General features: G+C 72.0%; 47 protein-coding genes and 1 pseudogene (1 of these 48 only partly in view). 19 read left to right on the top strand and 29 right to left on the bottom strand.

The window, feature by feature from the left end; translation table 11 throughout:
* Window positions 1–53: 53 nt before the first annotated feature.
* From ACFFIA_RS24240 to ACFFIA_RS24230, 3 genes are read right to left on the bottom strand one after another with little or no spacing between them, the layout of a single operon-like run.
* Window positions 54–710 (bottom strand): TetR/AcrR family transcriptional regulator, encoded by a 657-nt coding sequence (locus ACFFIA_RS24240; RefSeq protein ID WP_377254056.1) that lies wholly within the window; start codon window positions 708–710, stop codon window positions 54–56.
* Complete coding sequence (locus tag ACFFIA_RS24235; protein ID WP_377254054.1) at window positions 707–1,636, bottom strand: FAD-dependent oxidoreductase; 930 nt, start codon at window positions 1,634–1,636, stop codon at window positions 707–709. Before ACFFIA_RS24235 ends, ACFFIA_RS24240 begins: the two co-directional genes overlap by 4 nt.
* A 48-nt stretch (window positions 1,637–1,684) precedes the next feature.
* Window positions 1,685–1,948, bottom strand: a complete 264-nt coding sequence (locus ACFFIA_RS24230; RefSeq protein WP_377254052.1) for a winged helix-turn-helix domain-containing protein — start codon at window positions 1,946–1,948, stop codon at window positions 1,685–1,687.
* A gap of 182 nt (window positions 1,949–2,130) precedes the next feature.
* On the opposite strand from ACFFIA_RS24230, the gene ACFFIA_RS24225 reads away from it, so the two are divergent.
* Window positions 2,131–2,916: a class I SAM-dependent methyltransferase gene (locus ACFFIA_RS24225; protein WP_377254050.1), complete on the top strand. Its 786-nt coding sequence runs from the start codon at window positions 2,131–2,133 to the stop codon at window positions 2,914–2,916.
* Between the two features lie 218 nt (window positions 2,917–3,134).
* Here the strand turns inward: ACFFIA_RS24225 and ACFFIA_RS24220 are convergent, their stop codons facing one another.
* The gene (locus ACFFIA_RS24220; protein WP_377254048.1) at window positions 3,135–4,073 is read right to left on the bottom strand and encodes a TetR/AcrR family transcriptional regulator C-terminal domain-containing protein; all 939 of its coding nucleotides are present in this window, start codon (window positions 4,071–4,073) and stop codon (window positions 3,135–3,137) included.
* A gap of 57 nt (window positions 4,074–4,130) precedes the next feature.
* Between ACFFIA_RS24220 and ACFFIA_RS24215 the strand changes: the two genes are divergently transcribed.
* Genes ACFFIA_RS24215 through ACFFIA_RS24200 form a run of 4 tightly spaced genes read left to right on the top strand, consistent with a single transcriptional unit; the run spans window position 4,131 to window position 7,839 of the window.
* The gene (locus tag ACFFIA_RS24215) at window positions 4,131–5,087 is read left to right on the top strand and encodes an ATP-binding cassette domain-containing protein (RefSeq protein ID WP_377254046.1); all 957 of its coding nucleotides are present in this window, start codon (window positions 4,131–4,133) and stop codon (window positions 5,085–5,087) included.
* Window positions 5,080–5,823, top strand: coding sequence for an ABC transporter permease (locus ACFFIA_RS24210; protein WP_377254044.1), 744 nt, complete (start codon window positions 5,080–5,082; stop codon window positions 5,821–5,823). The genes ACFFIA_RS24215 and ACFFIA_RS24210 overlap by 8 nt, the downstream gene beginning before the upstream one ends.
* Window positions 5,824–5,863: 40 nt before the next feature.
* Complete coding sequence (locus ACFFIA_RS24205) at window positions 5,864–6,379, top strand: ArsR/SmtB family transcription factor (RefSeq protein ID WP_377254042.1); 516 nt, start codon at window positions 5,864–5,866, stop codon at window positions 6,377–6,379.
* Window positions 6,376–7,839 carry a serine hydrolase domain-containing protein gene (locus ACFFIA_RS24200; RefSeq protein WP_377254040.1) on the top strand — a complete coding sequence of 488 codons (1,464 nt, stop codon included), beginning with the start codon at window positions 6,376–6,378 and terminating at the stop codon, window positions 7,837–7,839. The genes ACFFIA_RS24205 and ACFFIA_RS24200 overlap by 4 nt, the downstream gene beginning before the upstream one ends.
* Window positions 7,840–7,866: 27 nt before the next feature.
* On the opposite strand, the gene ACFFIA_RS24195 is transcribed toward ACFFIA_RS24200, so the two are convergent.
* Complete coding sequence (locus tag ACFFIA_RS24195; protein ID WP_377254038.1) at window positions 7,867–10,518, bottom strand: MGH1-like glycoside hydrolase domain-containing protein; 2,652 nt, start codon at window positions 10,516–10,518, stop codon at window positions 7,867–7,869.
* 106 nt (window positions 10,519–10,624) lie between these two features.
* Here ACFFIA_RS24195 and ACFFIA_RS24190 point away from each other — a divergent pair, with 106 nt between their 5' ends.
* The 3 genes from ACFFIA_RS24190 to glgB all read left to right on the top strand — a co-directional run bounded on the left by ACFFIA_RS24190 (window position 10,625) and on the right by glgB (window position 16,015).
* A complete protein-coding gene (locus ACFFIA_RS24190) occupies window positions 10,625–12,538 on the top strand; it encodes an amylo-alpha-1,6-glucosidase (RefSeq protein ID WP_377254036.1) in 1,914 nt (637 codons plus the stop codon).
* Window positions 12,539–12,693: 155 nt separating this feature from the next.
* On the top strand, window positions 12,694–14,028 hold the full coding sequence (locus tag ACFFIA_RS24185) for a glycosyltransferase family 4 protein (protein WP_377254034.1): 1,335 nt from the start codon (window positions 12,694–12,696) through the stop codon (window positions 14,026–14,028).
* 103 nt (window positions 14,029–14,131) lie between these two features.
* Window positions 14,132–16,015: a 1,4-alpha-glucan branching protein GlgB gene (gene glgB, locus ACFFIA_RS24180; RefSeq protein WP_377254032.1), complete on the top strand. Its 1,884-nt coding sequence runs from the start codon at window positions 14,132–14,134 to the stop codon at window positions 16,013–16,015.
* Window positions 16,016–16,043: 28 nt separating this feature from the next.
* On the opposite strand, the gene ACFFIA_RS24175 is transcribed toward glgB, so the two are convergent.
* Entirely contained in the window at window positions 16,044–16,715 is a 672-nt protein-coding gene (locus ACFFIA_RS24175) for a response regulator (RefSeq protein WP_377254030.1), read from the bottom strand.
* The gene (locus ACFFIA_RS24170; protein ID WP_377254028.1) at window positions 16,712–18,004 is read right to left on the bottom strand and encodes a sensor histidine kinase; all 1,293 of its coding nucleotides are present in this window, start codon (window positions 18,002–18,004) and stop codon (window positions 16,712–16,714) included. The genes ACFFIA_RS24175 and ACFFIA_RS24170 overlap by 4 nt, the downstream gene beginning before the upstream one ends.
* Before the next feature lie 209 nt (window positions 18,005–18,213).
* On the opposite strand from ACFFIA_RS24170, the gene ACFFIA_RS24165 reads away from it, so the two are divergent.
* From ACFFIA_RS24165 to ACFFIA_RS24150, 4 genes are all read left to right on the top strand, one after another.
* Window positions 18,214–18,756 carry a DUF1707 domain-containing protein gene (locus tag ACFFIA_RS24165; protein WP_377254026.1) on the top strand — a complete coding sequence of 181 codons (543 nt, stop codon included), beginning with the start codon at window positions 18,214–18,216 and terminating at the stop codon, window positions 18,754–18,756.
* Window positions 18,757–18,872: 116 nt separating this feature from the next.
* Window positions 18,873–19,682, top strand: coding sequence for a metal-dependent hydrolase (locus ACFFIA_RS24160; RefSeq protein WP_377254024.1), 810 nt, complete (start codon window positions 18,873–18,875; stop codon window positions 19,680–19,682).
* Window positions 19,679–20,587 carry an amidohydrolase family protein gene (locus ACFFIA_RS24155; RefSeq protein ID WP_377254022.1) on the top strand — a complete coding sequence of 303 codons (909 nt, stop codon included), beginning with the start codon at window positions 19,679–19,681 and terminating at the stop codon, window positions 20,585–20,587. Before ACFFIA_RS24160 ends, ACFFIA_RS24155 begins: the two co-directional genes overlap by 4 nt.
* A gap of 2 nt (window positions 20,588–20,589) precedes the next feature.
* The gene (locus tag ACFFIA_RS24150) at window positions 20,590–21,171 is read left to right on the top strand and encodes an ASCH domain-containing protein (RefSeq protein ID WP_377254020.1); all 582 of its coding nucleotides are present in this window, start codon (window positions 20,590–20,592) and stop codon (window positions 21,169–21,171) included.
* An 87-nt stretch (window positions 21,172–21,258) separates the two neighbouring features.
* Here ACFFIA_RS24150 and ACFFIA_RS24145 read toward each other — a convergent pair whose 3' ends face one another.
* The 6 genes and pseudogenes from ACFFIA_RS24145 to ACFFIA_RS24120 all read right to left on the bottom strand — a co-directional run bounded on the left by ACFFIA_RS24145 (window position 21,259) and on the right by ACFFIA_RS24120 (window position 27,820).
* Entirely contained in the window at window positions 21,259–21,858 is a 600-nt protein-coding gene (locus ACFFIA_RS24145) for a nucleotidyltransferase family protein (RefSeq protein WP_377254066.1), read from the bottom strand.
* A gap of 86 nt (window positions 21,859–21,944) precedes the next feature.
* Window positions 21,945–23,456, bottom strand: a pseudogene (locus ACFFIA_RS24140) (bifunctional 3'-5' exonuclease/DNA polymerase); the annotation flags it as partial.
* A gap of 79 nt (window positions 23,457–23,535) precedes the next feature.
* A complete protein-coding gene (locus ACFFIA_RS24135) occupies window positions 23,536–24,459 on the bottom strand; it encodes a carbohydrate ABC transporter permease (protein WP_377254018.1) in 924 nt (307 codons plus the stop codon).
* 12 nt (window positions 24,460–24,471) lie between these two features.
* Window positions 24,472–25,383 (bottom strand): carbohydrate ABC transporter permease, encoded by a 912-nt coding sequence (locus ACFFIA_RS24130; RefSeq protein WP_377254016.1) that lies wholly within the window; start codon window positions 25,381–25,383, stop codon window positions 24,472–24,474.
* A gap of 5 nt (window positions 25,384–25,388) precedes the next feature.
* Window positions 25,389–26,894, bottom strand: a complete 1,506-nt coding sequence (ngcE, locus tag ACFFIA_RS24125) for an N-acetylglucosamine/diacetylchitobiose ABC transporter substrate-binding protein (RefSeq protein WP_377254014.1) — start codon at window positions 26,892–26,894, stop codon at window positions 25,389–25,391.
* 32 nt (window positions 26,895–26,926) lie between these two features.
* Window positions 26,927–27,820, bottom strand: a complete 894-nt coding sequence (locus tag ACFFIA_RS24120; RefSeq protein ID WP_377254064.1) for a MurR/RpiR family transcriptional regulator — start codon at window positions 27,818–27,820, stop codon at window positions 26,927–26,929.
* 187 nt (window positions 27,821–28,007) lie between these two features.
* Between ACFFIA_RS24120 and ACFFIA_RS24115 the strand changes: the two genes are divergently transcribed.
* The gene (locus ACFFIA_RS24115) at window positions 28,008–29,054 is read left to right on the top strand and encodes an N-acetylglucosamine kinase (protein ID WP_377254012.1); all 1,047 of its coding nucleotides are present in this window, start codon (window positions 28,008–28,010) and stop codon (window positions 29,052–29,054) included.
* Between the two features lie 116 nt (window positions 29,055–29,170).
* On the opposite strand, the gene ACFFIA_RS24110 is transcribed toward ACFFIA_RS24115, so the two are convergent.
* The 4 genes from ACFFIA_RS24110 to ACFFIA_RS24095 form a co-directional block, all read right to left on the bottom strand.
* The gene (locus ACFFIA_RS24110) at window positions 29,171–30,067 is read right to left on the bottom strand and encodes a carbohydrate ABC transporter permease (protein WP_377254010.1); all 897 of its coding nucleotides are present in this window, start codon (window positions 30,065–30,067) and stop codon (window positions 29,171–29,173) included.
* Window positions 30,064–30,969, bottom strand: a complete 906-nt coding sequence (locus ACFFIA_RS24105) for a carbohydrate ABC transporter permease (RefSeq protein ID WP_377254009.1) — start codon at window positions 30,967–30,969, stop codon at window positions 30,064–30,066. The genes ACFFIA_RS24110 and ACFFIA_RS24105 overlap by 4 nt, the downstream gene beginning before the upstream one ends.
* Window positions 30,970–30,986: 17 nt before the next feature.
* Complete coding sequence (ngcE, locus tag ACFFIA_RS24100; RefSeq protein WP_377254007.1) at window positions 30,987–32,354, bottom strand: N-acetylglucosamine/diacetylchitobiose ABC transporter substrate-binding protein; 1,368 nt, start codon at window positions 32,352–32,354, stop codon at window positions 30,987–30,989.
* 161 nt (window positions 32,355–32,515) lie between these two features.
* Window positions 32,516–33,805, bottom strand: coding sequence for an aspartate aminotransferase family protein (locus tag ACFFIA_RS24095; RefSeq protein WP_377254005.1), 1,290 nt, complete (start codon window positions 33,803–33,805; stop codon window positions 32,516–32,518).
* Between the two features lie 73 nt (window positions 33,806–33,878).
* Between ACFFIA_RS24095 and ACFFIA_RS24090 the strand changes: the two genes are divergently transcribed.
* On the top strand, window positions 33,879–34,820 hold the full coding sequence (locus ACFFIA_RS24090; protein WP_377254003.1) for a hypothetical protein: 942 nt from the start codon (window positions 33,879–33,881) through the stop codon (window positions 34,818–34,820).
* A gap of 24 nt (window positions 34,821–34,844) precedes the next feature.
* On the opposite strand, the gene murD is transcribed toward ACFFIA_RS24090, so the two are convergent.
* Entirely contained in the window at window positions 34,845–36,179 is a 1,335-nt protein-coding gene (gene murD, locus ACFFIA_RS24085) for a UDP-N-acetylmuramoyl-L-alanine--D-glutamate ligase (RefSeq protein ID WP_377254001.1), read from the bottom strand.
* Window positions 36,180–36,228: 49 nt separating this feature from the next.
* On the opposite strand from murD, the gene ACFFIA_RS24080 reads away from it, so the two are divergent.
* On the top strand, window positions 36,229–37,536 hold the full coding sequence (locus tag ACFFIA_RS24080; protein ID WP_377253999.1) for a MurL-like N-terminal domain-containing: 1,308 nt from the start codon (window positions 36,229–36,231) through the stop codon (window positions 37,534–37,536).
* Between the two features lie 10 nt (window positions 37,537–37,546).
* Here ACFFIA_RS24080 and ACFFIA_RS24075 read toward each other — a convergent pair whose 3' ends face one another.
* The 6 genes from ACFFIA_RS24075 to ACFFIA_RS24050 all read right to left on the bottom strand — a co-directional run bounded on the left by ACFFIA_RS24075 (window position 37,547) and on the right by ACFFIA_RS24050 (window position 45,527).
* The gene (locus ACFFIA_RS24075) at window positions 37,547–39,172 is read right to left on the bottom strand and encodes a PucR family transcriptional regulator (RefSeq protein ID WP_377253997.1); all 1,626 of its coding nucleotides are present in this window, start codon (window positions 39,170–39,172) and stop codon (window positions 37,547–37,549) included.
* Window positions 39,173–39,185: 13 nt separating this feature from the next.
* On the bottom strand, window positions 39,186–39,983 hold the full coding sequence (locus tag ACFFIA_RS24070; RefSeq protein ID WP_377253995.1) for a TrmH family RNA methyltransferase: 798 nt from the start codon (window positions 39,981–39,983) through the stop codon (window positions 39,186–39,188).
* Window positions 39,984–40,017: 34 nt separating this feature from the next.
* Entirely contained in the window at window positions 40,018–42,960 is a 2,943-nt protein-coding gene (locus tag ACFFIA_RS24065; protein WP_377253993.1) for a COR domain-containing protein, read from the bottom strand.
* A gap of 98 nt (window positions 42,961–43,058) precedes the next feature.
* Complete coding sequence (locus ACFFIA_RS24060) at window positions 43,059–43,796, bottom strand: hypothetical protein (protein WP_377253991.1); 738 nt, start codon at window positions 43,794–43,796, stop codon at window positions 43,059–43,061.
* 173 nt (window positions 43,797–43,969) lie between these two features.
* Window positions 43,970–45,073: an SPFH domain-containing protein gene (locus tag ACFFIA_RS24055; RefSeq protein WP_377253989.1), complete on the bottom strand. Its 1,104-nt coding sequence runs from the start codon at window positions 45,071–45,073 to the stop codon at window positions 43,970–43,972.
* Between the two features lie 16 nt (window positions 45,074–45,089).
* Window positions 45,090–45,527: an NfeD family protein gene (locus tag ACFFIA_RS24050; protein ID WP_377253988.1), complete on the bottom strand. Its 438-nt coding sequence runs from the start codon at window positions 45,525–45,527 to the stop codon at window positions 45,090–45,092.
* A gap of 95 nt (window positions 45,528–45,622) precedes the next feature.
* On the opposite strand from ACFFIA_RS24050, the gene ACFFIA_RS24045 reads away from it, so the two are divergent.
* Together ACFFIA_RS24045 and ACFFIA_RS24040 are read left to right on the top strand one after the other, a co-directional pair.
* Window positions 45,623–46,921 carry a serine hydrolase domain-containing protein gene (locus ACFFIA_RS24045; protein ID WP_377254062.1) on the top strand — a complete coding sequence of 433 codons (1,299 nt, stop codon included), beginning with the start codon at window positions 45,623–45,625 and terminating at the stop codon, window positions 46,919–46,921.
* A 40-nt stretch (window positions 46,922–46,961) separates the two neighbouring features.
* Entirely contained in the window at window positions 46,962–47,462 is a 501-nt protein-coding gene (locus ACFFIA_RS24040) for a Rieske (2Fe-2S) protein (RefSeq protein WP_377253986.1), read from the top strand.
* 4 nt (window positions 47,463–47,466) lie between these two features.
* On the opposite strand, the gene ACFFIA_RS24035 is transcribed toward ACFFIA_RS24040, so the two are convergent.
* The gene (locus tag ACFFIA_RS24035; RefSeq protein WP_377253984.1) at window positions 47,467–48,273 is read right to left on the bottom strand and encodes a DUF3097 domain-containing protein; all 807 of its coding nucleotides are present in this window, start codon (window positions 48,271–48,273) and stop codon (window positions 47,467–47,469) included.
* A gap of 181 nt (window positions 48,274–48,454) precedes the next feature.
* On the opposite strand from ACFFIA_RS24035, the gene ACFFIA_RS24030 reads away from it, so the two are divergent.
* Entirely contained in the window at window positions 48,455–49,246 is a 792-nt protein-coding gene (locus tag ACFFIA_RS24030) for an Rv1486c family protein (RefSeq protein ID WP_377253982.1), read from the top strand.
* A 32-nt stretch (window positions 49,247–49,278) separates the two neighbouring features.
* Here ACFFIA_RS24030 and ACFFIA_RS24025 read toward each other — a convergent pair whose 3' ends face one another.
* The 4 genes from ACFFIA_RS24025 to fabG all read right to left on the bottom strand — a co-directional run bounded on the left by ACFFIA_RS24025 (window position 49,279) and on the right by fabG (window position 52,628).
* Window positions 49,279–50,058, bottom strand: coding sequence for an HAD-IIA family hydrolase (locus ACFFIA_RS24025; protein ID WP_377253980.1), 780 nt, complete (start codon window positions 50,056–50,058; stop codon window positions 49,279–49,281).
* On the bottom strand, window positions 50,051–51,067 hold the full coding sequence (locus ACFFIA_RS24020) for a ferrochelatase (protein WP_377254060.1): 1,017 nt from the start codon (window positions 51,065–51,067) through the stop codon (window positions 50,051–50,053). Before ACFFIA_RS24020 ends, ACFFIA_RS24025 begins: the two co-directional genes overlap by 8 nt.
* A 63-nt stretch (window positions 51,068–51,130) precedes the next feature.
* On the bottom strand, window positions 51,131–51,898 hold the full coding sequence (fabI, locus tag ACFFIA_RS24015) for an enoyl-ACP reductase FabI (RefSeq protein ID WP_377253979.1): 768 nt from the start codon (window positions 51,896–51,898) through the stop codon (window positions 51,131–51,133).
* 25 nt (window positions 51,899–51,923) lie between these two features.
* Window positions 51,924–52,628, bottom strand: coding sequence for a 3-oxoacyl-ACP reductase FabG (fabG, locus tag ACFFIA_RS24010; protein WP_377253977.1), 705 nt, complete (start codon window positions 52,626–52,628; stop codon window positions 51,924–51,926).
* A 130-nt stretch (window positions 52,629–52,758) separates the two neighbouring features.
* On the opposite strand from fabG, the gene ACFFIA_RS24005 reads away from it, so the two are divergent.
* On the top strand, window positions 52,759–53,190 hold the beginning of the coding sequence (locus ACFFIA_RS24005) for a sensor histidine kinase (RefSeq protein WP_377253975.1). The gene runs 792 nt beyond the window's last position; only the first 432 of its 1,224 coding nucleotides appear in the window; its start codon is at window positions 52,759–52,761; the stop codon falls past the right edge of the window.

Raw genomic sequence — 53,190 nt, 5'->3', positions numbered from 1 at the left:
CGACAGCTACCTGGCCGCCACCGGCCTACGCCCACCCTGACCCCGAAAGGTCTCTAGTGCAGCCTCGTCCCGGAGCCGAAGCACGCCGCGATGCTCCATTGTGGAGCGTGCCGCCGGGCTGGATGCTGGGCGGGAGTCAGGCGCGCAGCCCGTGGCGGAGCAGGGTCGATCGCGCGCTCGGCGTTGGCGCGGCGCAGGTCGATGTCGTCGACCCCCTCTATGATCGCGGCGACCATGCGCATGATGTCGAGCAGGTCGGCGGTGGCCAGGTCGGGTCGGAGCGCGCCGTCTTCCTGTGCCCGCCGCACCGGCTCGCCGAAGGCCAGCACGATCCGCTCGGCCAGCGCCTGCAACTCCGGCGCCTCCGTGCCCTTGGCCAGTGCCTGGTGCAGGCCGTGGCTGCGCACCTGGTGGTCGACCAGCGCCCGCAGCAGCGCGTCGAACGCGTCGACGCGGCCCCGGTGTGCCTCCGCCAGCCGCTCGATGTCGCGGACGTTGTCTTCGAAGATGGCGACCGCCAGCGCGTAGCGGTCGGGGAAGTGGCGGTAGAGCGTGCCCCGCCCCACGCCGGCCCGGCGGGCCACCGCGTCCAGCGGCGCGGCGAAGCCGGAGATCGCGAAGACCTCGCGCCCCGCCTCGATGATCAGCGCCCGGTTGCGGCGCGCGTCGCGCCGTAGGGTGTGGCTCTCCGCGATCTGGACCGAGGTCACGGCCCGAAGTCTACGAGAACACTGGCCGCGCATCCCCAGGACAGCGTGACTCCGGCACCTCCGTGCCCGTAGTTGTGGATGAGACGGGCACCGCCCGGCAGCCGCTCGGGATCTTCGCCGACCCGCGCCCCGCCCCGCCGCACCGGCCGCAGCCCGGCGCGCTCGCCCAGCACCGGTGCACCGGCCAGCTCGGGCACCACGTCGACGCAGCGGGCGACGATCGCGCGCGCGGCCTGCGGATCCGGCCCGGTGTCCCACTCCCCCGGCTCGAACGTGCCGCCCAGCACGACGTCCCGCGACCGGGGGTGCACGTACACCATCCCGTCGGCGTGGTGCTCCGCCCGTACCGACGTCTCGATGCCCCGGTTGGCGACCAGCACGATGCGCCCGCGGGCCGGGAAGACTGCGGGGTCGGCGCACAGCTCACCGGCCGCCAGGCCGGTGGCGTTGACCACGACGGGCGCCAGCTCCGCGGCCTCCGCAAGGCCGCGCAGGCGGCGGCGCTCCAGCACCGTGCCGCCGTCGGCCAGTCGCGCCAGCAGCCACTCCAGGTAGGGGACCATCTCCACCGTGGGCACGCTGAACCGCCACTCCCGGCCGTGGTCTTCATAATCTGGTACGACCCGGGACCACCATGGGTCGTCGGAGGGCCGCACGATCATGCGGGTGGGGCGCATCGCCACCCCCGGCACGCCCGCGGCCGCCTGGCGGGCCAGCTCGTCGTAGGTCTCGCCGGCCCAGGCCAGCACACGGGGGTCGGGGTCGGTGCGCGTGGGGTACCACACAGCGGCGGCGACCGCGGAGACCGTCTCGGCGGGCGGGTCGGCGGCGACCAGCGCGACCTGGGCACCAGCCTCCTGCAACCGCAGGGCCGACGTCAGCCCGATGACGCCCGCGCCGACCACGACAACGTCGAAGATTGGCATGGCTGCACCACATCCCAGGGGGCAGGTACGGTGTGGTCGAGCGTGATTCTACTGGCCTGGGGAGGACGAAATCGCCGACGATGTGCCCGTGACGGGCTTGCCCATGACGTAAACCCCACGCCCCTGGTGGCCCTCCAACACCCCAGCGTCCTGGAGCCGGCCGAGCGCCGCTTTGACCGGGGTGTCGCTGCACTCGTATGTCTGCATCAGCTCGGCGATCGAGGGCAGCTTGTCTCCCGCCTTGAGTTCACCGGACTCTATCCGTTCGCGGATGTCATTAATGATCTTGCGATAAACGGGCACGGCGGGCATGTGCTGGCACTCCCCTTGGTCGGCGTATGACATTTGATCATGCCCGCCCTGGGGTCTCAAGTATTCGTCGTACCCAATTGACTCAGGGTCCCTAGAACCCTAGGTTGGCCAAGTGAGGCGGCCCTGCCCCTTGGTCGGCAACCTAGGGCGGCCCGGGTCGCCTCACCCTCCCAGGAGGTCCAGTGCCCGGCGGCTACGCCTATGACAACGACGTCGAAGTGGCATTTCGGCAGCACGCGTGCCTTTCGGCGATGCTCGACGACTTCACCCGGTCCCGTCTGTCCACAGTGGTCGCGGTGCCCGGCACGCGCTGCCTCGAGGTCGGTGCCGGCGCCGGGAGCGTCGCCCGCTGGCTCGCCGACCGCGGCGCGACCGTGGTCGCCACCGACCTCAAGCCCCACCGCGTGCCGACGAGGGCGGGCATCCGCGTGCTCGCCCACGACATCACCGCCGAGCCGGTGCCCGACCCGCCCTACGACCTGATCCACGCCCGGCTGCTCCTGCTCCACCTCGCCGAGCGGGAAGCGGTGCTGCGCAAGCTGGCCGCCGCCCTCGCCCCCGGTGGCAGCTTGGCCGTCGAAGACTGGCACATCCGCCCTGAGCACCTCGTCGTCGACGCTCCCGACCAGCACGACGTGGCACTGTTCGAGCGCTACCAACGGATTCTCATGACGGTCATCGGCTCCGACCCCACCTGGGCCACGCGGATCCACGGCCAGATGGTGGGCGCCGGGCTGGCCGGCGTCGACACCGCGATCCACTCCCCGGTCTGGCCGGCGGGCAGCCCCGGCGCGCTGCTGGTGACGGTCAACCTGGACCTCTTCCGGTCCCGCCTGCTGGCCGCCGGCCTCAGCGCGGCCGAGCTCGACCACCTGCGCTGGCTCGTCACCGACCGCCACTCCGGCCTGGTCCTCCGCGGCCACCTCCTCTACTCGACGATCGGCCGCGCCCCGCTCGCCCCGGCGTGAATCCCGCGCCCGGTCACGCCACGCGCCGAAAGGGCGGCACGCTGGATGAGCAGACGCCGGCCGCGGCCGGAGCCGTGAGCGCGTCGGGGTCGGGATTGACCTGTTTCCGGATAGGAGATGGCGCCGCGTCCGGACGGCGGACGCCCGAAGCAGGGCGAAGCCGTCCGGACCACGACGAGCATCGCGGCAGCCCGGATCTGTCTCTTGGGATAGATCGTCTAGGTCGCGGTGTCGGCACGTCCGGCCGCCTGCGCCGCCTCGATCCGCCGGGCGAGGCCGTCGAGGATCAGGGCCAGGCCCAGCTCGAAGGCCGCGTCGAGGTCGGGGCCGTCGGTGATGGCGCCGATGGTCGGGTACGGCCCGGCGTCGACCAGCTGCGTCATCGTCTCGTCGTGCGCCTGGATCCAGTCGTCGCGGGTCTGGCCGGTGTCCTGCACGGCCTCGGCCTCCCGCTCGACCTGGAGCGCGGTGATCGTGACGTGCCCGGCGAGCGTAAGGATGGCATGCAGCGCGGTCCGCTCGTCGAGGCCGGCCTCCAGCAGGGGGCGCATGACTCGCTCGGTGTACGCCATCCCGTGCGGCGACGGCGCCGGCCGGGTGAACGAGATCAGCCGCGCCGCCCACCGGTGTCGCTCGAAGATCTGCCACATCGCGCGGAAGACCAGCTCCACCTGGGCCCGCCAGCCCGGTGGCGGCTCGGGGAGCGTCACCTCGCCGAAGAGCACGTCCACCATCCGCGTGCGTAGCTCCTCCATGCTCGGCACGTAGCGGTAGAGCGACATCGGCGGGATGCCCAACTCGGCGGCGACCCGGCGGACGGTGACCGCGTCGAGCCCTTCGGCGTCGCCGATCCGGATGGCGGTGCGCACCACGCCCTCCGCCGTCAGCTCGCCTCCGGTGGGGCGGCGGGCGGGCGGCGCAGGCGGTGCGGCCGAGCGGGCGACGATCGTGCCGATCCGCGGCACCGCCTCGACCACCCCCTCCTGCCGCAGCGTCGCGAGCGCCTTGGTGGCGGTCGCCAGCGCGACGTCGAACTCCTGCGTGATCCGCCGGGTCGAGGGGACGCGGTCGCCGGGGCGCAGCTCACCGGCCGCGATCCGACGCCGGATCTCCGCGGCGATCCGGCGGTACGGCGGCTCACCTGTACTAGTACTCACAACCCCTACACTAGTACAGTTTGACGCTTCTGACTAGGTATTCGTACGATGTACTGCATGTCTGGTACAGCGTACGCAGTCGAGGCGCACGCCCTCGCGAAGTCCTACGGCGGCACTCCCGTGCTCGCCGGCGTCGACCTACGCGTCGTGCGGGGCAGCGTGTTCGCGCTGCTCGGGCCGAATGGCGCGGGCAAGACCACCACCGTCCGCATCCTCGCCACGCTCACCGGTCCCGACGCGGGGAGCGCCACGGTCGCCGGCTTCGACGTGGTGCGCGAGCGGCGCCGGGTCCGCCGGGCGATCAGCCTCACCGGGCAGTACGCGGCGGTCGACGAGTTGCAGACCGGCGCGGAGAACCTGCGGATGACCGCTCGGCTGGCCGCGCTGGGCCGGCGGGACGCCCGGGCGCGCGCCGCCGAACTGCTCGCCCGCTTCGACCTGGCCGAGGCGGGCGACCGGCGCGTGGCCACGTACTCCGGCGGCATGCGGCGCCGCCTCGACCTGGCCGCGAGCCTCGTCGGCCAGCCTTCGGTGATCTTCCTGGACGAGCCGACGACCGGGCTGGACCCGAGCGGGCGGCAGGCGATGTGGGACGTCGTACGCGGCCTGGTGCGCACCGGCGTCACGGTCTTCCTCACCACGCAGTACCTCGAGGAGGCCGACCAGCTCGCCGACCGGATCGCGGTGCTCGACCACGGCCGGATCGTCGCCGAGGGCACCGCGGCCCAGCTCAAGGAGCGGGTCGCCGGGCAGCGCCTCGACCTGACGCTCACCGGCCGCGGGGCGTACAAGGCGGTGGCTGCCCATCTCCACGGCCGGCTCGCGCACCGCGCCCCGGAGCGGCTGACGCTGAGCGTGGCCACCGACGGCAGCGCCGCGCACATCCGGGCGCTGCTCGACGAGGTCGACCCGGCACGCACTGAGGTGACCCGGTTCGCGGTGCACACCGCCACGCTCGACGACGTCTTCCTCCAGCTCACCGGTCGCACTACGAAGGAGGCGGCGCGTGTCTGACGCGTTGGTCATGATCGAACGCTCGGTACGCCTCTCCGGGCGCACCGTCGACGCGCTGCTCTTCTCGCTCGCGCTGCCGGTCATCGTGATGCTGCTCTTCGTCTACCTCTTCGGCGGCGCGATCGACACCGGCACGGCGTACGTGACGTACGTGGTGCCCGGAGTGATCCTGCTCTGCGCCGGCTACAGCGCCGCGGCCACGGCGGTCACGGTCGCGCAGGACATGACCAGCGGGGTGATCGACCGCTTCCGCTCCATGGACGTGGGCGGGGTGGCGATCCTCGCCGGCCACGTGGTCGCGAGCCTGGCCCGCAACACGATCTCGATCGCGCTGGTCTTCGGCGTGGCGCTGCTGATCGGCTTCCGCCCCCAGGCCGGGCCGCTGGAGTGGCTGGCCGCGTCGAGCGTGCTGTTGCTGTTCGTACTCGCGATGTCGTGGCTCTCCGCGGCGGTGGGGCTGCTCGCCTCGTCGGTCGAGGCGGCCAGCGGGTTCACCTTCTTCGTGCTCTTCCTGCCGTACCCGAGCAGCGCGTTCGTGCCGATCGACACGATGCCCGGCTGGCTGCACGGGTTCGCCGAGCACCAGCCGGCCACACCGGTGATCGAGACGGTGCGCGCCCTGCTGCTGGGCACGGCGGTCGGCGGCAGCGGCTGGCAGGCGCTCGCGTGGTGCGGCGGGCTGCTGCTGGTCTCGATGGCCCTCTCCGCGGTGCTGTTCCGCCGCCGGGCCCGATGAGGACTTGTCGCTACTACGTAATTGCGTAATACTCGGGAACATGAGCACGCTCGAGGAACGCGTCGCGGCGCTGGAGGAGCAGGTCGCCGCGCTGGCCGCCCGCGCGGACCGGTCATCGCCGGAGCCCGGTGAGCCCGCCGTTCGTACCGGGGATGTCTTCTGGGCGCTGGAGGGGCTGAAGGAGCGGGTCCCGGACGGCGCCGGAGCGGTCCTCTACACCGGGGTCGTGGCGCCGTCGGAGGGCGAGCGTTACGAGTGGCAGTACGGCGCGACCACCGCCGACCTGATGCGCGGCGACTGGTCCGAGGTGGCCGCCACGCTCTCCGCGCTCGCCCATCCGGTGCGGTTGACGCTGCTGCGCGAGGTGCTCGGCGGGCGCCACGCCGCGGCCGAGCTGTCCGAAGTGGAAGGCCTGGGCACCAGCGGCCAGCTCTACCACCACCTGCGGCAACTGGTCAGCGCCGGCTGGCTGCGCACCAACGGGCGCGGGCAATACATCGTGCCCCCCGAGCGGGTCGTCCCCCTGCTCGTCACGCTGACGGCGGCCCGGCGATGAGGGCGCCGCGACTCGACCGGTGGGCCGTGCTCGCCGCCGTCCTCGTCGCCGCGTTCGCCTGGCTGGTCGGGCCACGCGCGGCGGAGCTGGGCACCGAGACCACCGGCGACGCCGAGCTGGCCGCGCGCGTGCGGGCGCTGGTGGACGACCCGACCGGATACCGAGGGCTGGCGGTGGCCACTGTGGAGGGTGGTCAGGTCCGCACCGCCGGCCTCGGCGACGACGGGCGGGGCGGCGCGGTCGGCGCGGAGACGCCGTTCGAGATCGGCTCGATCGGCAAGACGCTCACCGGCATGCTCCTTGCCGACCTGGTCCGCGACGGCACCGTGCGCGCCGACCAGAGGCTCGCCGATCTGCTGCCCACAGTGGACTTCGAGGATCCGGACACCGCCGATGCCACGCTCGCCGAGCTGGCCAGCCACCGCTCCGGGCTGCCGAGGATCCGCTTTACCGGGCCGGTACAGGCCGCCGGCGTGGTGCTGAACACACTCGGCGGCAACGACCCGTACGGCAGCGCGGACACCGAGTGGCTGCTGTCCACAGTGGGCGGCGCCAGCGCGGGCGGCGGCGAGCAGGAGGTCAGCTACAGCAACTACGGCGTGTCGGTGCTGGGGCACGCGCTCGCCCAGCGCGCCGGCGTCCCCTACCCCGAGCTGGTCGAGCGGCGGATCCTCGCCCCGCTGGGCATGGCGGCGACCGGCTTCACGCCGCCCGAGGGCGCGCCCCAGGGCTTCACCGCCGGCGGCCGCCCGGTCGACCCGTGGAGCGCCACCGGCTACGCGCCGGCCGGCGGCGCGTGGTCCACCGCCACCGACGTCGCGAAGCTCGTGTCCGCCACGATGGCCGGCACCGCGCCCGGCGCCGACGCGGCGACCCCGCGCTTCGACGCGGGCGAGGACGAGCGGATCGGCTACGGCTGGTTCACCGATCAGTCAGGCGGTCGCGAGATCACCTGGCACAACGGCGGCACGGGCGGCTTCCGGGCGTACGCCGGATTCGACCGCGCCGCCGGCCTCGGCGTCGTCGTGCTCGGCAACACCGACCGGTCGGTCGACGACCTCGGCCGGCGACTGCTCGGCACCGAGCCCGGCGGGGGTGGCTTCGACTTCCAGGTGGCGCTGCGGCTCGTGGCCACGGCCTTCATGACCTTCGGCGGCGGGCTCGGGCTGCTGGGCGCCGCGCGGCAGGCCGGCATCGACCGGCTGCGCCTGGTCTCCAACGGCGTCTGGGCGGTGGCGATGCCGGCGCTGGCCGCTCCCGTCGGCCTGTGGCAGACCGTGCCGCCGGTGCTGTGGGCGGTGGGCGTGGGGCTGTGCGGCTACGCGGTGGTCCGGACCATCCCCCGGTGGCGGTCCGCGCCGCTCAACAACCGCGGCCGGTACCCATGGCTCACCTGGCTGGGCACGGCCCTCAACGCCGTGATCGCGGCCGCACTGGTGGTGTGGGCGCTGGTGCTCTGACTACGGATAGGCCGGACGGAAGGAGCCCTACCTTTCCGTTGACCGTCTCGTGGTCAGGATCAGGTCGGCCACCAGCGCGGTCCAGCCGGTCTGGTGCCACGCCCCGAGCCCGGCCCCGTTGTCGCCGTGGAAGTACTCCGGGAACGCGATCAGGTCCTTCCAGTCGGGATGGCGCTGGAACAGCTCGCACGCGCCGTACATCGGGCGGCGGCCCCACGCGTCGGGCACGAAGAGCGAGATCAACCGGTCGGAGAGGTCGTCGGCCACCTCGTTGAGCGTGCGCTTCTTGCCGGAACGGGTCGGATGCTCGATCACCAGCCCGTCGCCGAAGAAGGCGGCGTAGTCGCGCAGCGCGCAGATCAGCAGGAAGTTGGTGGGCATCCAGATCGGGCCGCGCCAGTTGGAGTTGCCGCCGAAGAGGCCGCTGGTCGACTCGGCCGGCTCGTACCCGACCGCGAACTCCTGCCCGCCCAGCTCGACGGTGAACGGCTTATCGAGGTGGCGGCGGGAGAGCGTGCGCAGCCCGTACTGCGAGAGGAACTCCTCCTCGTCGAGCATCCGCGCCAGGATCCGCACGATCTGATCCGGCCCGACCATCGACAGCAGCCGCCGCTTGAGCCCGTCACCGGCGAGCCGGCGGGCGCCCACCACGTCGGCGTACGCCGGCTTGTTGGTCAGGAACCACCGCAGCCGCGCGGCCAGCTCGGGCAGCCGGCCGAGCGTGCGCGAGCTGAGCGTGGTCGTGGCGGCGAGCGGGAGCAGCCCGACCACCGACCGCACCTTGAGCGGCACCGTCGAGCCGTCGGGCAGCCGGAGCTGGTCGTAGAAGAAGGAGTCTTCCTCGTCCCAGAGCCCCTGCTGGTACGCGGCCGCCGCGATGTACGCGAAGTGCTCGAAGAACTTTGTCGCCACGTCCTCGTACGCGTGGTCGTGCTCGGCGAGGCGCACGGCCATGTCGAGCAGGTTGAGCGCGTACATGGCCATCCAACCGGTGCCGTCGGACTGCTCCAGCACGCCGGCGACCGGCAGCGCGGCCGAGCGGTCGAACGGGCCCACGTTGTCGAGGCCGAGGAAGCCGCCCTCGAAGACGTTGTTGCCGTTGATGTCCTTGCGGTTGACCCACCAGGTGAAGTTGAGCAGCAGCTTGTGCATCACGCGGGCGAGGAAGTCGTAGTCGCGCCCGCCGTCGATCTCGAAGACCCGGAGGGCCGCCCACGCGTGTACGGGCGGGTTGACGTCGCCGAACGCCCACTCGTACGCCGGGATCTGCCCGTTGGGGTGCATGTACCACTCGCGCAGGAGCAGGAGCACCTGGTGCTTGGCGAACTCCGGGTCGACCCGGGCCAGCGTGACGCAGTGGAACGCCAGATCCCAGGCGGCGTACCAGGGGTACTCCCAGGGGTCGGGCATGGAGATCACGTCGAAGCTGTTCATGTGCCACCAGGCGCTGTTGCGCCCGTGCTTGCGGCCGGGCGGCGGCGACGCGCTGGCCGGGTCGCCGTTGAGCCACTGCTCGACGTCGAAGTGGTAGAACTGCTTTCCCCACATCAGCCCCGCGATGGCCTTGCGGAGCACGGCCGCCTCCTCGCGGGAGGCGCCCTTGGGCGTGAGCCAGGTGAAGTAGGCGTCGGCCTCGGCGCGCCGCGCGGCCACCACCTCGTCGAAGCCCTTGCCGAGGTCGAGCAGGGGCGCCGCCTCGTTGCCGGGCGGCGGCGAGGTGAGCGTGAGGCGCAGCCGGATCCACATCTCCCCGCCGGGCGGGACGGTCAGCTCATAGTGCAGTGCGCCTTTTGTTCCCGTCTGGTCGGGATTAACCGTATCGGCACCGTCGACCACGTGGTCGTTGATGCCGTCCTTGGGGTACTCACTCCGGCCGGGCAGCCCCCACAGCCGCTGCGTGTTGGTCTCGTTGTCGCAGCACAGCACGGTCGGGTCGCCCTCGCCCTGGAGCACCACCTGGCCGAGAACCCAGTGCTCACCGACCAGCCGCCCGTCGCCGCCCCGGAGCACGGGCACCTGATCGCGCCCCGGCAGCCCCCACGACCAGGTGTTGCGAAACCACAGTGTGGGCAGGACGTGCAGCGTCGCGGTGTCCGGACCGCGGTTTGCCACGTTGATCACGATGCACATGTCGGTGGGCGACGCCTTGGCGTAGTCGACGGTGACCGCCCAGTAGCGGTCGTCGTCGAAGACGCCGGTGTCGACGAGCTCGTACTCGGTCTCGTCACGGCCCCGAGCGGCGTTGACGGCCACCAGGTCGTCGTAGGGGAAGGCGGTCTGCGGATAGTGGTAGCGCCAGCGCATCCAGGAGTGGGTCGGGGTCGAGTCCTCGTACCACCAGTACTCCTTGACGTCCTCCCCGTGGTTGCCCCCGTCGCCGCCGAGGCCGAACATCCGCTCCTTGAGGATGGGATCCTGGCCGTTCCACAGCGCGAGGGCGAAGCAGAACGTCTGCCGGTCGTCACAGACCCCGGCCATGCCGTCCTCGTTCCACCGGTAGGTGCGGGAACGCGCGCAGTCGTGGGGGAAGTAGTCCCACGCCGTGCCGTGCTCGCTGTAGTCCTCCCGCACCGTGCCCCACGCCCGCTCGGACAGGTATGGCCCCCAGGCCCGCCACGGCTGTTCCCCCGCATTCGCCTGTGCCAGCCGCGTATGCTCCGCGTCGCTGGCGGACGTCACCCCGCTCGCCACCTTCACCTTCCGTCGTCGTGACCACACGGGACCATTGTCCCGGTGGCGTGTTACAGACGCCGTCACCGCCACCCACTCTTGGTAAGGGAGCCTAATGATTCCCCTCGCGTTCGGGCCGCAGGTCTGTGGTGATCTCGTGGCGGGCGCCACACGGGAGTGGCTGCTCACCGACGGTCTCGGCGGCTACGCCATGGGTACGGTCTCCGGGCTGCGCACGCGCCGCTACCATGCCCTCCTCGTGGTGGCCGGAAATGTCCCGGCGTCCCGCCATGTGGGCCTGGTGTCACTCGATCCGGTGATCACCCTGCCCTCCGGCGCGCAGGTGCGGCTCGCCACGCACGAGTGGGCCTCCGGCGCGGTCGAGCCGAAGGGGCACCACCTGATCGAGCGCTTCGACCTCGCCGACGGGCTCCCCCGCTGGCGCTGGCGGATCGGCGACGTGGTGATCGAGCGGGAGATCGCCATGGTGCACGGGCGCCCGGCGGTCGCGGTCGTGCACCGGCTGATCGCCGGCCCATCCGGGGGCACGGTACGGCTTTCAGTGGACGCCTTGTGCACGTGGCGGGACGCGCACGGCGAGCGGTACGCCGACGGCCCGCCCCCGCGCGTGCTCCCCACCGCCGACGGCGCGGTCGTCGAGCAGGCGTACCGGATGGCCGGCCCCGGCTGGACGCCGACCGGGCAATGGTGGCGCGGCGCGCACCACCGGGAGGAGGCCGCGCGCGGGCTCCAGCCTGAAGAAGACCTCTGGTACGCGGGTCGCTTCGGCCGCTCGCTCGACACGCCGGGCGACACGCTGGAGGTGCTCGCCTGGGCCGGTGACCTGGACGACCGGCCCGCCCCGGCGACCGAGGTCGTGGCGGCCGCCCGCGAGCGGCACTGGAAGGTCATCGCGGCCGCCGCCCCGGCCGACCCGGTCGACGCCACGCTCGCCCTCGCGGCCGACGCCTTCGTGGTGCGCACGAGCACCGGGCCGGACGTGGTCGCCGGCTACCCGTGGTTCGGCGCGTGGTCGCGCGACACGATGACCTCGTACGAAGGGCTGCTGCTCGCCACCGGGCGCGCGGAGGAGGGGCGGGAGCTGCTGCGCGCCTACGCCGGCACGCTCTCCGAGGGCATGCTCGCCAACACCGCCGACACCGGCAGCGTCGAGTACAACACCTGCGACGCGACGATGTGGTACCTGCACGCGGTCGACCGGCACGTGGCGGTCACCGGCGACACCGACCTGGCCGCCGAGCTGCTGCCCGCCCTGCGCGGGGTCGTCGACGCGCACCTGGCCGGCACGCGGTACGGCATCCGCGCCGACCCGGCCGACGGGTTGCTGACCCAGGGCGCGCCGGGCGAGGCGCTGACCTGGATGGACGCCCGCGTGTACGGCGTGCCGGTCACGCCCCGCTTCGGCAAGCCGGTCGAGGTCAACGCGCTCTGGGTCAACGGGCTCGCCGCGATCGTCGACCTAGCCGCGCGGGTGGGCCAGGACCCGGGCGCGGCGCCGGCCGTACACGCCCGGGCGCGCGACTCGTTCTGTGCCCGGTACCCCGCCCCCTCCGGCTGGCTGTACGACGTGCTCGACGGGCCGGGCGGCAACGACATGTCGCTGCGCCCCAACCAACTGCTCGCCTGGTCGCTCCCGCGCGCGCCCCTCGACCCGGACGAGTCGGCGCTGCGTATGATCGGCGCCGCGCTCATGACCCCGCTCGGCCCGCGCAGCCTCGCCCCCGACTCGCCGGGCTTCACCGGAAATCATCGCGGCACGCCGGCGCAAAGAGACGCGGCATACCACCAAGGAACGGTGTGGCCGTGGACAATAGGGCCCTACGCGGATGCGTGCCGGAACGTCGGCTGGCGAATTGGCGAGTTGTTCACCGGTATCGAGTCTCATTTGCCCGAGTTTGGCCTAGCATCCGTAAGCGAAACCGCCGACGGGTACGCGCCTCACGCTGCGACCGGCTGTCCCTTCCAGGGTTGGTCCGTCGCTGAGACGCTGCGCGCTCGACGGTTTTGATCAGTGCGCGTTACATGCACGCAACGGTGGTGTCTTCGCTGGTTTTCTCGTGACCGGCACGATTGGTCCGAACCCAAGGACGCGAAGGCACCAGAGCCGTGGTGCGGTACGCGCATGGGCAGGGGGCGGACGCACAACATCTAGGGGGCGGCTTCATGGCATCGGCGGGCGGCGACGTTATCGACATCCGTACTTCACCGCGTCAGCGGGTCCTGATGCTCTCCTGGGAGTACCCACCGGTGGTCGTCGGAGGGCTCGGGCGGCACGTCCACCACCTCTCCACCTCGCTCGCGGCCGCCGGTCACGAGGTCACCGTCGTCACTCGGCACGCCCCGGGCGCCCCGCTGGAGGAGTACGCGGACGGCGTGCGAATCGTGCGCGCGCCCGAGGACCCGCCGCTCTTCCCGCTCGCCACGCCCTCCCTGCTCGCCTGGACGATGGCGTTCAACCACACGCTGACCCGCGCCGCCCTGCGCGCCGCCCAGTCCGGCGAGTACGACGTCATCCACGCCCACGACTGGCTCGTGACGCACACCGCGGTCACGCTCAAGGAGCACCTCGACCTCCCGCTCGTCGCCACCATCCACGCCACGGAGGCGGGCCGCCACCAGGGCTGGCTCCCCGACGAGATGAACAAGTGCATCCACTCCGTCGAGTGGTGGCTGGGGCGCGAGGCGTGCCGCGTGCTGGTCTGCTCCGAGTACATGAAGTGGGAGGTCAGCCGCCTCCTTGAGCTTCCCACCGCGCGCGTCGAGGTGATCCCCAACGGCGTCGACGACCGGGTCTGGCAGGCGCAGCCCAACGCGGTCGCCGCGGCCCGGTCGCGCTTCGCCAGCGAGGGCCCACTGGTCGGTTTCGCCGGCCGACTCGTGTACGAAAAGGGCGTGCAGCACATCCTGCACGCGATCCCGAAGCTGCGCGCCGAGCATCCGGACCTGCGCGTCGTGATCGCCGGCGACGGGCCGTACCGGAGCGAACTGCAAGAGGTCGCCGAAAAGCTCGACCTTGGCCCGTCGGTGAGCTTCGCCGGCTTCATGAACGAGAAGCAGCTCCCCGCCGTGCTCGCCGCCACCGACGCGACCGTGGTGCCCAGCCTGTACGAGCCCTTCGGCATGGTGGCGCTCGAAGCCGCGGCCGCGGGCGCCCCGCTGGCCGTCTCCGCGACCGGCGGGCTCGCCGAGATCGTGGAGCCGGGCGTCACCGGCGTGACGTTCCCGCACAGCGACCCGGACGCGCTCGCCGGCGCGGTCGGCACGCTGCTCGGCGACCAGACCTTCGCCCGTTCGGTCGCGCAGCGGGCCCGCACGATGGTGGCCGAGCGCTACGGCTGGTCGACGATCGCCGCCCGCACCGCCGCCGCGTACGCCACCGCCCGCCGCGAGTCCTCCGTCTTCAACACGCGCCAGGCGGAGATGCTGCTGGAAGAGGGACGCACCAAGATCGTCGTGCCGGAGGGCAACCTGCTCGCGCTGGACGGTGTCCTCTCTTGAAAAACCCCACGAAATCGCTCCGCTTCGCTCCACGATTCCGCAGGGATCTTGAAAACCCCACGAAATCGCTCCGCTTCGCTCCACGATTCCGCAGGGATCCGGCATGACCACTGTCCTGCCCGCCCTCCCCAACCAGTTCTCGCCCGGCACGCCGCCGCCGCTCGGCGACCTCGACCTCCACCTCTTCGGCCAGGGCCGCCACGAGCGGCTCTGGGAGGTGCTCGGCGCGCATCCGCGCCCGGGCGGCTGCCGCTTCGCCGTGTGGGCGCCCAACGCCCACGAGGTCCGCGTCATCGGCGACTTCACCGGCTGGGGCCCGTACGACGGCGTCCCGCTGGAGCCGGTCGGATCCAGCGGCATCCACGCCGGTTTCGTGCCGGGCGTCGAGCCGGGCCAGCGGTACAAGTACCGGATCCACGGCGCCGACGGCCGGTGGACCGATCGCGCCGACCCGATGGCGTTCCACACCGAGTGCCCGCCGCGCACCGCCTCGGTGGTGTACGAGTCGGCGTACCGGTGGGAGGACACCGCCTGGATGGCCGGCCGCCAGTCCGACCACCACGCCCGCCCGATGTCCGTGTACGAAGTGCACCTCGGCTCGTGGCGCCCCGGACTGTCCTATCGCGACCTCGCCGACCAGTTGGTGTCCTATGTGGCCGACCTGGGCTTCACGCACGTGGAGCTGATGCCGGTCGCCGAGCATCCGTACGGCCCGTCGTGGGGCTACCAGGTCACCGGCTACTACGCGCCGACGTCCCGCTTCGGCACGCCGGACGAGTTCCGCCACCTGGTCGACCGCCTGCACCAGGCCGGCATCGGTGTGCTGCTCGACTGGGTACCGGCCCACTTCCCCAAGGACGAGTGGGCGCTGGCCGGCTTCGACGGCACCGCGCTGTACGAGCATCCGTTCGCCGGCGAGCATCCCGACTGGGGCAGCCTGATCTTCAACTACGGCCGCCACGAGGTGCGCAACTTCCTCGTCGCCAACGCGCTGTACTGGCTGGAGGAGTTTCACATCGACGGGCTGCGGGTCGACGCGGTCGCCTCGATGCTCTACCTCGACTACTCCCGGCAGCCCGGCGAGTGGGCGCCCAACGTGTACGGCGGCAACGAGCACCTGGAGGCGATCGACTTCCTCCGCGAGCTGAACGCGACGGTGTACCGCAATCACCCCGGCGTGGTGATGATCGCCGAGGAGTCGACCGCGTGGCCCGGCGTCTCCCGCCCGGTCGACTGGGGCGGGCTCGGCTTCGGCCTGAAGTGGAACATGGGCTGGATGCACGACACGCTGGAGTACGTCTGCCGCGACCCGATGTACCGCAGGTACCACCACGACCAGCTCACCTGGCCGACGGTGTACGCCTTCGACGAGCAGTTCCTGCTGCCGATCAGCCACGACGAGGTCGTGCACGGCAAGGGCTCGCTGATCGGAAAGATGCCCGGCGACCGGTGGCAGAAGCTGGCCGGCGTGCGCGGCTTCCTGGCGTACATGTGGGCCTTCCCCGGCAAGCAGTTGCTCTTCATGGGCTGCGAGCTGGCCGACGAGCGGGAGTGGAGCGAGCAGGCCGGGCTGGACTGGTCACGCTCCGGCGACGGCCTGCCGGCACTGCTGCGCGACCTCAACCGCGCCTACCGGGAGACCCCGGCGCTGTGGTCGCTGGACACCTCGCCGGAGGGCTTCCGCTGGATTGTCTGGGACGACTGGCAGCAGAACGTCATCTCGTTCATCCGGGTCGCACCGGACGGCTCGATGGTGGCGTGCGTGGCCAACTTCTCCGGCCTGCCCCGCTGCGACTACCGGATCGGTCTGCCGGCCGGCGGCCGCTGGGCGGAGATCCTCAACACGGACGCCGCCTGCTACGGCGGTGCCGGCGTGGGCAACCTCGGCGGCGTGGACGCGCTCGACCAGCCCTCGCACGGCCATCCGCACTCGGCCGAGGTGCACGTCGGCGCGTACGCGACGGTCTGGTTCGCCCACACCCCGTGAGCGCTGAGACCCGGGCCTGACCGGACAGTCAGGCGAGCCAGCCGGGGCGGACCAGGCCGGCCTCGTAGGCGTAGACCACGAGCTGGGCGCGGTCGCGGGCGCCGAGCTTGACCATCGCGCGGCTCACGTGGGTCTTGGCGGTCGCGGGGCTGACCACCAGGCGGGCCGCGATCTCCTCATTGGACAGTCCGGCGCCGACCAGGGCCATCACCTCGCGCTCGCGGTCGGTGAGCTGCCCCAGCGACAGCTCGGGCGCGGCCGGCTGGGCACCGCCGCGGCCGGCGAACTCGGCGATCAGCCGCCGGGTCACGCCGGGCGAGAGCAGCGCGTCGCCGGCCGCCACCGCCCGCACGCCGCGCAGCAGCTCGACCGGCTCGGTGTCCTTGACCAGGAAGCCGGAGGCGCCGACCCGCAGCGCCTCGAAGAGGTATTCATCCAGCTCGAACGTCGTGAGGATGACGATCCGCGTCGCCGTGAGCGCCGGGTCGGCCGCGATCCGGCGGGTCGCCTCCAGACCGTCGACCCCGGGCATCCGGATGTCCATGAGCACCACGTCGGGCCGGGTCTGCCCGGCGAGCCGCACCGCCTCCACACCGTCGGCGGCCTCGGCGACCACCTCGATGTCGGGCTCGGCGTCGAGCAGCGCCCGGAACCCGGCCCGCACCAGCCCTTGGTCGTCGGCCAGCAGCACTCTGATCATGCGTCCCCCTCGACGTGCTCGCTGGTGCCCGCGCCACGCCCGGCGGCGTCGCGGGCCTCTGGCGGTGGTGCGTCGGTGGCGAGGGGCAGGGTCGCCGCGACCGTGAAGCCGCCGCCGTCGCCGGGGCCGGCCGCCAGCTCACCGCCGAGCGCGGCGGCGCGGGCGCGCATGCCGGCGATGCCGTTGCCCGCCTCCGGGGCCGCCTGGCCGCCCACGCCGTTGTCCGCCACGCGCACGGTCACCGCGCCCTCGCCGTATCCGATCGTCACCACCGCGGCCGCCTCCGGGCCGGCGTGGCGGCGCACGTTGGTGAGGGCCTCCTGCACGATCCGGTAGGCCGCGCGGTCGACCTCGGCCGGCAGCGGCCGAGGCTCCCCCTCGACCGCCGTGCGCACCGGCAGGCCGGCGTCGGCGGTGAGGTCGTCGAGCCGGGCGAGGCTGGGCGCGGGCGCGCGCGGGGCGGCCTCCTCCTCCGGGCGGAGCACGCCGAGCACCGAACGCACCTCGCGCAGCGCCTCCGCGCTCGCCGACTTGATCGCGCTGAGCGCCTCGCGAGCCTGCTCCGGGCGCGTGTCCATGAGGTGGAGCCCCACCCCCGCCTGTACGTTGATCAAGGACAGGTGGTGGCCCAGCACGTCGTGCAGCTCGCGGGCGATCCGCAGCCGCTCCTCGCTGGCCTGCCGCTTCTCCTGCTCGGCGCGGGCCCGGGCCTGCTCGGCGCGATACTTGGCGACCTCGGCGAACTGCTGCCGGCGTACCCTGTTGGCCTCCGCGAGCAGCAGGGCGACGGCGACGACGGCCGCGATGACCGCGGCCCGCCCCCAATCCGGACGAGTGACGCCCGCGAAGGCGACGTAGCCCGCGGCGACCAGCGCCCACGAGGCGGCCCGCTTGCCCGCGTCGATCGCGGCGAAGAGGGCGAAGATCGAGGCGAGGAAGTAGGGGCCGCGCGGCTCCTGCGCCCACGCCGCGAAGCCCACCGCGCTCGCGATCGTGACGGCCAGCACGGGCACCGGAAACTTGTAGCGGAAGCCGAGCGCGATCGGGCCGGCCAGCAGGATGGCGTAACCGAGCAGGTCGGGATCGGTGCGCGCGGTGCGGGCGGCGAGCACCTGGACCACGCCGGTGACCACGACCATGCCGCCGCCGTGGCGGGGCTTGCGGTTGGGATCCCAGGGGCGCGGCTCCCACCGACCGCCCGGCCCGCCCGTGCGCCCCGGCCCGCCCGGCGGCCCCCACGGCCCGCCGGGCGACTCCCAGGGTGGGCGGGGGCGCCAGTCCTTGCTCACGGTCCGACCGTAGGCCACGCATACCTCTCCCGGCATCGCCTCCGCGCGGCGTTCCGGGCTACCTCCCGGGGAGTACGAATCGCGTGGCGAGGGGGACGCCGCTACTCCCCCGGTCGTATCCGCGGACCCGCCACTGCGCCCCCGGCGGGCGCCCCGATGACTCCACCGGCCCGACGCGCCCGGGCCGCCTTTTCGGGAACCTCGTTGGCATGACAGCAACGGAAGCCGGCGCCGGGCGCGTACGAGCCTCGGACGCCGAACGGGAACACATGGCGACGATCCTTCGGGCCGCGATGACCGAGGGGCGGCTGGACCTCGTCGAGGGCGAGGAGCGGCTGGCCAAGACGTACGCGGCGACGTACCGGGACGAGTTGGGCGGGCTGGTCTCCGACCTGCCCGACGGTGGGCGGCGGGCGCTGGCCCGGACGCCGGAGGCGCGGGCGTTCGCGATGCGCTCGCTGCGGCGGCACTTCGGTGGCGTGGTCGTGGTCGGCGCGATCCTGGTGGGGCTGTGGATGCTCTCCGGGGTGGCCTTCTTCTGGCCGATCATCCCGCTGGCCTTCCTCTTCCTCGGGCTGGCCAAGCACGCCGCCGAGGTGAGACACGGCGGCTACCACCCCCGCGGCGACTGGCGCGGTCCCCGCGACTGGCGGGGCGGCCCGGAGTGGGGCGGGCGGCGGGGCGACTGGCGGGTGCATGCCGAGTACCGAGGGCAGGGGCCGTGCGGCCGGGGGTACCGCGACGGCTGGTGAGACGCGCCCGGCGTGTCACGCTCGGCGGCACCACATGCTGGTGCCGCCGGGCGTCGTGGTGAGCGCCACCGTGGCGGTCGTTGAATGTGGACGGTCCCTCTGGGACAGTCCCGCGCATGATGGGGCCCTCTCACGCATTGTCCGGCGCGGCCGTGTGGTTGGGGGGATCCTGGGCACTTGACCGATTCGCCGGATACGAGCAGTCGCCCCTCGCCATCGCCGTCGGCACCGCGGTCTGCGCCGGCGGCGCGCTCTTTCCCGACCTCGACCTCTCCGGCAAGGTGACCCGCAACAAGGGGGGCGCGACGGTCGCGCGGACCTTCGGCGTGGCCTCGCTCTTCCTGGCCGAGGTGATCGAGAAGCTGTCGCTCGCGGTGTACCACATCACCAAGCTCAGCGGCGACCCCGACCGGGAGAACGGCCACCGCACGCTCACCCACACGATCCCGTTCACGGTGCTGGTGGGCTGGGGCACGACGGCGCTCTGCACCGCGTACGGCAAGTGGGCCGTCGTCGCCATCCTCTTCGTCATGATCGGACTCGCCCTCCGCGGCCTCTTCGACGAGTGGGCCAAGCGGGCCGGCTGGCTGCTGATCACGCTGATCTCGGCCGCCGCCGCGTACGGCACCGCGCTCATGCTGCCGGGCGACCGCGGGTATCCGATGCTCGGCCTCGCGATGGGCGTCGGCTGCCTCGTGCACATCCTGGGCGACCTGGTGACCCGCGCCGGCGTACCCATCCTGTGGCCCATCCCCACCGGCCGCCGCATGTGGCGGATGATCGGCCTGCCCGGCGGCCTGGCGGTGCGGGCCGGCAGCGCGGTCGAGATCTACGTGTTCCGGGGCGTGTTCATGGTCGTCTCGGCGCTGTCCGCGTGGGGCCTGCTGGCGCCTTCGGTGCTGCGCCGGTTCAATATCGAGGTGTGAGTCTCTCCGGTGACGACGCGGTCCCGGGCTTCTGGGGCGCCCTCGGCCTGCCCGGCCTTGCCGACGTGCACGTGCACTTCCTGCCGCCGCGCATGCTGCGCCGCGTGTGGGCCCACTTCGACGAGGCCGGCCCGCTGGTCGGTGTGAAGTGGCCGATCCGCTACCGCTGGCCGGACGCCGAGCGCGTCGCCCACCTGGAGAAGCTTGGCGTGCGGGCGTTCACCGCGCTGGCCTACGCGCACCGCCCCGGCATGGCCGCCGACCTCAACGACTGGACGCTCGGCTTCGCCCGCGACACGCCCGGCTGCCTCCCGTCGGCGACCTTCTACCCCGAGCCGGGCGTGACGGAGTACGTGGCCGGCGCGCTCGACGCCGGCGCCCGCATCTTCAAGGTGCACTTCCAGGTGGGCGGCTTCGACCCGCTCGACGGCGCGCTGACCCCGGTGTGGGGCATGCTCGCCGACGCCGGCGTACCGGTGGTGGTGCACGCCGGGCACGCGCCGGTCCCCGCCGAGTACACCGGCCCCGACCCGTTCACCGCCCTGCTCGCGCGCCATCCGCGACTCGCCGCGATCGTGGCGCACATGGGCGCGCCCGACTATGCCGCCTTCCTGGGCCTCGCCGAGCGCTACGAGCGGGTCGCGCTCGACACGACGATGGCATTCACGCCGTTCTTCGACCAGTTCATGCCGTTTCCGCCCGCGCTGCTGCCCCGGCTGCGCGACCTCGGCCTGGCCGGTAGGGTGCTGCTCGGCAGCGATTTCCCCAACATTCCTTATGAGTACTCAGACCAGCTCGCCGGCCTCGTCCGCCTCGATCTCGGCGACGAGTGGCTGCGCGCCATCTGTTGGACGAATTTTGTGGAACGCTTCGGTAATGCGTCCGACCCCCGGCGGCAGGCCTGACGATGTTGTTTGAGCGGCGGCTGCGCGACGGCATCGCAGATGGCACCATCACCGCCGCGCTGCGCCGGTGGCGCCGCGTCCAGGTGGTCGCCGGCCGGACCTACCGCACCGGCGCCGGGCTCGTCGAGGTGACGGTCGTCGATCCGGTACGCCCGGAGGACCTTACCCCCGCCGACGCCCACGCCGCCGGCTTCGAGAGTGTGGCGGCGATGCTCGCCCAGCTCAGCGGCCCCGCGGACGGCCAGCTCTACCTGCTCCACTTCCGCCGCGTCGCCGGCCCCGACCCGCGCGCCGCCCTGGCCGCCGACGACCGCCTGGACGACGCCGGCGTCGCCGCCATCGACCTCCGCCTCGCCCGCCTCGACCACGCCAGCCCGCGCGGACCGTGGACCGCCGCCGCCCTGCGGGCCATCGCGGACCATCCCGGGGTACGCGCGGCGGACCTCGCCGCCACGCTCGGCCGCGACGTGGCCACCTTCAAGGCGGACGTGCGCAAGCTCAAGGCGCTCGGGCTCACCGAGAGCCTCGAGGTGGGATACCGCATCTCCCCGCGCGGCGCCGCCTATCTCGCCCACCGCGCCTGACGCCGCGCGGCCGCCGGCGCGCCCATCGCGCCCGCGGCACACGACTTCGCCGCCGAGCGTCTTCACGGCCGGCGGCGAGTCGGCGGGCTAACCCGGAATGCGCTGGCTGGGGATGGGGATCGTCAGCTTGAACGCCGCCACCACCTCGGGGCTCTCCAGGCGCGCGCCGTCGGCGATGCTGTCGCAGGCCACGTCGAGCACCTCGTGCTTGTGGGCCAGCAGGTACGGCCGGGCGCCCGCGTCCGCGTGGGCCACTGTGGAGATGCCGGGCCAGTGCTTGCGCCCGAAGAGCATCGGGAAGCTGCGCCGGCCGGCGTAGGTGGCGCAGACGAGCACGTCGGCGTAGGGCAGGGCGGCCACTCGCCGTACCGCGTGGGCGGTGACGCCGGGCATGTCGACCGGGACCACCACGACCGCGTCGACCTCGACGTCGGTCAGGGCGGTGAGGCCGGTCCGCAGTGAGCTGCCGATGCCCCTCCCCCACGTCTTGTCGACCACCACGCGCGCGCCCTTGAGCTCGGCGGCGGCCCGCACCTCGCCGGCGGCCGCGCCGAGCACGACGACGAGCGGCACGCAGCCACCGTCGCGCATGATCTCCAGCGCCCGGTCGACGAGCGGCGTGCCCTCGTGTCGCAGTAGTGCCTCCGGCCCGCCGATCCGGCGCCCCCCGCCGGCGGCGATGACCATCCCCGCGGTTGCCATCGCGAAACACCCCCCAGGTGTGCCGCGTCAAGATGAGCGCTGTGCCCCCTCCGGGAGAAAGCCCGGACGGCTCACTTGGCGTCGGCGTAACACTCAACGACGGACACGTCGAGAGGGAAGCGGACCGTGGTGGCACCGAAAAGTAGCTGCCCGGCGCGGACGGCCGCCTCTCGGACGGCCTCGCTGACCTCCTCGGCCCGCTCGTCGGGCGCGTGCACCAGCACCTCGTCGTGCTGGAAGAAGACCAGCTCGGCCCCGGTGCCGGCGAGCCTGCCGCGGAGCGTGGCCAGCAGCGTGAGCGCCCACTCGGCGGCGGTGGCCTGGATGACGAAGTTGCGGGTGAAGCGCCCCCGGGCCCGCGCCCGCGCACCGCCCGAGCCGTCGACCGGGCCGAACTCCTCCTCGCCCAGCGCCACCGAGCGGGGCGGGCAGGTGCGCCCGAGCCACGAGCGGACCAGGCCACCTCCCTCGCCGGTGCGGGCGGCGGCCTCGACGTAGTCGAAAGCGGTGGGGTAGTTGCGCTTGAGCGTGGCGAGCGCGGGGACGGCGACGCCGCCGGTCTGCCCGTACATGGCGCCGAGCAGGGCCAGCTTGGCGCGGTCGCGGTCGCCCCCGAACGCGTCGGCGGCCAGCGCGGCGTAGAGGTCGCCCGAGGCGGCCGCGGCGGCCAGGCGCTCGTCACCGGAGACCGCGGCGAGCACGCGCGGCTCCAACTGGCCGGCGTCGGCGACGACGAGCTTCCAGCCGGGGTCGGCGACCACCGCGCGGCGCACGACCTTGGGAATCTGGAGCGCTCCCCCACCCCGCGTGGCCCAACGGCCGGAGACGACACCGGCCGGCACGTACTCCGGGCGGAACCGTCCATCATGGACCCACGTGTCGCGCCAGGCCCAGCCGTGCGCGGTCCAGATCCGGTATAGCTCCTTGTGCTCCAGCAGCAGCGGCACCGCCGGATGGTCGACGCCCCGCAGCGACCAGGCTCGCGTGTTGGGCAGCTGGATGCCGGCCCGGGCGAACGCGCGCAGCACCTCCTGCGGCGACTCGGGATGCAACTGCCGCACGCCGAAGGCGGCCGCGATCCGCGTGGCCAGCTCGGCGAGCCGGCGTGGCGGCCCGCCCACCGGCGACGGCTCGCCGAGCAGCTCCTGGAGCACCTGGTCGTGGACGTCGCCGCGCCACGGCAGCCCGGCCGCGCCCATCTCGGCCGCGATCAGCGCGCCCGCCGACTCGGCCGCCACCAGCAGCCGGAAGCGCCCCGGCTGCTCGGTGCGGGCGATGCGGGCGCACTGGTCCTCGTACACCTGGATCAGCGTCTCCCGGTCGCCGCTCGGCGGCGGCTCGGGGTCGAAGAGCGCGCCCTGCGCGTCGCCGGGCGGGACCGCCGCGCGGGGCGGCGGGTCGGGCGGGACGGGCGCGCCGGTCAGCCGGGCGTGCGCCGCGGCCAGCGACCGCGGCTCACCCCACCGCCCCTCGAACCCGAGCAGCAGCGCCTCGGTCAGCTCGATGTCGTGGCAGCGCTCGACCCGCTGGCCGGCCCGCAGGTGAGCAGGGTAGCTGGCGGCGGTGGACGCCCACACGACCCGCCCGTCCGGCGCCAGCCACTCGACCACCGGCACAGTGTGCCACCGGCCCCCGACATCCCCGTCCCGACGCGCGTACCAGCTACTTCACCGCGCCCGCCGTCAGGCCGGCCTGGATCTGGCGCTGGAAGAAGGCGTACATCACGATCATGGGGAGGATCGAGAGGGTGAGCGCCGCGAAGAGCGCCGCCCAGTCCGCCTCGTACCCCGCCGAGATCGAGATGCTCGCGATGCCCTGGGTGAGCACCCACTTCTGTTCCGCGTCCTCGCCCTGCATGAGCGCCACGGGCAGCAGGTACTGGTTCCACTGCCCCAGGATGTTGAAGATCGTGATGCTCACCAGGGCCGGCTTCGCCATCGGCATCATCACCTGGAAGAACAGCCGCGTGTGCGAGGCGCCGTCCATCATCGCGGCCTCGGCCACCGAGTTGGGCAGCGTCTTGAAGAACGCGGCCAGGAAGAACACGGTGAACGGCAGCGAGTAGGCGATGTAGACGAGGATCAGGCCGGTGTACGTGTTGAGCAGGCCCAGGTTGTTGACCACGAGGAAGAGCGGCACCAGCGCCAGGAAGACCGGAAACGCCAGGCCGGAGACGAAGAGGTAGTAGATGAACCGGTTGCCGATGAACTTGTAACGTGCCAGCACGTACGCCGCCATCGCGCCGAAGAGCATCGTGCCCGTGGTGCTGAGCGTGACCACGAAGACGCTGTTGAGGAAGTAGCGGCCGACGTTGGCCTCGTTCCACGCGCGCGCGTAGCTGTCGAAGTTGAACTGCCCGGGCAGGCTGAACGGGTTGCCCAGGAAGATCTCCGTGTTGCTCTTGAACGACGCCAGGAACGTCCACAGCAGCGGCGCGATGACCAGGATCGCCCAGATCGCGAGCGCCACGTGGGCGAGGCTGTTGAGCAGGCCCACCTCGCGGCGGCGCTCCTTCGCCGGCCCGCTGTGGCTGCGCGGCGGCAGCCCTTCCCGCCGCGGGGGCGCCGGGGTCTCGATTCTCGCCATACCCGATACCCCCTAGAGCTCGACCGTCTCGCGCCGGCTGACCCGCAGGGTCAGCGCGGCGAACGTGATGGTCAGGAAGAAGAGCGCCACGCCCATGGCCGAGGCGTAGCCGAACTGCGAGTACGAGAAGGCGTTCCGGTAGATCTCCATGCCGAGCACCGTGGTCGCGCCGTCCGGGCCGCCCTGGTCGACCGAGAGCACCTGCACGATCGCGAACGCGTCGAACGCCGCGATGCCCAGGTAGACCCACGCGACCTGGAGCGTGTCCCACAGCAGCGGCAGCGTGACCCGGAAGAACATGCTCGACCGGCTGGCGCCGTCGAGCACGGCCGCCTCGTAGATGTCCTTGGGGATCGACGCCATGCCGGCGGAGAAGAGCACCACGTAGAAGCCGACCGCCTGCCACACCAGCACCGCGATGATCGCGTACAGCGCGATGTCGGGACTCGCCATGAACAGCACCGGATCGACGCCGAAGAGGCCGAGGAAGCCGTTGAGCAGGCCGCTGTCATCCGGCGCGTAGACCCGCTGGAAGATGACGCCGATGATGACGATGGCCAGGACCTGAGGGAAGAAGAACACCACGCGGTAGAACTTCGACCCCCAGACCCCCGTCATCATGCCGCCCCGCGAGCCCCCGCCCACGTTCAACAGGAACGCGAAGAAGAGGGCGATCGCGATGGCGGCCAGCGGCAGGACAAGCAGCAGCACACCGTGATGCCGTATGGCTTTCCAGAAGACGTCGTCCTGAAGCAACCTTTCGAAGTTGTCCAGCCCGATGAACTTCGGGTTAGCCGAGACACCGCGCCAGTTTGTCGTCGCCAGGTAGAAGGCCTGGAGATAGGGCGCGATCACGAAGGTCACGTAGATCGTGACCGGCGCGATCAGGAAGCCGATGATGAACGGGTACTTGCCGTGCCGCATGACGACTACCGCTTGAACTTCTCGATGGACGGGTCCTTCTTCACGTCGTCCGCGACCTTCTGCATGCGGGTCACGAACTTGTCGGCGTCACCGCCGTTGAACATCAGCTCGTTGGTGGCCGCCCGGCACTCGTCGTCCATCTTCTTGTACCAGGTGTCCCAGCGGTAGGCGAAGTAGTCGCTGCCGGCCGCTTGGAGCATCGCCTCGCTGCTGGTGAGGCCGGGCGAGATGGTGAGCCCTTCGGTGGCGCCCTGCACGACCGTGAGCACCTTGGTGAGCTGCGTAAAGCCCTTCGCGCCCTCCTTGGAGAGCATGTGGCGCAGGTACTCCATGCCACCGCGCGGGTTCTTGCCCTTCGCGGCGACGAAGTACATCTCACCGGCGGCGGCGTAGATCGCCGACTGCGGCAGCTTGTCGGACGCGGTGGCGCTGGGCACCGGGACGACCGCGTAGTCGAAGCCGGCCGGCGTGTCCTTGGCCTGCTCGTTCTCCAGCCACGAGCCGGAGGGGTAGAAGACCACCTGGTCCTGGTTCTGCTGGAGCTGCACCTCGGTGTGCCGCAGGCCCAGGTGCGCCTTGTTCATGTACTTGACGCCGATCTCGCCCCACAACTGGGCGGCCTGCTTGACCGGCTCGGCGGTCCACGCGCCGTCTTCGAGGTTGTCGATGTTCTTGAGTACGTCCGGCCCACCGATCTTGGCGGCCGTCGTGAGGATGACCAGGTACTGGTAGTAGGCGGCGTTCGCGCCCGCGTACGCGTACGCCGTCTTGCCCGCGGCCTTGGCCTTGTCGAGCAGCGCGGTGAAGTCGGCCCAGGTCTTCGGCGGGGTCCAGCCCTGTGCCTTGAAGAGCCGGTCCGAGTACCAGAGGCCGTAGACGGTGAAGGCGTAGTTGAGCACGTACGGCTTGCCGTTGAACGAGCCCTGCTCGACCGTGCCGGGCACCAGCGTGTCCTTGACGGTCTTGCCGGGGATGTCCAGCGACGGCGCGGCGAACAGCTCGGTGAGGTCCTGCACCTGGCCCGCCTGCACCAGCGCGCCCTGGTCCATCAGCTTCGAGCCGGCGTTGTTGACCATGTCCGGCGGCTCGTTGCTGGTGAAGCGGGGCTGGAGGACGGTCGCCATCTCCTCGGCCTGGTTGAACTTCACCTCGGCCTCGGGAAACGCCTTCTTGTACGACGGGACGTGCACGTCGGTCGCGTACTTGGTGCCGAGGCCGCCGTTGAAGATGTACAGCTCGAGGGGGGCCTTGGCGTCGACACCGAGCGGGTTGGCGGTGGTCTTCTCGCCCTCCGCCTGGTCGGTCGGCTCGTCGTCGCCGCCGCCGACGCAGGCGCTGAGCAGACCGGCGGCCGGTGTCGCGAGCAGACCGGCGACCGCGGCCCGGCGCAGCAGCAGGCGCCGGGTGAGGTCCGACGGCGTGAGCGAGCTTGCGAGCGAACCATCAGACTCAGCGATGACACTCGGCGCTGGCCGCACCGTCACATGGCCGTTACTAGGGGTTTCGGACATGATGCGTCTCCTCGGTTGAATGTTGGTGGGACTCATCTGGCTGCCTCCTTGGCCGCCTTGTGCCCGTCGACGGCCTGGGCGGTGCGCTGGAAGGCGGCGTGCGCGCGGTCGTGGGTCCGCTGCGCGACGGCGATGTAGAGCAGGTCGAGCACGACGAGCTGGGGATGCCGGGCGGAGAGCGCGTCCGGGCGGAACGTCGTCGCCTGGGTCGCCGTGACCAGCACGATGTCGGCGAGTTCGGCCAGTGGCGAGCGGGGGAAGCTGGTCAGCGCGACCGTGGTGGCGCCGTGGCTGCCCGCCTCGGCCAGCATCTCGATGGTCTCCCGCGTCTGTCCACTGTGGGAGATCCCGAGCGCGACATCGCCGGCGCGCAGCAGGGCGGCGCTGGCGAGTCCATTGTGTACGTCGGTCCAGGCCCACGCCGCCACACCGATGCGGTGCAGGCTGAACTGCATCTCCTCGCCGACCAGTGCGCTTCCGCTGGCACCGAAGATGTTGACCCGCGCGGCGCCGGCGATCGCGTCGGCGGCCCGCTCCACTTCGGACAGGTCGAGCAGCGCGGCGGTGTCGTGCATGGCCCGCGTGTCGGCCGCCATGATTTGCTCGAGCACCTTCTCCAGCGGGTCGCCCGGCTCGATCTCGCGGCCGATGTCCACCGTCCAGCCGGCGGCACGCGCCCGCCCGGTCTCCGCGGCGATGCCGAGACGCAGCTCGGCGTACCCCTCGAAGCCGAGCGCCCGGCAGAACCGGGTGACCGTCGCCGGCGAGGTGCCACTCCGCTCGGCCAGCTCGACGATCGTGGCGCGCGCCGCCCCCGCCGGATCGGTCAGCACCTGCTCGGCGACCCGCTTGAGCGCGCCAGTGAACTCCGGCAGCTTGGCACGGACGGCCAGCAGCACGCCGTCCACAGCCGCCGGGGTATCCATCACGGTTTCGCCCTCACCTCCGCCTTCCGCAGGGCACGGCAATGTCCGTGATCTTTGGAAGGACTGTTAACTGTTAGTGGTAAAAGTTCTTACTAACGGGCCTACCTTGTCAAGGCATTGGGCGAAGTTTTCAAACTGTTACCGTCTGGGAGCGCTTTCAGGGACCGCCTGGCACCACGATGAGCGAGTGTCTGACGCACTCGTGATCGGGCTGGACATCGGCGGCACGTCGACGCGCGCGCTGGTCGCCTCGCTCGCCGGCGAACGCGTCAGCGCCGGCACCGCCGGCGGTGGCAATCCCACCTCCCACGGCGCCGAGGCGGCCGCTGCCGAGCTGGGAAAGGCTCTCTCCGCCGCGCTCGCCCCCGTCGACCCCACACGGGTACGTGCCGGCACACTCGGCCTCGCCGGAGTGGGCCGCCTCCTCGCCGACCCGGCCAGCCGCGCCGCGTTCGACCGCGCGTGGGCCGGCGCCGGCCTGCGGTGCCCGTACGAGCTCATCGGCGATGCCCTCGTGGCCTACGCTTCCGGCACCGCGCAGCCCCGCGGCACCGTGCTCATCGCCGGCACCGGGGCCATCGCCGCCAGCGTCCACGCCTTCGCCCTCGACCGCGTCTCCGACGGCCACGGCTGGCTCCTGGGCGACGCCGGCTCGGGCTTCTGGCTGGGGCGCGAGGCCGTACGCGCCACGCTCGCCGCCCTCGACGCCGGCCGCCCGCTGGGCCGCCTCTCCGAGGCGGTGGTGGAGGCTCTGCTCGACCCCGCCGCCGGCGCTGGCGGGGGCGATGCCCGCGGTGAGGCTCGCGGTGCCGGTGGCAGTGGCGCCGCTCCGGGCGCCGGGGCGCACCCGCGCGACACGGTGGACGTGCTCGTGCAGCGCGTGACCCGGCGCCCGCCGATCGAGCTGGCCAGGCTGGCGCCACTGGTCATCGCCGCACACGCCGAGGGCGACCCGACGGCGGCGGCCCTGCTCGCCGAGGCGGCCCGCCTGCTGACCGAGAGCGTCGCGCGCATCCGCGAGCCCGGCGACACCAGCCCGATCGTGCTGGCCGGCGGCCTGCTGGTCGGCGGCACCCCGCTGGCCCCCGCCGTCGAGCACGAACTCGCCGCCCGCTGGCCCGACGCCCCCCTCCCCCACGCCTCCGACGGCGCGGCGGCGGCCGCCTGGCTCGCCGCCCGCCCCCTGCTGAGCCCGATCGAGGCGACCGCCCTGCACGCCCGCCTCTTCCCGTAGCATCCCCGGCCTCCTCGGCGCGAAGCTGGAATGGGCGCGAAGCTGGAATGGGCCTGGGCGGGACCGTCCGGCGGGATCCTCAAGCCAGCGACGCGAGGCGGGCAGGAGCGCGGAGCCTACTTCAACTGCCCCGCCGTCAAGCCGGACTGGATCTGGCGCTGGAAGAGGACGTACACGGCGAGCACCGGCAACATCGCGATCGTCAGGCCGGCGAAGAGGCCGCTGTAGTCGCCCTCGTAGCCCTGGCTCACGGCGAGTGCGGACAGGCCCTGCGCCAGGACGTACCGGGACTCGTCGTTGGGCATCAGCACCTGCGGTAACAGAAACTGGTTCCACTGGCCGAGGAAGTTGAAGATGCCCACGCTGATGAGTCCGGGCTTGGCCATCGGCAGCATCACGCGGAAGAAGAGCCGGAAGTGGCCGCAGCCATCGATGAGCGCGGCCTCGGCGACTGTCTGTGGCAGCGTTCGGAAGAAGGCGGTCAGGAAGAACACGGTGAACGGCAGCGAGTAGGCGGCGTACACCAGGACGAGGCCGCGCCAGGTGTTGAAGAGCCCCGCGTTGCGCACGACGAAGAAGAGTGGCACCAGCGCCAGGAAGACGGGAAACATCATCCCGCCCACGAACAGGTAGTAGAAGACCTGCTTGAAGCGGAACTCGTAGCGGGCGAACACGTACGCGGCGGTCGCCCCGAAGAGCATGGTGAGCGTGAGCGAGCCGGAGACGACGACGAAGCTGTTGAGGAAGTACCGGCCGATGTGCGCCTCGGTCCACGCACGCTGCCAGTTTTCGAAGCGCAGCGCGCCGGGCAGGCCCCACGGGTCGGTGAGGATCTCGTTGTCGTCCTTGAACGAGCTGACGACGACCCACAGCAGCGGCAGCGCGGTCATCAGCGCCCACAGCACGAGGAAGCCGTGAGAGAAGACGTTGGCCACGCCCCACTCGCGGCGCAGGGGGCGGTCGGCGGGCGGCGCGGCCGGGGTCTCGGCGGAGCGTGACTCGACAAGCGTCATGAGAACTCGATCCGGTCGCGGCGGGTCGCGCGGAGCGCCAGCACGGCCACCGAGAGCGTGAGGAAGAGCATCACCACGCCGATCGCCGAGGCGTACCCGAACTTGGTGTCGTTGAAGGCGGTGTTGTACATGCGCAAGCCAATGACGTCGGAGGAGAAGTTGGGACCGCCGTTGGTCATCAGCTGCACGAGGATGAACCCGTCGAGCGCGGCGATGGCCAGGTAGATCCAGGCGACCTGCACGGTGTCCCACAGCAGCGGGATCGTGATGCGCCGCAGCGTCACCAGGCGGGAGGCGCCGTCGAGCAGCACCGCCTCGTAGATGTCCCGCGGGATCGCCTGCATCGCCGCGCCGAAGAGCACGACGTAGAAGCCGACGTTGGCCCACACCAGCACGGCGAGCACGCACCAGAAGGCGGTGCGCGGGTCGCCGAGCCAGCTCGGGCCGTCGATGCCGAACGGCTTCAGCGTCGCGTTGAGCAGCCCCGCGTTGGGGTGGTACACCTCGCGCCAGATCACCGCGATGATCACGACGGAGAGCACCTGGGGGAAGAAGTAGACCAGGCGGTACGCCGAGGTGCCGCGCACGCCGACGACGCCGGCCCGCCCGCCGCGACCGCCCATGTTGAGCATCGTCGCGAAGAACAGGCCGAGGCCGATCGTCAGTATCGGTACGAGAACGAGCAGGATCGCGTTGTTCTGGATGGCGTTCCAGACGTAGTCGTCCTTGAAGAGCTGGATGAAGTTGTCCAGCCCCACCGAGTTGGCGTCGGCGGAGTAGCCGAGCCAGTCGGTGGTCGAGATCTGGAACACCTGGAGGTACGGCGAGACCACGAACACGCCGTACAGGACCAGGGGCGGCACCAGAAACGTAATGATCAGCGGGTACTTACCGTGCCGCATGCGCCGCCCCTACCACCTCAGGCCCGCTTGTACTTCTTGAGCGAACTGTCCTGGGCGATCATGTCGGCGCCCTTCTGGCACTGGTCGAGGAACTCGGCCGGCCCGATGCGGCCGCTGAAGAACTCCCCGCACGCCGCGTCGACGAGTTCGCGCTCGAGCTTGCGGTAGTAGTTGTTGTAGACCCAGTTGAAGCCGTTGGCGCCGGAGGCGTCAAGCGCCTTGACGACGCTGGCCAGCCCCGGCGGGAGCGCCGTGCCGCCGGTCGCGCCGGCGACCACGCTGAGCGCCGAGACCTTCTGCGAGAAGTCCTTCGCGCCGCGCATGGAGAGCACGGTGCGGAAGTACTCCAGGCCGCCGGGCACGTTCTTCGCCTTGGCGGGCACGATGAACGGCTCGCCCGCCGTACCCCGGATCGCCTCGAACGGCAGCTTGTCGCTCGCGCCGAGGCTGGGCGTGGGCGCGATCGCCATGTCGAAGCCGGCCGGAGTGACCTTCTTCTGCTCGTTCTCGATCCACGAGCCGCAGGAGATGAGCGCGGCCTTGCCCCGGCACCACTCGGTCTGCGACTGCACGTGGTCGAGTCCGGGCGTACCCGGAAGGATGAACTGGTCCTTGACGATCTGGTGCCAAGCGTCGGCGGCGGCCTTCATCGCGTCCGACTTCCAGGCGTTGGGCTCCAGGTTGTCGATGTTCTTCGCGACGTCGAGCCCGCCGAACTTGACCGCGGTGGAGATGACCGGCCAGCTCATGTACCGGGGGTGCTTGCCGGCGTACGTCCACGGCGAGATGCCGGCGGCCTTGATGGTGCGGCAGAGCGCGATGTGGTCGTCCCAGGTCTTCGGGTACTCCCAGCCGCGGTCGGCAAAAAGTTTCGCCGAGTACCAGATGCCGTAGGCGGTGTAGCTGATGTTGAGCACGTGGAACTTGCCGTCGTAGCTGCCCACGTCGACCACGCCGGGAAGCAGCGTGTCGCGCACCGTCTTGCCGGGGACGTCGAGGCTGGGCGCGTCGAGCAGCTCGCTGAGGTCGGCGAGCGCGCCCTGGGAGACGAGGCCGCCCATGTCGATCTGGCCGGTGCCGGAGTTGTTGACGACGTCGGGCGGGCTGCCGTCGACGAACCGCGGCTGGAGCGTCTTGCTGATCTCCTGCGTGGCCGAGTGCGTGATCTTGGCGTTCGGGTACCTCTCGCTGTACATGGCTTGGTGGGCCTTGGCGTACTCCTCGCCGTACCCGCCGTTGAAGATGACCACCTCCAGCGGCGCGTCCGCCTTGACGCCGAAGGGGTTCTGCTCGGACTTCTCACCCTGGTTGGCGGTGTTGTCCGTGTCGTCGTCGCCTCCGCCCATGGCGCAGCTCGACAGCAGGCCGGCCGCGGGGGTCGCCATGACGCCGGCGACGACCCCGCGACGGAGAATGTCACGCCTTGTACTATTCATAGGGGTCGCGTCACTTCCCTTCAGTCGCTGTTAGCGCTTTGAAGGATTCTTACGACAAGACCCCGGCGACAGCAAGCCCTGAGCGCCGAACCGTTACGACTGTGCCGTCTTCAGACCCCTGCCCTCCCGATCGCGTCCACGAGGATGCCCAGCCCTTCGCGGGCCTCCTCCTCACTCAACGTGAGCGGCGGACCCATCCGCAGCACGTTTCCGTACAGGCCGCCCTTGCCGACCAGCAGACCGCCCTCCCGGGCCAGCTCGAACACGCGCGCCGCCACCGCCGCGTCCGGCTCCAGCGTGCCCGGTCGCACGAACTCGATCGCCAGCATCAGCCCCTTGCCCCGCACCTCGGCCACGATCGGCTGCTCGGCGGCCGCCGCGCGCAGCCCGTCCAACAGGATGGTGCCGACCCGCCGGGCGTTCTCCTGGAGGTCGTGGTCGAGCACGTAGTCGAGGACCGCGTTGCCGGCGGCGGTCGAGATGGGGTTGCCGCCGAACGTGGAGAACGAGATCGCCTCCACCGCGTTCATCACCTCGGCCCGCCCCACCACGCCGGCGAGCGCGAAGCCGTTGCCGATGCCCTTGGCGAAGGTGAGCAGGTCGGGGGTGACCCCGTGCGCCTGGTACCCCCAGAAGTGCTCGCCCGTGCGCCCCCAGCCGGTCTGCACCTCGTCCGAGATGAGCAGGATGCCGTGCTCGTCGAGCACCTTCTTGAGCCCGGCGAAGAGCCCGTCCGGCGCGTGCACGAAACCGCCCACGCCCTGGATCGGCTCGGCGATCAGGCAGGCCACGTCGCCCGAGGTCTGCGTGGCGATCACCTCGCGCAGGTCTTCGACGGCCGCCTCGATGTGATCGGCCTCGTCCAGCTTGGCGAGTACGCCGCGCAGCCGGTCGCCCGAGTGCAGCCAGGCCACCTGGAGCGGATTGAGGCCGCTCGCCGACCAGCTGCGGTGCCCGGTGATGCCGATCGTCGCGTACGACCGCCCGTGGTAGCTGTTGCGCACCGCGAGCACCTGGTTGGAGCGGCGCAGGTTGGTGGCGACCAGCAGCGCCGCCTCGTTGGCCTCGGTGCCGGAGTTGGTGAAGAAGACCCGCGCGTCCTGGATGCCGGAGAGCCGGGCGATCTTCTCGGCGAGCTGGACCTGCTGGCGGATCAGGTACAGCGTCGAGGTGTGCGCCACGCCGGTGCGCAGCTGCCGCTCGACCGCCTCGCGCACCTCCGCGACGTCGTACCCGATCATGGTGGTCAACACGCCGCCGAAGAAGTCGAGATAGGTGCGGCCGGCCGCGTCGGTGACCCGGCACCCCGAGCCGGACACGATCTCGATCGGCTCCGCGTAGTACAGCGGCATCCACTTTGGCAGCACGGCCCGATGGCGGGCGAGCAGGTCATCGGTCATACCGCACGCTCCCACCGCGCGGCGCCGGTGGCAACCTACACTCTGTAACCCCCGTCCCCGTTAAGATCCTGCCGTGCACGTGCAGCCGGTCCCACTCCCATCCGGCGAGCCGGCCGCCGTGCTCGACGGCGTCGCTCGCTGGATCACGTCCCCGCCCCTGCGCGACCTGGTCACCGCGTTCGGCGGCCAGTGGCCCGGCGGCGACAGCCCCACGCTGCTCGGCTGGCTCGACGCCTTCTCGGCCACGCACTGGGACTTCCGCGCCGGTGGCGAGCGCCCCGACGCCCGCGAGCCCGACCTCGAGCCCGAGGTGGCCACGCTGGTCGAAGCCTCCGCCGACGCGCTCGGCATGGTCTCCGCGAAGCCGCCGCCCCGCCGCGACTACAGGTACGTGGTGGTGCTCGGCGGGCTGGCACACGCCTGCCTGCGCCGCACCGCGTACACCGCGCACCTGCTGCGCCGGGGCACCGCCGCCGAGGGCGTGGGCGTGCTGGGCAGCCTCCGCCCGCTCTCCCCCGCCGAGCGCGCGCTCCCCTCGGTCGAGAGCTGCCGCAGCGAGGTCGACGTGCTCGATCTGGGCGTGCGGCGGGCGTTCGGGGTCACGAAGCCGGTCGAGATCGACGACGCCCCGGACGGCTCCTGGTCGGTGCACACCTACGCGCCCGCCGACGGCCCGCGCGTCGCGGTCCTGGCGGCGCCGTCGTCCGAGCCGGGGGTACGCCGCGCGCACACCGCCGACACGCAGCGCTTCTGGGCCAGGCGGGCGGCCCTGGCGCAGGGCGACCGCCTGCTGGTGGTGACCGCGCCGATCTACGTACCGTTCCAGCACTGCGACGCGGTGCGCACACTCGGCCTGCCGTACGGCTGCGCGGTCGACACGGTCGGCGTGGACCCCCGCCTCGGCGACGAGCTGCCCCTGCCCGAGCCGACACTCACGCCCGGCCGCTACCTCCAGGAGATCAGGTCCGCGATCCGCTCGATGCGCCTGCTGGTCGCCGCGCTGGGCGGCCAGTAGGAGGGCCCGCCGATGTGGCCTCCGTCACGCCCCGGAGGTGTCCCGCACCGCCTGGGCGAAGACCTCCGAACGGTGCTCGAAGTTGCGAAACCGCCCGTAGCTCGGGGCCGCCGGTGAGAGCAGCACCGCGCCGCCGGCCGGGGTGAGTGTACGGGCCAGCCGCACCGCGTCGAGCAGGTCGCCGGCGACCTCGGTGCGTACGCCGGGCAGCCCTTCCAGCGCGGCCACGATGCGCGCGCCGCTGTCCGGGATGCCGATGACGGTCAGCTCGCGGCCGGTCAGGTGCTCGCGCAGCGGCGTGTAGTCGAGCCCCCGGTCGGTGCCGCCGACGATGACGGTGAGCGGCCGCCCGTCGTACGCGTCGATCGCGTGCATCGAGGCGTACGGGCTGGTCGCGAGCGTGTCGTCGACGAACGTGAGCCCGGAGGGGTCGTCGATCTCGGTGAGCCGGTGCGGCAGCGCGGCGAAGCTCTTGGCGGCCGTGGCGAGGGCGTCCGCGGCCGCGACGACGTCGACGCCGAGCGCCTCCAGCACGGCGAGCGCCACGCAGAGGTTGCGCTCGTTGTGGCGCCCCACCAGCGGCAGCACCGCCCGCTCGAAGAGGGGCCTGCCGGCGCGGTGTACGACGCCGTCCCGCACGTGGTACGAGTCGGGCAGCCCGGCGCGCACCGCCGGCCGGTCGCCCAGCTCCGCCGCCAGCCGCTCGTCGAGCCCGTTGACCACCACGGTCTGCGGGCCGTGCGCGATGAGGTTGAGCTTGTCCCGGTAGTACTCCCGCTCGCCGCCGTGCGCGTCCAGGTGCTCGGGGAAGAGCGCGGTCACCACCGCCACGCGGGGCGAGTCGGTGAGGTCGCTGCACTGGTAGCTGGAGAGTTCCAGCACGTACTGGTCGCTGGCGGGCAGGTCGAGCAGCGGTACGCCGATGTTGCCGCCGAAGACGTTGGGGCGGCCGACCCCGCCGAGCAGGTGGCTGATCAGGCTGGACGTGGTGCTCTTGCCCTTGCTGCCGGTCACGCCCACGGTCGCGGCCGCGTGGTCGGCCATCCAGAGCGCGGTGCCGCCGGTGACCGTGATCCCCCGCTCGCGCGCCTCGACGATCCACCGGTGGGTCTGCGGCACGCCCGGCGAACGCACGATCACCTCGGCGCCCATCAGCGCGTCGTGGCACTCCTCGCCGGTTACCAGCGGCACGTCCTTCGCCCTGCTCTCCGACCAGTCGAGCGAGAGGAAGTTGACCGTGTCGTCGACGGCGACGAGGCGGGCCGGCCCGTGGGCCGAGATCGCCGCGGCCGCGGCCACCCCCTCGCGCCCCGATCCCCAGACCGCGACGGAACGGCCACGCAGATCAGCCAGGCGCACGTGTGCTCCCAAAGCGAGTTGGTAGACGGTATCGGGCCTAGTATTGCGTGTGCTCGAGACCAGTTTCCGGCGGCTGTCCTTTCCCGCGCTCACGTTCGACCCGGCGACCGGGGTCGCCACGCTGCCGTACGCGCTGGACGGGCTCGACTTCGCCGAGACGATCACCTTCCCCACGGTCGACGGCGAGCCGCCGGCCGCCTTCCACCGCGTGCTCGAGCTGCTGCACCTCGTCGCCGGGGTGAGCTACTTCAAGGTCGGCGCGCCGCCCGAGATCACGACCACCACGCCGCTGAGCCCGCCCGCCGCGGCCCTGCTCGACGCCGTCTACACCAAGGGCATGGCGGAGTACGCGTACCGCAACGACCTGCCGCACGTGCTGTCGCTGCGCGTGTCGGCGCCGGCCGCCGAGCCGGTCGCGTCCCCGGTCTCCGTGGCGGGCCGGCGCCCGCTCAGCCCGGTCGGCGGCGGCAAGGACTCGATCGTCACGCTGGAGGCGCTGCGGCGCGGCGGGCTCGACCCGGTGCCGTTCGCGATCAACCCCAACTGGGTGATCCAGTCGGTCTTCGCCGCCTCGGGGCTGGCCCCGCTCGCCGCACGCCGCAAGATCGACCCGAAGCTGTTCGAGCTCAACGCGGCCGGCGCGCTCAACGGCCACATCCCGGTCACCGCGGTCAACTCGCTGATCGCCGTCGCCACCGCCGTGCTGCACGGGCTCGGCCCGGTGGTGATGTCCAACGAGCGCTCCGCCTCCGACCCCAACCTGGTGTGGAACGGACACGAGATCAACCACCAGTGGTCCAAGGGCGTCGAGGCGGAAGGGCTGCTGCGGGGCGCGCTGGCCGCGCACGCCGGGCTCGCCGACGCGTACTTCTCGCTGCTCCGCCCCCTCTCCGAGCTGCACATCGCCCGCCTGTTCGCCGCGCACACCGCGTACGACGAGGTGGTGACGAGCTGCAACGCCGCGTTCAAGCTGCGCGACGCGAGCGCCCGGTGGTGCGGCCACTGTCCCAAGTGCCGTTTCGTCTTCCTGGCGATGGCCCCCTTCATGCCGCGTGCCCGGCTGGTCGCCATCTTCGGCGCCGACCTGCTCGCCGACGAGACGCAGATCCCGGGATACAAGGAGCTGCTGGGGCTCGACGGGCACAAGCCGTTCGAGTGCGTGGGCGAGGTCGAGGAGTCGGTGGTGGCGCTGAGCCTGCTCCGCGACAGCGCCGAGTGGGCCGGCGCGCCGGTGGTGGCGGAGCTGGCCGCCGCGGTCCCCGGCGCCGCGTGGGCGGCCGCCGCCGGCTCCGACGTCTTCACCCCCGGCGGGCCGCACTACGTACCGGCGGCCTTCGCGGAGCTGGTCAGGGCCTGAGCGCCCGGCGTCAGGGCTTCGGCTTCGACTCCCGCACGGCGTCCAGCGCGAGCAGCGCGACGTGCAGGGAGAGGCAGGTGTCGACGGCGTCCAGGTCGGCGTCGAGGATCCGCTCGATGCGGGCGAGCCGCTCGTAGAACGCCGGCCGGGACAGGTGCGCCGCGGCGGCCGCCGCCGACTTGTTGCGCCCGCTGTCCAGGTACGCCCGCAGCGTGCCGAGCAGCCGGTCCCGGGGATGCCGCGCGTCGTACGCGAGCAGCTCGCCCAGCTCCCGTTCCACGAAGGTCTGCAACCGCGGCTCGTCGCGGAGCAGGTGCAGCAGCCCGGCCAGCCCGACGTGCGGCAGCCGGAAGACTGGTACGTCCCGCCGCCCGTGCCGCGCCGCGGCGGCCACCTGCTGGGCCTCCACCAGGGAGCGGCGGGCGTCCCGCAGCGCCTCGACCCGCGAGCCGGCCGCGACGACGACCGCGGGCGCGGACTCACCCCGTACCCGGTGCAGGGCGGCGGCGAAGGCGGCGAGCGACCGGTCGTCGTCCGCGGCCGTGGGCAACGCGACCAGCGCGCCCACGGCGTGATCGTCGAGCGGGCCGGCGAGTCCGGCCAGCGTCGCCTCGCGCAGCGCCTGGCTCACCGCCTCGGCCAGGTCGCGGACGCGGGCGGCGTCGACCCCCGACTCCTCGTCCCGGTCGCGTACGACCACGCCGACCAGGTGCCGCCGATCCAGCGGTACGCCGAGCGCGCGGGCCCGCAGCGCCACCTCGTCCACCGGGCGGGCGTGGTCGAGCAGGGCGGTGAGCAGGGTGCGGTGGATCTGGTGCTCCAGCCCTTCGGCGTCGCGGCGGATGAGGCGGCCGAGCGCGAGCGTGGAGGCGGCGCGTTCGAGCAGGATGGAGAGGCGGGTCGGTGGCGGCCCCTCCCCCGCCCAGCGGGCCAGCAGACGCCCCCAGTCCTGCCCCCGCGCGCCGACGGTGGTGACCAGCCAGCCGGCGTCGGCGTCGTACGCGGTGCGGCCCCCCGGCTGGATCCGCCGCGAGTGCTGCTCCCAGCCGTCCAGCAGCAGCTCGGCGCTGTCGCCCGCGGTGTCGTACGCGAGCACCTGCCGGGCGAGGTTCTCCAGCACGACCGGGCAGCCGGCCAGCGTGGCGGCCTGGTGCACCACCTCGGCCGGCTCGGCCCCCTCGACGGACAGCTCGGTGAAGCGCTGGTGGATCTCCTCGGTGGCCCGCAGCTCGGTGAGTTGGGCGTCCACGATCAGCGCGTGCACCGCCTCGGTGATCCGGACGAACGGCGTGGTCCGGCGCAGCTCCACCAGCGGCATCCCGCGGCGCTGGGCGGCCGCGACCATCACCTTCGGGACGCTGCCCGTGTACCGCCGCCCCAGCTCGACCACGAGCCCGGCCACGCCCACCTCGTCCAGGTCGGCGATGAAGGCCCGGATCCCCGCGTCGTCGGCGGGCAGCCCGATGCCGGTGGTGAGGACCAGCTCGCCGCCGCGCAGGAGGGTCGCGATGTCCGGTACCTCCGCCGCGTGTACCCACCGCACCGGCCGGTCCAGCCCGCTCTCCCCGGCGACGACGCGCGGCTGGCCGTGGCGTACCGGGTCGAGGGCGACGATGTCACGGACGGTGGGAAACACAAGATCACGCTACTCAGTCTTCGCGGCCGAGTTCCCAGAAGGCGACCGCGGCGGCCGCCGCCACGTTGAGCGAGTCGACCCCGCGCCGCATCGGGATGACGACCCGCTTGTCGCTGGCCGCGATGGCCGCCCGCGACAGCCCCGGCCCCTCGGCCCCGAGCAGCAGCGCCGGCCGGGCCCGCTCGGCCGCGGTGAGTCGCTGGATCGGCACCGCGTCCGGCGCCGGCGTCATCGCCAGCACCGCGTACCCGGCCTCCCGCACGTCGTCGAGCCCTCCCGGCCAGGGCGCCAACGTCGCGTACGGCACCGCGAACACCTCACCCATGCTGACCCGTACGCTCCGCCGGTAGAGCGGGTCGGCGCAGGATGGCGAGAGCAGCACCCCGTCGATCCCGAGCGCCGCCGCGCCGCGAAACACCGCCCCCAGGTTGGTGTGGTTGTTGACGTCCTCGAGGATCGCGACCCGCCGAGCCTGGCGCAGCACCTCCTCCGCGCCCGGCAGCGCCTTCCGGTGGAACGACCCGAGCACGCCCCGGTGCACGTGGAAGCCGGTCGCCCGCTCCAGCACCTCCTGGCTGGCCGCGTAGACCGGCGCACTGTCCCCGGTCAGGTCGGCGAGCTGTGCCACGCGCTTCTCGTCGAGCAGGTACGAGCGCGGCTGGTAGCCGGCCCGCAGCGCCCGCCGCAGCACCAGCTCCCCCTCGGCGATGAACAGCCCGTGCGGCGGCTCCCACCGCGTGCGCAGCTCCACGTCGGTCAGCGCCCGGTAGTCCGCGATCCGCTCGTCGTCGGGGTCCGTGATCAGCTCCACGGGAGCATTCTGCCGACCCCGCCGGGCCGCCCTCCTACGCGCCCGGGATCGTCGGCAGGCCCGGGTCGTACTCGGCGTAGTGGCGCGGGCAGACCCACAGGAACTCGCCGGTCTCCGCCATGGCTCGCCGCAGCGCGCCGTACCCCCGCGCCGGGTCCTGCTCGCGCAGCAGCTGCCGCAGCGCCCGAAGTGCCTGCCCCTCGGCGAGGGTGAGCTTGCTGGCGGCGCCGGGCGTCTCGATCTCCCAGCCGCCGCTGACCATGTTGGGCGGGAGGCGGTCGATGATCGCCTCCATCAGTTGGAGCTCCCGCTCGCTCTGCTTGAACTGCTCCTCGGAGAAGACCACCGCGGCGATCCGGGAGGCGACCGGGAACGCCAGCCGCAGCGCCTTGAAGACAAGGTTGGCGTACGGGGCGATCTCCAGCAGCCACCGGGGCGGCTTGCGGACCTCGTACACCGCCTCCGGCACGACGTGCCATTGCCCGGGGTGCTCGCACCAGAGCGTGACCCGGTGGTGGCGGCGCCGGAGAACGCCGGCCGACGCGTCGGTCACCGTGAACAGGCGGGGGCAGTCGTCGACCTCGACCGCGACCGCCTTGAGCATCAGGTGCATGGCGTTGGCGATGTCGGCCGCGTACCGGCGCAGCTCGTCGACGCCCCGCCCCACCGCGCGGATCTCCCCGCTGAGCCGGTCGAAGTCCGACTTGAGCGGATGGCTGGGCAGCGCGAACCCGGTCAGCAGGTACGAGATGTCGTACTCGATCACGCACCCCTCGCAGGTGCGCGTGGTGTGCCCGTGCTCGCGCAGGCGCAGCAGGCCGTCGAGGGAGAAGCGCTCGGGGCAGACCTTGCCCACCGACGAGCTGGTCGGGCACGGGATGTAGAGCCGGTAGGTCATGCCCGGCCACCGGTGCAGCAGGTCCTCGATGCTGTCCCGGATCACGTTGAAGAACAGGTCCGGCGAGGGCGCCCGTACCTGCACGACGAGCTGGCGGTCGGTGGTCAGCTCCACCAGCGCCTCGGAGTCGTACGCCGAGACCGGGTTCCGCAGGAAGACGCCGGTCCGCCAGTGCCGCCCCACCGACGCCCGGTGGTGGCGGACCGTCAGCCACGCCATCAGCCCCGGCGCCGGCTCGTTGGTCTCGCACACCAGCGTCAGGGCCCGCTGCCCCGGCGGTACCGGCGTGCGCAGCCCCCACCTGAGCGCCGGGCGCTCGTACGGCACGAGCTGGGCGACCAGGCTGCGGTACCCGGGGCCCTCCAGCCGGTACGAGACGTCGAACTTCTCCATGAGCCGCAGGAAGTACGGATGGAACTGCGTCGTGTACGCCGGCCAGTCCGGCCGCTTGCGCCAGATGTCCCGCAGCCGGGCGTGGTCGAGCACGCCCTGCGCCTGCCGGGTCGCCTCGTCCTCCAGCACGTAGCCGATCGCCTTGGTCAGCCACTCGGGGTTGAGTACGACGAACTCGCGCAGCCCGTCGTCGTCGCCGTAGTAGATGATCTGGCCGAGGTCGTGCAGGAGGTCGGCCAGCGTGGACGCCTCCTCCTCGGTCATCTGGTGCTTCTGGCACACGCGCACGAACTCGGCGTACGCGATCTGGAGCTTCTCCCCCGCGTGCGCGAGCACCTCGTCCCGGGCCGCGATCCACCGGCTGCTGAGCAGCTGGCCCATGTGCGGGAGGCTGGCCGCCTGCTCGGCGATCGCGAGGCGCAGCGTGGAGATGCCGTTACCGCTGGCGTTGTCGACGCTGTACCGGCCGTGCAGCATCGCGCCGAAGATCTGTTCCAGGTGGGGGTAGTCCAGCTCGGGCCGGCGCTCGTCGCAGTGCGTGGCGACGATCAGCACGCGGGCGTCGTTGCCGACCCGGATCCGGATCCGCCGCAGCCAGCCCTCGACCTCGTTCTGCTCCTGCCCCTCGCGGGCGTTCCACACCACCAGGTAGAGCGCCCGGCGGCTGAAGAAGAACTGGTGCGTGGCCCGGTAGACCTCCTGCCCGCCGAAGTCCCAGGCGCGCAGCGTCATGTCCGCCCCGGTGATGGGGTGCGGCACGGCCAGCGACCTGACCTCGATGCCGTGCGTCGTGGGGCGGTCGGCCACGAACGGCGCGTCGTCGAGCGCGGCGGCCAGCGAGGTCTTGCCGACGTTGCCCTCGCCGATCAGGATCATCTTGGCCTCGTACTGCGCGGTCGCCGTCTCCAGGCTCTCCAGGTAGGTGGCCACCGCGTCGGTGCTTCGCGCGAGCAGCTCGGGCAGCGGCTCCTGGAGCGGGTTGCCCCGCACGACGACCCGCATGCCCCGGCGCAGCGCGTGCGCGAGCCCAGCCGGCAGCGTGGTCACCAGGTTGCCCTGGAGGTCCAGCTCGCGAAGGTTGGCGAGCTGCCCGACCTCGGACGGCAGCAGCGTCAGGCGGTTGGAGCCAAAGCTCAGCCGCAGCAGGTTGGTGAGCTTGCCGATGTCCGGCGGGATCGTCGCGATCTGGTTGCCGGTCAGGTCGAGGATCTGGAGGTTGGTCAGGCGGCCGAGTTCGCGGGGCAGGGCGAGAAGCTCGTTGTAGCTCAGGTCGAGCCGGGACAGCGAGGCCAGGCGCGCGATGTCCGGTGGCAGCTCGGTGAGCTGGTTGTCGCTCAGCAGCAGCTCGGTCAGGTTGGTGAGCTGCCACAGCTCGTCCGGCAGGCCGGCGAGGCGGTTGTCGCCGAGGGCGAGCATCCGCAAATCGGTCAGCTCGCCGATCTCGGGCGGGATCTGCCGCAGGCGGTTGCCCTGCACCACCAGCTTCGTCAGCGTTTTCAGCTCGCCGATCCGGGCCGGCAGCGCGGTCAGCCGGTTGTCGTAAAGGATCAGCTCGGTCAGGTCCGGCAGGTCGAAGATCTCGTCCGGCAGCGCCGTCAGGTTCTTTCGGGTCAGGTCCAGCCGTCCGGTGGCGACCGCGGTGGACATCTGGTCAGGCGTCAGGTGCACCCTGGCCGGATTCGCCATGCAGCCTCTTTCGGACGACGCGCTTGGTCCTATTCGGACTCAGGCTGTATCCGCGCACCGTCCCGGGCAAGCAACTGTCGGCGACTGGACAAGCAGGGTCAGTTCACGCCGCCGGTCGTGACCACCTGCGCCGCCACCGCGCTGGCGCCGGCGGCCGCCGCGCTCGTACGCTCCGGCGGCGTGGCGTGGACGCTCGGTACGAAGCGGCCGGCCGTCCAGGCCATGCCGATGCCCGCGGCCAGCGTGAAGAGGGCACCGACCGTCTGGAGTGGACCGACGAGCAGCCCGGCGATGCCCACCATCGGGGCGGCCAGCATCAGCAACAGGCCGTCCGACCTGTTGAACAGCCCGGAGTGCACGACCGCCCAGCCGGCCAGCAGCCAGCCGGCCGAGTAGACAGCGCCGCCGGCCAGCGAGAGCGTACGGGCGTCGAGGCCATAGACGGGCGTGTCGGCGGGGAGCACGGCGAACGGCAGCCACAGCACCGCACCGGCCAGCCCGACCATCAGCCCGATCGCGGCGAAGCGGCGGCTGCGCGCGGCGGCCAGCAGCCCGGCGAGCGCGAACAGCGCCATCACGCCCAGCCAGACCGCGACGACCCAGCCGACGAGGTGGAAGGCGCGGCCGTTCTCCAGGTACGGGAGCGGGGTCACGCCGTCCCACCGGCCGAGCGTGATCGCGCCGTACGCCACCGCGTACCCGGGCAGCGTCCACATCAGCGCGCGGGCGAAGCGGCGTACGGACCACGCCCACGTGGCGTTGGTGACCGGGCCGATCGGCGAGTGCCCCGGGGCGGCGGCCGCGACGACGGCGACTCCCGCGTCGGTTCGGGACACCACGCGTACCGGGGACGACCGCGCGGTCGAAGCCGCCGGCCGCGTGTGTCTCGTGGCGTTCGTCATCGCCTGACCGCCTTCCCCGCGGCCGGAACGCGCCGGCGCCCCGGCAACCACCATGTGTGTGTAGATCATGGCAGTCGCCGGGGCGCCAAGCGGATGATTCCGACGAATCAGGCGCGCTCTCGATCCGGCGCAGGCGTGGAGTCGAGCAGGTCGGACGGAGCCACCGGCTCGGGCGCCGGCAGACCACGCGGCCCGTCGCCGCTGACCTGCTGCTCCGCCACCTTCACCTCGTGCTGCACCTCCTGCGCCGCGGCCGCCGCGGCCTTGGCCGCCTCCGCCGCCTCGCGCTCCACCGCGCCCGCGTCCACCGACGCCGTGGGGGCGTCGTCGGCCGTACCGGCGAGGCCGCCCAGCGCACCACCGAGGCCCTCCAGCGCCTTGGTCAGCTCGGCCGGGACGATCCACACCTTGTTGGCCTGGCCGTTGGCAATCTGCGGCAGCGCCTGGAGGTACTGGTACGCCAGCACCTTCTGGCTCGGGTTCGAGGTGTGGATCGCGTCGAAGACCGTGCGGATCGCCTTCGCCTGACCCTCGGCCTGGAGGATGCGGGCCTGCCGGTCACCGTCGGCCCGGAGCACCGCCGCCTGCTTCTCGCCCTCGGCGGTGAGGATCTGCGCCTGCTTGTGCCCCTCCGCGTTGAGGATCGCGGCGCGGCGGTCGCGCTCGGCGCGCATCTGCTTCTCCATCGAGTCGCGGATGCTCGGCGGCGGCTCGATCGCCTTGATCTCGACGCGGGTCACCTTGATGCCCCACCGACCGGTGGTCTCGTCGAGGACGCCGGACAGGTGCCGGTTGATCTCCTCGCGGCTGGTGAGCGCCTTCTCCAGGTCGAGCGAACCGATCACGTTACGCAGCGTAGTGACCGTGAGCTGCTCGATCGCCTGGAGGAAATTGCTGATCTCGTATGTCGCCCGGACCGGGTCGACCACCTTGAAGTACAACACCGTGTCGATCGAGACCACGAGGTTGTCCGAGGTGATCACCGGCTGGGGCGGGAAGCTGACGACCTGCTCGCGCAGGTCGACCTTCGTGCGCACCGAGTCTATGAACGGTACCAGTACGTTGAGCCCTGGCCGGAGCGTGCGCTGGTAGCGACCCAGCCGCTCGACCACGAAATTGCGCTGCTGCGGCACGATCCGCACCGCGCGAATCAGAGTGATCGCCACGAACACCGCGAGGAACGCGACGACGATCGCGATGACTACTTCCATCTATCCTTACCCCCGGTCATATGTCCCGCCAAACCATGGCGGTGGCGCCCTTGACCTCGATGACCCTTACTCGCTCGCCCGGCTCCAGCACTTGCGTGGCGTCGTACGAACGAGCGGTCCACAACTCTCCCTCGATTTTGACCAACCCGTGCTCCGCGTCGACCTGCTCGAGAACGAGACCGGTCGAGCCGGCGATGGCCTCCACGCCCATCGGTGTCTCATCGACCTCCAGCCGCGCCAGCCGGTGGCGACGGATCACCGGACGCACCGCGACCAGCGTGAGCGCGGAAACGATGGCGAAGACCGCAGCCTGCACGGGCACGCCCGCACCAAGCCCTGCGGCGACCGCGGCGGCGAACGCGCCGGTCGAGAGCATTATGAAAACGAACGTGAACGTAAACATCTCGGCGACCGCGAGCAAGACGCCCAGAACGATCCAGAGAACAGCATCCACCCCTCGATCGTGGCACGTCAGCGCACGTCCGGCGAATCGCCGGACGGTAACGTCGGCGCCCGATGACCGTTGACCACCATCAGGAGGTACGGATCATGGGGCTGCTACCGGAGACGACCCGGCGGATCGACCTGCTGGCCGCGGAGGCTCAGGCACGGGGGCGCACGCCCTCGGTGGTGCTCGGCGTGGTGCGGGACGGCGGCCTGGCGTACGCCACCGGGGCCGGCGACCAGCCCGCGCCGGACCCGGGCACGCAGTACCGGATCGGGTCGATCACCAAGACGATGACCGCCACGCTCGTCATGCGGCTGCGCGACGAGGGGCGACTGGCCCTCGACGACCTGCTCTACCGCCATCTGCCCGGCACACCGGTGGGAAGCGTGACGATCCGTCAGTTGATGGGACACGCCTCCGGGCTCCAGCGCGAGCCGGACAGCGCCGGCTGGTGGGAGCGGACGAACGGCACCGACATCGACGCGCTGCTGGCCGGGCTCACGCCGGAGAAGCTCGCCCACCCTCCACACCGGACGTACCACTACTCCAACCTGGCGTACGGCCTGCTCGGCGCCGTGCTGGAGCGGGTCGCCGGCAAGCCCTGGATCGAGCTGCTGACCGAGCAGGTGCTCGCCCCCCTGTCGATGCTGCGCACCACGTACCATCCGCACGAGCCGTTCGCGCCCGGCTACGTCGTCCATCCCCTGCACGGCACGGCGCACGAGGAGCCGCGCACCGACACCGGCGCGATGGCACCGGCCGGGCAGCTCTGGTCGACGCTCACCGACCTGGCCCGGTGGGCCGCCTTCCTGGCCGAGCCGGTGCCCGAGGTGCTCGCGCCCGAGACGCTGGCCGAGATGTGCGTGCCGGTCGCCGTCGAGCCAGAGAACTGGTCCGGGGGGCACGGCCTCGGACTCGAGCTGTACCGCCGCGGCGAGCGCGTCCTGGTCGGGCACGGGGGCTCCATGCCGGGGTACGTGGCCGTCGTCGCCGTCCACCGCCCCTCGCGCACGGGCATCGTGGGGTACGCCAACGCCTACGGCTTCCCGCTCGGCCAACTCGCCTTCGACGCGCTCGTCGAGGTGCTCGACCGCGAGCCGGCCCCGCCCGCGCCGTGGCGCCCCGCCGCGCCCCCGCCGCCACAGGTGGCCGAGCTGTGCGGACGCTGGTGGTGGATGGGGCTGGCGCACGACGCCACCTGGGAGGGCGGCGAGCTGGTCATCACCCGCGCCGGCCGGGAGCCGTGGCGGTTCACGCCGGAGGGCGCCGACCGGTGGCGCTGCCATTCGGGCAGCAACGACGGGGAGACGCTCCTGGTGCGGCGAGACCCCGCGGGCGGGGCCGTGGCACTCGACATCGCCACCTTCGTCTTCACCAAAGACGCAGGTCAGCTCGGCTAATTCAGGGGATTCACAGGTTCGGCACAGGACTCGTCCAGGCATGGCGGACATGCTGGGCGCCATGGAGAAGGTGAACGCTCAACCAAGCCTGATGGCCCGACGCCGCGTACTCGCCGCCGGGGCGCTGGGCGTGGGCGCGGCCGGCGTCCTGGCCGCCTGCGGTGGCGACGACGAGCCGGCGGACTCGACCCCCGGGACCGGCGCGGCGCCCACGACTGGCGCGGCACCCTCGGCGAGCGGGGACGCCCCGGCCACCGAGGCGCTCGCCAGCACCGCCGACATCCCGGTCGGGAGCGGCAAGATCTTCACCGAGCAGGCGGTGGTCGTGACCCAGCCGGCGGCCGGCGAGTTCAAGGCGTTCAGCGCGCGCTGCCCGCACCAGGGCTGCCTCGTCTCCCAGGTACAGGGCGACAGGATCGTCTGCGCCTGCCACGGCAGCCACTTCTCCGCCGCCGACGGCTCGGTGCTCACCGGACCCGCGCGCAGCGCACTGGCCGCCCAGCCGGTGACGGTGGAGGGCGACTCGATCGTGCTCGGCTGACCGCTCAGTCAGCCGGTACGGTCACGAAGTCGATCAGGCGCTCCATCGCGTTGATCAGCGGCGTTTCCACATCGTGGAAACTGTCCACCTTGGACATGATGTGTCGCCACATGTCCGCCGGATCGGCCACACCGAGGGCGGCGCACACGCCCTCCTTCCACGGCCGGCCCGGCGGCACCACCGGCCACGCCCGGATGCCCAGCCGCTGCGGCTTGACCGCCTGCCAAATGTCCACGTAGGGGTGTCCGGTCACGAGCACGTACGGCGACGTCACGCCGGCCACGATGCGGCTCTCCTTCGAGCCCGGCACCAGGTGGTCGACGAGCACGCCGAGCCGCCGCTCCCGGCCGGGCGCGAAGTCGCGTACCGCCTCGGCCAGCCCGTCGATCCCGTCCAGCGGCTCCACGACCACGCCCTCGACGCGCAGGTCGTCGCCCCAGATCCGTTCCACCATCGCGGCGTCGTGCACGCCCTCGACCCAGATCCGGCTGGCCTTGGCGACCTGTGCCCGTACCCCCTCCACGGCGATCGAACCGGAAGCCGTGCGGCGGCGGCTGACCGGCGCGGCGGCCGGCGCCGGCTTCCGCAGGGTCACCGGCTGGCCGTCGAGCAGGAACGCCGCCGGTTCGAGGGGAAAGTTGCGTCGCTTGCCGTGCCGGTCCTCCAGCACCACGGCACCGTACTCGAATCCCACGACAGCGCCGCAGAATCCCGAGTCGGCGTCCTCCACGACCAGGTCCATCTCCGCGTCGACCTCGGGCACGACCTTGCGGCGGCGCCAGTTTCCCGCCAGTACGTCCTCCCCATACATACTGTCCTCCCGTCGCTCGCGCCCTTCGTCACAAATCACTGAGCCTGCCGGCCCTCGTCACAAAAAATCGCCGAGCCAGGTGGCTCGCTCGCGCCTCGCGACGCTAACCCCGCCGGTGCGGCATGCCACGCAGACGCGCCGCACCCGAGACAGGGCAGCGGCCAGCACGTACTCTTGCCGCATGTCTCCCGCAGCAGGCGCGGCGACCCTCGCGGCGCGCCGGTCCAGCCGGTTCGTGGCCTGGGTCCGCGCGTGGCGCGCCGGGCTGGTGCCGTTCGACGAGGTCGCCGACGAGATCGCCGGTGACGAGGAGCACCTTGTCGCCGACGCGCCCGGCACCTGGACCGACGTGTCGCTCCGTGAGGCGCTGCCCACCCTGTCCAAGCTGCGCCCCGACGAGATCCGGCTGGTGCTGCCGGCGCCCGGCGACCCGCGCGGGCTGCCCGGCCCCGGGCCGTTCGCGGGCGCGGCACTGGTCGCGGGCGAGGCCGTGGTCGCCGCCGACCTGGGCCTGATCCCCGAGGTGCGCAGCCACACGTCCGGGTCCGGAGTGACCTTCGAGACGGTGCTGTGGCGGGTCTATCCGCTGCCCGCGCCCGCGCCGGGCGCCTCCGGTGGCGAGCCGGGCACCGCCGAGGCCGAGGCCGACCTCTCCGCCGCGCTCGCCGAGGCGACCGCCCGGCTGACCCGGCTCGACGTGGCGCAGTGGCGGCCCGAGCTGGCCGGTGCGCTGGCCGCGCTGCGCCGCCCCGACGCGGGCGTCGACCTGCCGCCCGGCTTCGATCCGCGGGCCCGCCGCCTCTTCGCCCGCGCCAGCGTGCTCGATCGCGTGCTGGCACTGGCCGAGCACGCCGCGCCGGGCGGTGCGGTCAACGGATACGAGGCGCAGGAGCGCGACGCGGCCCTCCGTCCACTCACGACCGCCTGCCGCCGCGCGCTCGTCGCGGCCTGCAACGCGCCGCTCGCCCCCTGACTAAGTGGACGGTCAGCTCACTGACCCGGCGCTCAGACCTCGTCGAGCAGGTCGATCACTGATTCCACGATGCGGGACGGCCGGTACGGGTAACGCTCCGCCTCCGCCCGCGTGCTGATCCCGGTGAGCACGAGGATCGTCTCCAGCCCCGCCTCCAGCCCGCAGAGCACGTCGGTGTCCATCCGGTCGCCGATCATCGCGGTGCTCTCCGAGTGCGCCTCGATCGTGTTGAGCGCCGACCGCATCATCATCGGATTGGGCTTGCCCACGAAGTACGGCTCGACGCCGGTCGCCTTGGAGATCATCGCGGCCACCGACCCCGCCGCCGGTAGCGCGCCCTCGGCGGACGGGCCGGTCGGGTCGGGGTTGGTGCAGATGAACCGGGCACCGTCGTTGATCAGCCGCACGGCCTTGGTGATCGCCTCGAAGCTGTACGTGCGGGTCTCCCCCAGCACCACGTAGTCGGGGGCGAAGTCGCTCAGCACGTATCCCACCGCGTGCAGCGCCGTGGTGAGTCCCGCCTCGCCGATCGCGTACGCCGTGCCGCCCGGCCGCTGGTCGGCCAGGAACTGCGCGGTCGCCAGCGCGGCCGTCCAAATCGACCGCTCGGGGACCTCGAACCCCATCCGGGTCAGCCGGGCCTGGAGGTCGCGCGGCGTGTAGATCGAGTTGTTGGTCAGCACCAGGAACGGCTTGCCCGAGGCACGCAGCCGGTTGATGAACTCGGGCGCGCCGGGGATCGGCTGACCCTCGTGCACCAGCACACCGTCCATGTCGGTGAGCCAGCTCTCGATCGGCTTTCGGTCACTCACGAGACGGCCCCCTGCGCGGTGGTGGACAGCAGCCCGCGGGACACGCGTCCCAGAGCGGAAGGGTACCCAACCGAGATCGCCGGGACGACCCCTCCACGCGCTCGCGCACGAGATCGTGCACCATCGCGACGAAACGCGGGTCGGTGCCGGGCGTGGCGGCGCGCGCGAAGTCGAGCCCGAGGCTCTTGGCGGTGGTCGCGGCCTCGTTGTCGAGATCCCAGACCACCTCGAGGTGGTCCGAGACGAAGCCGATCGGGCTCACCACCACACCGGTGACCCCGTCGGCGGCGAGCGCGGCGAGGTGGTCGTTGACGTCTGGTTCGAGCCACGGCACGTGCGGCGGGCCGCTGCGGCTCTGCCACACGAGGTCCCACGGCAGGTCCGGCGCGCCGGCGGCGGAGACCAGGGCGGCGGTCTCGCGAAGCTGCGCCTCGTACCGGCCGCCCTCGGGGCCCGCGGTGGCGGCCATCGACGTGGGTATCGAGTGCGCCGTGAACACCACGCGGACGGTGCCTCCGGGCGGGAGCGTGGCCCGCGCCGCCCGCACCGCGTCGGCGTGCGGCTCGACGAAGCCCGGATGGTCGTGGAAGTGCCGCAGCTTGTCGATCTCCGGCGCGGAGGGGCCCACCGCCGCTCGCGCCGCGGCGATGTCCTCCAGGTACTGCCGGCACGAGGAGTAGCCGCCGTACGCGCTGGTCACGAACGCGACCACGTGCTCGACCCCGTCGTCGCGCATCTGCGCCACCGTGTCGGCGAGCATCGGATGCCAGTTGCGGTTTCCCCAGTACACCGGCAGGTCGGTGCCCCGTTCGAGCGCCTGGCGCAGGTCGCGGCACTGCTGGTTGATCGGTGAGACCCCGCCGAAGTGCTGGTAGTGCTCGGCCACCTCGGCGAGGCGCTCGGGCGGTACGCCACGGCCGCGCGTCACGTTGGCCAGGAACGGCAGCACGTCGTCGGGGTGCTCCGGTCCGCCGAACGAGACCAGCAGCAGCGCGTCGTACACCTTCAGCCTCTCCTCGCTCGCTCGCTCACCGCCGTCGCGGTCCGGCACCGCGAGCCCCGCTCGCTCACCTCAGGCACCTACCGCGTGGAACCCGCCGTCGACGTGCACGATCTCCCCGGTGGTGGCCGGGAACCAGTCGGAGAGCAGCGCGAGGACCGCCTTGGCGGCCGCCTCCTGGTCGCCGAGGTCCCAGCCGAGCGGCGCCTTCTTCACCCACTCGTCCTCGAACTGCTCGAAGCCCGGGATCGACCTGGCCGCCATCGTGCGCAGCGGGCCAGCGGAGACGAGGTTGCTGCGGATGCCCTGCTTGCCCAGGTGCAGCGCGAGGTAGCGGGACGCCGATTCGAGGCCGGCCTTGGCGACGCCCATCCAGTCGTACACCGGCCAGGCGTACTGCGCGTCGAAGGTCAGCCCCACCACCGAGCCGCCCCGCCCCATCAGCGGCAGCGCGGCCATCGCGAGCGACTTGTACGAGTAGGTGGAGACGTGCAGCGCGGTGCTCACGTCTTCCCAGGGCGCGTCGAGGAAGCCGCCGCCCAGGCAGCTCTGCGGCGCGAAGCCGATCGAGTGCACCACACCGTCGAGCCCGTCGACGTGCTCGCGCACCTTGTCGGCCAGCCCGGCGAGCTGCTCGGCGTTTTGCACGTCGAGCTCGATGACCGGCGTCGGCTGGGGCAGCCGCTTGGCGATCCGCTCCACCAGCGACAGCCGGCCAAAGCCGGTCAGCACGACCGTCGCGCCCTGCTCCTGGGCGAGCCTCGCGGTCGAGAACGCGATCGACTGATCGGTGATGACGCCGGTGATGAGCAGCCGCTTGCCGGCGAGCAGTCCTGACACCTACACACCTCTCCCTAGCGAGAAATCAGTGGCCCATGCCGAGGCCGCCGTCGACCGGAATGACCGCACCTGAGACGTATCCGGCCGCGTCGCCGGCCAGCCAGGTCACCGCACCGGCGATCTCGTCCGGAGTGGCGAAGCGACCAGCCGGGATCAGCTTCTGGTAGTCGGCCTTGCGGTCGTCGGACAGCGCCGCGGTCATGTCGGTCTCGACGTAGCCGGGCGCGACCACGTTGGCCGTGATGTTACGGCTGCCCAGCTCACGGGTGATCGACCGGGCGACGCCGACCAGTCCGGCCTTGCTCGCCGCGTAGTTGACCTGCCCCGGGGAGCCGTAGAGCCCGACCACCGAGGAGATGAAAATCATCCGGCCCCACTTGGCCCGCAGCATCTTGCTGGCCGCCCGCTTGGCGAGCCGGTAGGCCCCCGTGAGGTTGGTGTCGATCACCTTCGTGAACTGCTCCTCGGACATCCGCAGCAACAGCGTGTCCTCGGTGATGCCGGCGTTGGCCACCAGCACCTCGACCGGGCCCAGCTCCGCCTCGACCGTGCCGAAGGCGGCGTCGACGGCGGCCGCGTCGGTGATGTCGCACTGGACGCCGAAGAGGTCGTCCGGCACGCCACTGCCGCGGTGGGTCACCGCCACCCGGTCTCCCTGCTTCGCGAACGCCTGCGCGATCGCCAGGCCGATCCCCCGGTTGCCCCCGGTCACCAGCACGGTGCGGGCCATGGTGACTCCTCCACTCCTCGTCGCACTCCGCTTGGCGTCGTCGCCGACGCCCAGACACTACCGGGGTATGACGCGGGAGATCACACCACGGCGGTACGACGCGATCGATCACACAACGTAACCTGCTGATGTGGCCTCTGCCTCGTTGCGCGCTTGGAGCGGGCTCAAACGCCTCGTCGCCGGGCCGGACTATCCACCGGTCCAGGTCCGGCCGCGGTGGCCACGCCTCGCCCCGCTCGCACCGCTGCTCGGCGGGATCGCCCTGGCCGGCGTGACGGTCGCCACCACGCAGTACCTCATCCAGACCCGCGACCTCCCGGCCCTCACCGGCACGCTGATCGCCCTACTGACCGTGCTCCCGCTCGGTTTCCTGCTCAGCCGCCCGCTCTGGGCCTGGCGGTCGATGCTCGTCAGCGCGCTCTTCGGCACGTTCAACAGCGATCCGGCGGAGGTCTGGCCGTGGAGCCCGGCGCACGTCGTCATCATCCTGCTGGTCCTGCTCGTCGTGGGCGCCCGCGTGGAACGGCCGGTGCTGGTGTGGATGGGGCTGCTCACCCTGGTC

This window comes from Phytohabitans kaempferiae (assembly GCF_042433955.1).
Taxonomy (GTDB): domain Bacteria; phylum Actinomycetota; class Actinomycetes; order Mycobacteriales; family Micromonosporaceae; genus Phytohabitans; species Phytohabitans kaempferiae.
Note: the sequence above shows the minus strand (reverse complement) of the source record. Positions and strands in the feature narration are given on the sequence as shown.

What these genes read in the sequence shown, in the direction of transcription:
- ACFFIA_RS24235 (WP_377254054.1), bottom strand. Translation starts at nt 1,636, where the DNA reads ATGCCAATCTTCGACGTTGTCGTGGTCGGCGCGGGCGTCATCGGGCTG.
- ACFFIA_RS24230 (WP_377254052.1), bottom strand. Translation starts at nt 1,948, where the DNA reads ATGCCCGCCGTGCCCGTTTATCGCAAGATCATTAATGACATCCGCGAA.
- ACFFIA_RS24215 (WP_377254046.1), top strand. Translation starts at nt 4,131, where the DNA reads ATGTCTGGTACAGCGTACGCAGTCGAGGCGCACGCCCTCGCGAAGTCC.
- ACFFIA_RS24205 (WP_377254042.1), top strand. Translation starts at nt 5,864, where the DNA reads ATGAGCACGCTCGAGGAACGCGTCGCGGCGCTGGAGGAGCAGGTCGCC.
- ACFFIA_RS24200 (WP_377254040.1), top strand. Translation starts at nt 6,376, where the DNA reads ATGAGGGCGCCGCGACTCGACCGGTGGGCCGTGCTCGCCGCCGTCCTC.
- ACFFIA_RS24190 (WP_377254036.1), top strand. Translation starts at nt 10,625, where the DNA reads ATGATTCCCCTCGCGTTCGGGCCGCAGGTCTGTGGTGATCTCGTGGCG.
- ACFFIA_RS24185 (WP_377254034.1), top strand. Translation starts at nt 12,694, where the DNA reads ATGGCATCGGCGGGCGGCGACGTTATCGACATCCGTACTTCACCGCGT.
- glgB (WP_377254032.1), top strand. Translation starts at nt 14,132, where the DNA reads ATGACCACTGTCCTGCCCGCCCTCCCCAACCAGTTCTCGCCCGGCACG.
- ACFFIA_RS24175 (WP_377254030.1), bottom strand. Translation starts at nt 16,715, where the DNA reads ATGATCAGAGTGCTGCTGGCCGACGACCAAGGGCTGGTGCGGGCCGGG.
- ACFFIA_RS24165 (WP_377254026.1), top strand. Translation starts at nt 18,214, where the DNA reads ATGACAGCAACGGAAGCCGGCGCCGGGCGCGTACGAGCCTCGGACGCC.
- ACFFIA_RS24160 (WP_377254024.1), top strand. Translation starts at nt 18,873, where the DNA reads ATGATGGGGCCCTCTCACGCATTGTCCGGCGCGGCCGTGTGGTTGGGG.
- ACFFIA_RS24150 (WP_377254020.1), top strand. Translation starts at nt 20,590, where the DNA reads ATGTTGTTTGAGCGGCGGCTGCGCGACGGCATCGCAGATGGCACCATC.
- ACFFIA_RS24145 (WP_377254066.1), bottom strand. Translation starts at nt 21,858, where the DNA reads ATGGTCATCGCCGCCGGCGGGGGGCGCCGGATCGGCGGGCCGGAGGCA.
- ACFFIA_RS24135 (WP_377254018.1), bottom strand. Translation starts at nt 24,459, where the DNA reads ATGGCGAGAATCGAGACCCCGGCGCCCCCGCGGCGGGAAGGGCTGCCG.
- ACFFIA_RS24130 (WP_377254016.1), bottom strand. Translation starts at nt 25,383, where the DNA reads ATGCGGCACGGCAAGTACCCGTTCATCATCGGCTTCCTGATCGCGCCG.
- ngcE (WP_377254014.1), bottom strand. Translation starts at nt 26,894, where the DNA reads ATGTCCGAAACCCCTAGTAACGGCCATGTGACGGTGCGGCCAGCGCCG.
- ACFFIA_RS24120 (WP_377254064.1), bottom strand. Translation starts at nt 27,820, where the DNA reads ATGGATACCCCGGCGGCTGTGGACGGCGTGCTGCTGGCCGTCCGTGCC.
- ACFFIA_RS24110 (WP_377254010.1), bottom strand. Translation starts at nt 30,067, where the DNA reads ATGACGCTTGTCGAGTCACGCTCCGCCGAGACCCCGGCCGCGCCGCCC.
- ACFFIA_RS24105 (WP_377254009.1), bottom strand. Translation starts at nt 30,969, where the DNA reads ATGCGGCACGGTAAGTACCCGCTGATCATTACGTTTCTGGTGCCGCCC.
- ngcE (WP_377254007.1), bottom strand. Translation starts at nt 32,354, where the DNA reads ATGGCGACCCCCGCGGCCGGCCTGCTGTCGAGCTGCGCCATGGGCGGA.
- ACFFIA_RS24095 (WP_377254005.1), bottom strand. Translation starts at nt 33,805, where the DNA reads ATGACCGATGACCTGCTCGCCCGCCATCGGGCCGTGCTGCCAAAGTGG.
- ACFFIA_RS24065 (WP_377253993.1), bottom strand. Translation starts at nt 42,960, where the DNA reads ATGGCGAATCCGGCCAGGGTGCACCTGACGCCTGACCAGATGTCCACC.
- ACFFIA_RS24055 (WP_377253989.1), bottom strand. Translation starts at nt 45,073, where the DNA reads ATGGAAGTAGTCATCGCGATCGTCGTCGCGTTCCTCGCGGTGTTCGTG.
- ACFFIA_RS24045 (WP_377254062.1), top strand. Translation starts at nt 45,623, where the DNA reads ATGGGGCTGCTACCGGAGACGACCCGGCGGATCGACCTGCTGGCCGCG.
- ACFFIA_RS24040 (WP_377253986.1), top strand. Translation starts at nt 46,962, where the DNA reads ATGGCGGACATGCTGGGCGCCATGGAGAAGGTGAACGCTCAACCAAGC.
- ACFFIA_RS24035 (WP_377253984.1), bottom strand. Translation starts at nt 48,273, where the DNA reads ATGTATGGGGAGGACGTACTGGCGGGAAACTGGCGCCGCCGCAAGGTC.
- ACFFIA_RS24030 (WP_377253982.1), top strand. Translation starts at nt 48,455, where the DNA reads ATGTCTCCCGCAGCAGGCGCGGCGACCCTCGCGGCGCGCCGGTCCAGC.
- fabG (WP_377253977.1), bottom strand. Translation starts at nt 52,628, where the DNA reads ATGGCCCGCACCGTGCTGGTGACCGGGGGCAACCGGGGGATCGGCCTG.